Here is a 56,078-nt window from a genome sequence, read left to right on the forward strand (position 1 = left end):
CCAGCTCTCCAAGTCGCCGGCCAGGCCGGCGAAATGCCCCAGACGTTCGGCGACGGCCGCCGCCATCTTCGGATCCGCCGCGACCAGGGCGGCAAGGTCGGCCTTGAGTTCTCCGGCCCGGCGTCGTTCATGCGGGTGGAACCCCTCGAGGTGGGAGAAGGCATCGCTCAGTCTTTCGAGCTCGGCGTGATCGTTCCCGAGGATGCGGCCATAATGCCCGGGACGGATGGGAAGCTTGTGGGCGCCATGCGCCCAAACGGCGATCTCCCCGGCCGCGGCGTCGAGGCGCAGCTCCAGGCCGCCGCCGGCAAGCACCGCGCCGTACTGGTCGCCGAGCACGGGGACCAGGACCTTGCCATCGAGATGCGACGGTTCCGGCCGCCAGTCGATATCGAACCAGCCGGCATAAGCGGACTCCTGGCCCCATTCGAGCACGTCGAGCCAGTAGGGATTGTCGGCGCCGTTCACGCCCATATGGTTCGGGACGAAGTCGAGGATGAGCCCCAGGCCATTGGCGCGCAGCGCCTGCGTCATCCGGTCGAAATCTTCCGTCGTGCCGAGCTCGGGATTGAGAGCGGAGTGATCGACGATATCGTAGCCATGGCTGCTGCCCGGCCGCGCTTTCAAGAACGGGGAAGCATAGACGTGGCTGACTCCCAATCGGGCGAGATAGCCGGCTATGGCTTCGACTGCAGCAAAATTGAAGCGGGAGTTCAGCTGCAAACGGTAGGTCGCCCGCGGCGGCGGCGGGCAATCAGCTTTCGACATGGGACCTTCCAGATCGCGTCTCGTCCAGGAACCAGCGGCGAGGCTGAAAGTTTCGTGCTCCGGAAAATCAGGTGGAGCCGAGCGGGCGGCCCACCGCGACCAGGGAGAAGTGACCGCAGGTCACGGTGTCGACCAAGGCCGCAACCTGGATCTTTTGTGCCGCTCATGGGTTGTGTGGCCAGAGGGAGTAGAAGTGATGATTTCAACGTTCGATTACGACCCGGAAGAGATCGTCAGTTTCGAAGGCCATGATGTCAGTCTGAAGGAAGCAGTGATGCGTTATCGGCAGTCGAAAGCCCATCCAGACGTGCCCGCGGACTTTTCGGCTATTCGCGATCCTGGCAAGATACCTCAGCTGTTCGAAGCCGAACACTTCGAGGTACTCGCCGCGCTTCCAGAGTTCGAGCGCGCGGACTGAGTATTGCGCAGCGACGGACATAGCCGTCCGCGCGCTTGAAGATTGACCCCGGTGTCCGGAAGGATCATATCCATGGTTTCAAACACTCCCGAACCGATCGCGGTGGGTAGCCTCGTCACGTTCTCTGCTGCGCACGGCCAGAGCCAGCCCGATTTTCACGAAGGCGCCCTGATAACGCTCGTGCCCGGAGTGGGAGATCCCGTTATCGGCCGTATTCTCGTTCATACCTCCGAGGAAGTGTCGGTCGCCGTTGGGGACGCGCAATTGGTGCTGACGCCCGTAGCGCTGACCTTGGATGAGAATGAAGGCTTCGATTATACAGGGGCGTGGGCAGTTCGATCGACAAAACCCCTAGCCTAGAACGATGTCGCTCGTGCTGGATCGAACATTGTCCATAGTAAAACAGAGACGCGCTCGCGCACGAACAGGCCCGGCACCTAATGCAAGGCTCGGCTGTGCGATTTTAGGGAACGGTCAGGCCTCGGAGCAGTTTGGAAGGGGCGAGGTCGTTAGGTTCTTGTGTCACTCTGGATTGACCTCGCAAGTAGAGTCCGACGGTCCGGTTCCTCGTTGCTGATCTTTCCCTCAGGTCCGAGAGCCGGGCCGTTTCATTTTCCTCGGCGTTCATGCAACGACGACAAGCCGCAGCGCGCAAAGCGGCGGCCTATCGAATGACAATCGGGAACACGGGCTTCCCGCGGTGTTCCGTGAGAGTGCGGTGACGGACTGCCCTTAGAGGACATGCATACGATCGACGCCGCGCCTCCTTCTCTTGGCCGGCTGTGGGGAAGGCTCGATGACAGGTTTGTCATCCGCCTGGGCCGGATAGTCGACGCTGGGAGGCACGAGCGGTGTTTCTTCCGGCTGGCTTTCCTTGCCGCCAGATTCTTTGTGCTTCGGGCCGGTGAGTGGTTTCCGACGCTTGGATTCGGGCATTCGGATCTCCTTCACGGCATGAGCCACCCGCGCGCTTCTCTACAGGCTCAGACGGTCTTTCTGGCATCCTCGGCGTCATTCATGCCGGCCGCCACATCGAAACGGCCGCGCCGGGACATCGGGCGGGACGGCGCCCCTATGGTTTCCATTCCGGTCACACTTGCTTGGGATCGACCAGAGGAGGCATTTCCGGCGGATTCGGCACATCCGGCATGAGCGGCGTATTGCCCGGAGGCGGCGGTATGATCGGCACCTCCTCGGGGGGCTTGGGATTGGGCTCCGGCATCGGCGGCGGACTTTCCGTGGGAGCCGGCGACGGCGATTTCGGTTCTTTCGGATCAGGCATTCCACTCTCTCCCTCAAGGCACGACGTGCATGCCGGACTCCTCGCAGGCTTCGATAAATGCCTTCCGGGCGAGGCTGGCGGGGATCGATCCGGCCAGCGCTTCAACACAAGCGCGTCTGGCGAGGAGATGCTTCTCCCCGCCTTCGGTCGGCCAATGGTTCAGGAGGAAATCGGAAGCTTCCTCCGCCGATGCAATCAGCCGGACCTGCCCGACACGGGTTTCGAGTTTCACGGGGACACTCCAGAGTCTGACATTCATGGCGTAGCTCAGCAAATCGATCGTCGGCAGGGCGATAGGTTCAATAATTGCCGGTTCGGCTTTTCCCTCCCCATTTCTCGGCGACATGCATTTCGAGTTGAATGCAGGCCTCGATGAATGCGGCACGGGCATCGTCGACCGATTCTGCCCCTTCAAGGGCATCCAAGAAGCCCTGACGTCCCGAAGCAGGCGCCCCGTCCGCATCGATGGGCCAATGCTTCAGCAAGAAGATGACAGCTTCGTCTGTCGAACCAATGATGCGGTAATCTCCGATATAGGTTTGGAGTTCGACGGGGCGCTGCCAAGCACGGTTGTACATATCGGTCCTCCACCGTCTCAACCGCCGTGGCCTCATTTCGTTCCGGCAAACAGGGGTTTATCTGGCAAGGATCACCCCAGCTTCTTCCGCAGCGAGCAGGAAGGCGGCCCTGGCGTCTTCGGGGTCGCGTTTGCCCTCGATCACCTCGAGACAGACCCGCTTTGCGAAGTCATATCGCTCGCCGCTGTCGACGGGCCAGTTGTTGAGCAGATAGTCAGCCGCCGCGTCTGCATCGCTGATGGAGATACCGTCTATATCGATCGGATGGGTGAACGCTATGGAAGCCATGTGTTACCTCCTCCTCTGGAAAAACGGGAGGAGGGGCCGATGGTTCCAAGAGGGCGAGCGGCCGGCCAAGCGTTGTGAGCCCTGCTCGATTCGGCCGTTCGCCGGGAGCAGCACATGCGACAAGAAGGAGGCTACCTCGCCCTCCAAAACGTCCATGATCGGGAGCAGAATGATACGAGCAAGCTGGGGGTGTAACGGAACGAGGCGTTGGCACGATGGCGAAACGATTTGAGATCGGCGATCACGTCACATGGAATTCGGAGGCAGGCCGCGTATCGGGGACGATTATCGCGGTCCACACCCGTGATTTCGACTATAAGGGGCATACGCACCGTGCGACGGAAGACGATCCCCAATATGAAATCAAGAGCGACAAGACCGACCATGTCGCCGCTCACAGGGGTGGCGCCCTCGAGCCGGCGTGAACTCGGGTGTGTGGAGCTGTCCGGCGCAGCAAGATGAGTACTGACGACGCGATCGAGCCACGGATGTCCGGAGAGCCCTGCTTTTCGAGAGCAAACGAGCGGGGTTCCCCATTTGAGACGCTGGTGAGCAGCATTCGCGCCTGCCGCACTTGCCGCGATCACCCTCGTTACGGCGCGCCGCTGGCTCATGAACCGAGACCGGTGATACAGGCGTCTCAGGATGCCCGAATCTGCATAGTCGGCCAAGCTCCGGGAACCAGGGTGCATAAGAGCGGGCGTCCCTTCGACGACCCATCCGGGGTACGTTTGAGGCGATGGCTCGGAATTGATGAAGCGAGCTTCTACGATCCGGCGAAGTTTGCCATTCTGCCGATGGGATTTTGCTTTCCCGGCTTGGCTTCCAACGGCGGTGATCTGCCGCCGCGTCGGGAGTGTGCAGAACTCTGGCGCGCCAGGCTGTTCTCGCAAATGCCGCGGGTGCAGCTTTTGCTGGTCATTGGGTCCTATGCCCAGCGTTGGCATCTCGGGCCAGAAGCCGCGCGATGGGGCGTCAACGAGACCGTCAGACGCTGGCGGGATGTCTATCGACGCGACCCGCGGATGCGTAAGTTTCCGTTGCCCCATCCATCCTGGCACAACAACAAATGGCTCAGCCGGAATCCGTGGTTCGAAACCGATGTGCTGCCGGTACTGCAGGCGGACATACGTGATGTCCTTCTCTGACGGCGGCGTTGGCCGACGGGAAAAGGCGGCCTTCCAACGGCCTCAGCTTGCCTCCAGCTTCGCCATGAACGTCTTCAATTCATCCGGCGGCATATGCACGATGTGCTGTTCCCGAGGATAGGCGTTGGTTTCCACATCCGACACATATTCGCGGAAGGCCGCGATGCGCTCGGCCTGCAGGCGGTCATATTCGGCGGCGAAATTGCGATAGACCTTGGAATGCCTGGGCATATGGCCGCGATTCATACCGAGGATATCCTCGGCGAACAGATATTGCGCGTCGCAACCGGCGCCAGCGCCCATCGACAGCATGAAGAGGCTGGTGCGCTGCGAAATCGCCTCGGCGACCTCCACGGGCACCACTTCGATCTCGGCTCCGAAGGCGCCGGCTGCTTCGAGTTGCTTGACGGCCTCGAACACCTGGAGGGCGCTGTCGGCCGTCTTGCCGACGGCCTTGAAGCCGCCTGTCCAGGTCTTGCGCGAGGGGATCAGGCCGACATGCCCGATGACGGGAACCGCCTCGTCCGCCATACGCTTGATCGTGGCGTAGGAGGCGCTGCAATAGACGGCATCGGCGCCGGCCTTGATCATGCGGAACGACCAGCGCACGAAGTCGTCGGCCGTACCAATCTCGTAGAAATTATCGCCGGGCATGGAAAACAGGCTCGGCGCGGCATCGCGATAGTGCGGATGGAGGATCAGTTCGGGCGGAATGGAGACGATGTCGACGCCCGCCCGCTCGGCGGCCTCGGCCTCCTCCAGCGTGGTGACGCGCAGCATGGTCAGCTGCTTCTTGCCCTTGAGGGCGCGCAGATCGGCGATCGTGGGTCTGGTGCGGGTCATTCCTAGTCCTCACTCGGCGGCCGTGGCCACGGCCAATTCATGGAATTCGGCGCGATAGGGCCGGGCCGTGGGCGGCAGTTCCCGCAGCAGGAAGTAATCCTCGTTGCGAAGCTGCCGCAGCACGACGGGAAACACCTCGCGATAGGCATGCCACATCGAGGGATTGGGCTCCGGCAGATCGTGCTTGATCAGCTCATGCAGCCTGGGCAAGGCGTGATAGGGCACCATCGGGAACATGTGATGCTCCACGTGGTAGTTCATGTTCCAATAGATGAAGCGGCTGATCGGATTCATGTAGACGGTGCGGGTGTTGAGCCGGTGGTCCGTCACATTGTCGGCAAGGCCGATATGCTGGAGCAGGCCGGTCATCACCATGTGCCAGCAGCCATAGAGCCGGGGCAGGCCGATCAGCATCAGCGGCAGCCACGACCAGGTGGCGAGTGCCGCGATGATGGCGGCAAGATAGATCGCCATATGCCAGCGCGCCGCCGTCACGGCCCTGGGCCGCTCCATCTCGGGAATGAAGCTCTGCTCGTCGGGTGTCAGGATCCCCAGCGCGTTGCGGCCGAGGGCGATCAGCGAATACCAGGCGTCGATGATGCCCACGAAGTTCAGCACCAGCCGGATCAGGTCCGGCGGCCTCATCACGGCGATCTCGGCATCGCGCCCGACGATGATGGTGTCGGTGTGGTGGCGGGCATGGCTCCAGCGCCAGGTGACGGGATTGCGCATCAGCATGAAGCTGGCGATCTGGTAGACCACGTCGTTCATCCAGCGGGTGCGAAAGGCCGTGCCGTGGCCGCATTCGTGCCAGCGCGAGTCGCTCGAGGAGCCATAGAGAACGCCGTAGACGAAAAAGAAGGGCAGGCACCACCAGCTGCCCCAGAACCAGATACCGCCTGCCGCGGAGGTAAGGATGGCGGTAATCCAGATGATGGTGTCACGGATGGCAGGCCCATCCGAGCGCTGCATCAGCTCCTTCATGACCTTGCGCGGAATATCGGTATGGTACCACTCCGTGGAGGCCAGTCCCGTCTCGATGGCCTGGCGCGTGCTTTCGCCGACCAGGCTGTAGTCCCGTTTCCTATGCATCGTCGCCATGGCCATGCCGTTCATTTCGTGTGGTTGTCGCGGCCTCTGCCCGCGTCTTCCCGGTCAGCGCCGCCCCTGTCACGAGCGTCCCTCCAGGCGCGGAAACAGCCCGGATGGCAGGGGGAAATCCTGCTGGGGCTGCCGGGCGATGCCGGTGATGAGATTTTCCGCCGCCGCGATCTCATCGCCGCCGTCGAGGATCTTGCAGCGTGCCTGGTAGCGACGCTCCTCGCCATGCTCCAGCCAGATCATCTCGCCGCGCTCGCGCGCCGCGAGATCGCCGAGAACGTGATGCGTCGAGGGCTCGATGCCGAGGACATATTCGCCGGGCTGGAAGTTCTGCCATTGATAGAGGCAGGGCAACTGGTCCTGCCGCGTCACCACCATCAGGCCTAGGCCGATGCGATCATTGACGAGAGCCACCGGCTGTTCGCCGGCGACATCGGCGGCGAGCCTGTGCTGCCAGACCTGCTCGCGGAAGCCGGCCTGGGGGGCAGGGGCAACGCGATAGCCGACCTCCTGCCGGCGATAGGCCTCGCCAGCATGGGCGGCCCAGATGACATCCTCGATGGGGGCGAGGTAGCGCGAGCCCTCGTCAAGCACGGGATGGCCGATATTGATATGGTAGAAATACATGTGCGGCGTCCGCCGGAAGCCGTGATTGACCACGCGGTCGCTGATGCGGATCTCGTTGCCGCCGAGATCGGCCTCGATGCGCCGCAGGAGATGCAGGTCCTCGCCGAACACGGCCGATTGCTGCACGACACCCTCCGCCCAGAGCACGCAGCGCTCGCCGTCCCAGCTCTCGCCATAGCCGGTCAGGCGGGCGGGGATGGTGCCGATGCGGCCATGCAGCGAGTGCCTGATGCTCTTCTTGCCCGGATAATTGTAGCTGTCGGCCGGCGTTTCTTCCGGCCCGAGGATATGATCGAGGCCGCAGGTCACCATGAGGCCCGAGAAGGAACGAGCCCAGGCGAGGCCGTTCTCCCCCTCATAATCATGCAGGGCCGGGTGCCGGAAACCGGTGGGGGAATGCCAGCCGATCGATCGTCCCCGATACTCGCAGTCGGCGATGTCGAGAGCCCGGTCGACCAGCGCGGTGAAACGCAGGCCCGTGCCGGTGCGGAATTCCAGCATGCGGATGCCGCGCTCGACGCCGTCGCCCAGCGTCATCAGCCGCACGCCGGCGAATTGCGAGAGCATGCCGGCCCGTTCGCCGATCTGGCGGCGCGTGAGGGTGCGTCCGAACAGTTCGACCATTCTCAATGCGCCTTCGCGTCCTTGAGCAGCGCCTTGATGTCGACGCCCATGATGATGCCCTCGACGGTGAGGAGATCGGTCTCCGCCACCGTCTTCTCCGCGACGACCTCGCCGCGGCGCATCACCACCAGGCGGTCGCAGACTTCGAAGACGTGGTGGATGTTGTGGGTGATGAACAGCACACTATGGCCCGCGTCGCGCATGTCTCTGACGAAGCGCAGCACGCCATGGGTCTCCTCCACGCCGAGATTGTTGGTCGGCTCGTCGAGGATGATCACCTTGGCGGCGAACTGCATGGCGCGGGAAATGGCGATGGACTGGCGCTCGCCGCCCGAGAGCGTCGAGACCAGGGCGTCGGCGTCGAGCTTCTTGGAAATGCCGACACGCTTCAGCAGCGCGGCCGCCACGTGGCGCAGCTCACCGAAATCGATGGGCGCGAACACGCCGAGCCAGCCGAGCTTCACCGGCTCGCGGCCGAGAAACAGGTTGCGCGCGATGCTCAGATCCGGGGCCAGGGAAGTGTCCTGATGGATCGTCTCGATGCCGAGATCCATCGCGTCACGTGCCGAGCGGATGGAGGCCTTGTCGCCGCGCACATAGATGGCCCCGCCATCGCTCGGATGGACGCCGGAGATTGCCTTGATCAGGGTGGACTTGCCGGCGCCGTTGTCCCCGAGCAGGGCGACGACCTCTCCTTCCTGCAATGTCAGCGAGGCGCCCTTCAGGGCCTGCACGCTGCCGAAGGACTTCTGCAGGTTTTCGAGCCGCAGCACTTCTCTTTCCATCAGCGCCTCCCGCCATTCTTCTGCAGCAAGGCGTGCAGGATCAGCATCACCAGGATGATGCCGCCGAGGAAGATGTTGTAAGCCAGGCCCGGCACGCCGATCAGCACGATGCCGTTGCGGATGGCGCGCAGCATGAGCACGCCGACCACCGTGCCGAGGATGGTGCCTCGCCCGCCTGTGAGGGCGGTGCCGCCCACCACGACCATGGCGATGACCTCGAGCTCATAGCCGGTGCCGGCCACCGGGGACGCGGCGGAGATGCGGAAGGCGCTGATCATGCCGGCGAGCCCGGCCAGCACCGAGGTGAGAATGAACAGCCAGATCTTCACGGCGTCGGCCGGCACGCCGCGGGCGACCGCGGCATTGCGGTTCGAGCCGATGGCGCTGATCCAATTGCCGAGCTTGGCATAGTTCAGGAGATAGATGCACACGGCCGTGAGGCCGATGAACCACCACAGCGAGGTGTAGAGCTTGAAGGCTCCGGCCTGGAAGCTGCCGGCCAGCAGCGTCACCAAGGGGCCGGGCTGGTCCCACGACTTCAGGGGGAACCCCTGGGTGATGTAGAGCGCCACCCCCCGCAGGATCAGCAGCATGGAGAGGGTGACGAGAAAGGAGGAGATGCCGATCTTCGTCACGATCACGCCATTGACCCAGCCGATCGCGACGCAGAGGAGGAGGCCGACCAGCAGCGCCAGGCCGATATCCATCACGCCCTGCTGTACCAGCAGCATCACCAGCACCGGTGCCAGCGCGAAGACGGCGCCGACCGAAAGATCGAACTCGCCTGCCGTGAGCAGCAGCGTCATGCCGAGCGCGATGATGCCGAGCTCGGGCAGGAACGCCATCATGTTGGTGATGTTGAGCGGGGAGAGGAAATTCTCGTCGGCCACCGCGAAGCCCGCCAGGACCACGAGGAGGATGACGAGCGATGCCATCTGCGGCGAGCGCGGGAGGTTTGCCCGCAGGCCCCTTCTGGGTGCGTTGTTTTCGGCGACCAAAGCCATGACGGTCTCATTCGCTCCGAAAAGGAGGGTGCCGGCCGAGGCCAGCCCCTCCGGTTACTTGCCGGCGTAGAGCTTCAGGATCGGCTCGACGCTGGAAGCGTCGTAGAGGCTGAACGTATGCACGTCGTAGCCGATGGGCTGGCCCGAGGCGGCGAGATTGAGGAGGGCGACCGGCATGAAGCCCTGCGCCGAGGGGTATTGCCAGGCGGCGGCGTTGACATACCCGGCCTTGACCGCCTCGGCCGTCTCCCGCGAATTGCCCCAGCCGACGACGGGGACCTGGCCCGCCGAAACGCCGGCGCCCTCGAAGACGCGCTTGACGCTGGCGGCCACCGAGTCGCCGAGGGCGATGACCGCCGGCGGTTTGTTGGCGACCATGTAGTCCGTCATCTTGGCGATGATGCCGGCCGGATCGGTGCCGCAATCGACCACGTCATATTTGATGCCGAGCGGGTCGAAGACGCTGGCGATGCCTTCCGTCTCCAGCTGCTGGTAGCTGGCGCCGGGCACCTCCACGGGCAGGAAGACCTTGTCGCCCTGCTTCACCAGCTTCTTGTCGACCAGATATCTGGCCCAGGTGACGCCGGCCTCCTTGAGATCGGCCCCGACATAGGCCTGGCGGCCGGTGGCGACGTCATCGGTGTTGTAGAAGACGATCGGGATGCCGGCTGCCTTGGCGGCCTTCACCTCTTCGGTCCACAGGCCCGGCTGTGCGGAGGTGGTGGCGATGCCATCCGGCTTGGCAGCGATGGCCGAGTTGAAGGCCTCCTTCTGGGCAGCCATGTCGCCGCCGCTGAAGGAAATCTTGCAGGTGACCTTGAGCTGGTCGCAGGCCTTGGTGGCACCGGCGTTCCAGTCGATCCAGAACGCGTCGGAGGGCCCGCCATGGGAGAGAAGATAGAAGGTCTTCTGCTGTTCCTGTGCCTGCGGCGCGGTGATCGCCGCTGCCAGCAAGGCCGCCGCGGCAGCCAGTTTCAATCCGAGCTTCATCATGTTCGCCTCCCTCAACCTTCAAAGACCGTTCTGGCGGAACTTGCCGTCGAGAAATTTCTTGGCGCGGGGCACGTCGTCCTCGGACAGGTGCTCGATAATCACCGGGATGTTGGGATGCTTCTGGGAAAGACGCTGCAGGTAGAGATCGTAATTGAGCGAGCCGAGGCCGGGGGCGGGCAGCTCGATCTCGCCGACGCCGCGGAAGGTATGGCTTTCGAGAGCGTCCGCGTCGCCGATATCGGCATGTTTCTCGCTCTTGTCGTCGCCCGAGCGCTTCACGTCCTTGGCATGGGCGATCCGGATCTTGTCGCTGAGCGTGTCGAAGACCTGATTGAGGATCTGGTCCATCCGGTCGATGTTGTGGGTCTCGAAGTAATTGGTCGGATCCATCAGCAGGCCGAGGCCGGGATGATCGACCTGGGCGAACATGCGCACGGTCTCCTCGACCGAGCCGACGACATTGTTCACATAGGTTTCGAGCAGGAAGACCGCGCCGTGGTCATAGGCCGTCTGGGCGAGGTCGGCGATCACCTTGCGGCATTCCTCGAACCCTTCCTCGGTCTTGTTCTTGGGGTGATGCACCCAATCGGACTCGGTGTTGAAGGTCCCCGTCTCGGAGATCACATAGGGCGAGCCGAAATGGCGCGCATTGCGGATGATCTCCTTGAGATAGCCGACGCGCTTCTCGCGCTCGGCTTTGTCGGGATGGATGATGTTGGTGTAGCCGGAGATGCAGCAGATCGGCAGATGGTGGTCGCGGAAGGTATCGCGCACCTTCTTTGCCTTGTCCGGGGTGATCTGGCCGGCGGAGAGATCGACATCCTTGAAATGCAGGTCGAGCTGCACGGTGTTGAAGTCGAGCGAACGGATCTTCTTCGCCGTTTCCTCCAGGCTATAGGGAAAATAGCCGGTGAAGATACCTGCCTGCATCATGGTCGATTTCCTTCCCGTATCGATATTTCTTGATTTTCAATGGATGGGTATTTCGCTGAGCCTGACGGTGCGGCTTTCCTTGATGGAGCGGTATCCCGCTTCCACCAGCGCCATCGTCCTCACGTTGTCGGCGACCGAAAGAGCCGGGGCGGTTCCGGTTTCCACCGCGTGCTGAAGCTGCTCCATCACGCCGATGAAGGCGTGCGGGAACCACATGGTCTGCCATTGCGGCGTGACCCACTCGCCGCCCGTGGCCTTGGCCGAGGCATAGCTGAAGGTGGAGGGGGCGCCGGTGGGCCAGCCGATGCTGCCCTTGGCCACGCCCTCGGTTCCCTCCACCCGCCAGGTGATGTGCTGGTCGTCGCGATAGCCTTCCTGCCTCGGACCCGACCAGACGTCTTCGAGCGACAAGGCCAGCACTCCGGAGGCAAAGCGCAGGGTCGAGATCGTGATGCCGTCGCGATGGTCGAAGGCGGTGCGAGGGTCCCTGCGGGTGAGGGTGGTGATCTCGTCGGGTTCGCCGAACAGGAAGCGCAGCACGTCGAGGTGATGCACGCTCATATTGGCGAGCGTCAGCCGGTCGTAATTGCGCAGGAAGGGTTGCCAATGGGGGATCGCATGCATGTCGATCTGGGCGAACACCACCTGCCCGAGATCGCCTGCCTCGAGAACCTGCTTGAGCACGCGCATCGACTGGTCGTAGCGCATGTTCTGGTTGACGGAGAGGATCTTGCCGGCGGCCTCGGCCTCGTCCCGCAGCTTGATGGCTTCCGCCAGCGAGAGGGCAAGCGGCTTTTGGGCAAGGATCGCCTTGATGTGCTTTTGCTTGAGGGCGTGACGGATGAGCGCCGGCTGCTGGTCGGGCGGAAAAGCAAGGTCGAGGATCTCGACGTCGCTGTCCTCGATCAACGCCTCGGGGGTGTCATGCACGGTCGGGATCTGCCAGCGGGTGGCGACCTTTTCGGCATTGGCCCTGGTGCGGGAGGCGATGGCGACGACAGGGAAGCCCGCCTCCTTGTAGGCCGCCAGATGGCATTCGGCCATGATCATGCCGGCGCCGATGCAGCCGATCGCGTAGCGCCTGGTGCGCACGGGGGCATCCGGCGCGAAACGCCTGGGTTCGTTCATGCATCCTCCCAAACGGTCTGTTTGTCCGACCTTTCGGGCGATATTGATGTTGATGGATTTTGATGTCAACATCATTTGAAATCATTGTAAATCATCTGGACTGGAGGATTTGGAGGAATTGTCGAAAACGCAAGATAGAACAAGTGGATAAATAACTGCGGGCCCTGAGGGAAGCGTAGGCGCCGCTTGCGCCGGCCTCGTAAAAAATCCATCATTTTCCATCAGAATCACAAAGTAGAAGGCGAGTCCCAGATTGCGTGCCACCCTGTCAGACGTTGCGCGAGAGGCCGGTTTCTCGTCGGCAACGGTGGATCGTGTCCTGAATGGGCGCCCGGGCGTGCGCGGCCGCACCCGCGAGATCATTCTCGAAACGGCCCAGCGCCTGGGCTATGTGCTCGAGGATACCGAGGTGCAGGATGCGGGAAACGGGCGCAGCCTGCGCCTCGATTTCGTGCTGCCCTCCCATTCCAATGCGTTCATGCGCAAGCTGTGCGGGCAGATTGCCGAGCAGGCGGCTTACCGCGCTGGCGTCGACGCGCGGATCCATACGGTCGACGACTTCACGCCGGACAGGCTCGCCCGCGCGCTCTACGAGCTGCAGGGCGAAACAAACGGGGTGGGGGTCATTGCGCTGGATCATCCCACGGTGCGCGAGGCGATCCGGTCGCTGGCGGCCACCGGCATCAAGATCGTGACGATCGTTTCCGACATCCAATCCGTGCCGCGCGTGGCTTATGTCGGCATCGACAACCGGGCGGCCGGCCGCCTGGCCGGCTATCTCGCCGGCCGCTTCATGGGTGTCGGCAGGACGGGCAAGGTGGGGCTGCTGGCCGGGTCACTGTCCTATCGCGGCCATGAGGAGCGCGAGATGGGCTTTCGCCATATCCTCGCCGAGGAGAATCCCGGCCTGCATATCGTGGAACTTCGCGAAATGGGCGACGACAACGCGCGCGCCTACGCGGAAACCAAGGCCCTGCTGCAGCACCACCCGGATCTTGCCGCCATCTACAATATCGGCGCCGGCATCCCCGGCATTGCCCGCGCCTTGAAAGAATGCGGCCGGGCGAACTCCGTGGTCTTTGTCGGCCATGAGGTGACGGAGGACACCAAGCCCTTGCTGCTCGACGGCACGCTCGATGCGGTCATCGACCAGAACCCACGGGTGGAGGCGCGCGAAGCGCTGAACACGCTGATCCACTCCCTGCGGGACCAGCCGATCATTGCCCACCCGCCGCGCCTGCAGGTGGTATTCAAGGAGAATATTCCGGAGGTCTGAGAGGAGCAGCCGCCCCGAAGGGGGTTCAGGTCAGAGCAGGCCATATTGGCGCAGGAGGCTGGCAACCTGGGCATCCTGCTCATCGTTGGGCAGCAATGCCGGCTGGCGGCTGGCGCCAACGGACGCGTCCTGCAGATAGAGCGCGCGCTTGACCATGGCGGGAGCAAATCCAAGCGCATAAAGGTCGGTGCGAAAAGCGGCGAAAACAGCCTGCTGCCTTTCGGCCTCGGCAATGTTGCCGGCATTGAAGGCGCTCAAAATGCCGGCCAGGACATGCGGCATCGCATTGCCCAGGCCCGATATGCAGCCAGCCGCTCCGTTCTGGAGTGCCCACAGCACCAGATGATCGGGCCCGGAATAGACCTGGAACCCGTCGACCTCCTTGGAGACCTGAAGATAGGCCTCGAGCGTCTCCTTTGCGCCTCCCGAATCCTTGATGCCGGCAATATTGCCGTGATTGGCCAGGGTCCGGGCGGTCTGGGGTTCGATGTGGTTTTGCGTGCGCGCCGGGATGTCGTAGAGGTAGACCGGCGTCTGCACCGCATCGGCGACGGTCGAGAAATGGCGGATGAGGCCATCCTGCGTGCAGGCGATGAAGAAGGGCGTGATCACGGCAATGCCGTCGACGCCGATGCGGTCGAATTCGCGCGCCAGCTTCGTCGTTTCGAAGGTCGCCGGCATGCCGGCATTGACGATCACCCTGACGCGGCCGCCGACCTCATCCACCACCTCTTCAGTCAACCGCACCTTTTCCTCGAAGGTGAGCGCGGTGAAATCGCCATTGGTGCCGGCGCACATGATGTTGTTGCCGGCCTCGACCTGGCGGCGAACCTGGGCGCGCGTCACCTTGTAGTTGATGGTTTCGTCCGCATTGAAGCAGGTCACGAGGGCCACGAAGGCGTGTCTGGACATGGGGTCTTCCTTGGAATGGGGCGGGCTCTTCAGGAGGCTATCCGCAGGCGGGCGGCGCGATGAGCAGCCTGGATATCCGGATCGGGATCGAGCGCCGCCGCAAGAAGGGCGCGGGTATAGTCCTGGCGCGGGGCTTCGAACACCTCGCGTACCGTGCCGAGTTCCACGATGCTCCCCTTCTGCATGACCATGACGTAGTCGGCGAAGTCGCGCACCACCGGCAGGTCATGGGCTATGAAGATGAAGGCGATCCCGAGCTGCTGGCGCAGCCTGTCGAGCAGCGCGATGACCTGGGCCTGCACCGAGACGTCGAGAGCCGACACGGCCTCGTCGCAGATGATGAGCTGGGGTTCGAGCGCGAGGGCCCTGGCGATGGCGATGCGCTGGCGCTGGCCGCCGGAGAATTGATGCGGATAGCGGCCCATATGTTCGGCTCCGAGCCCCACCTGCATCAGGAGTTCGGCCACGCGCTCGCGCCATCTCGCCTTGGGCAGGATATCGGGATGGATGGCCCATGCTTCGGAAATGAGCTGGTATACGGTCATGCGCGTATTGAGCGACTGGGTGGGATCTTGGAACACCATCTGCAGGTCGCGGCGCAGCCTGTAGAGCTCGGCGGGCGACATCGTGAAAAGATCGCGTCCCTTCCACAGCGCGCTGCCGCTATCGGGCTCGTCGAGGCGCAGCAGGATGCGGGCAAGCGTAGACTTGCCCGAGCCGCTCTCGCCGACGACCGCCATCGTCTCGCCCGCCATGAGATCGAAGGAAATGCCCTTCAGGGCCTCGAAGGCGCCATAGCGCTTGCGCACGTCGCGCACCGACAGCACGGGTTCGGCGCGGGCGGCCGGTTCGTGCATCTGGCCCTTGCCGGGGGCCGCGGCGATGAGTTTGCGGGTATAGGGATGCTGGGGGTCCTTGTAGACTTGGCCGACAGTGCCTGCCTCGACCAGCTCGCCCTTTTCCATCACCACGACCCTGTCGGCGATTTCGGCGACGACGCCGAGATCATGTGTGATGATGAGGATGGCCATGCCGGTTTCCCGCTGCAATTCCTTCAGCAGGGCGAGGACTTCCGCCTGGACCGTGACGTCGAGCGCGGTGGTCGGCTCGTCGGCGATCAGAAGGTCGGGCCGTAGCGCGAGCGCCATGGCGATCATCACGCGCTGGCGCTGGCCACCCGAGAATTCATGCGGGTATTTGCCGAGCGAAAACTCGGGATCGGGGATGCCGACCCGCGTCAGCAGGCGCAGCGTCTCGGCCCGGGCAGCGGCCGCATTGGTTCCATGGGCAGTGAGGGCCTCGCGGATCTGCCAGCCGACCGTGTAGACCGGGTTGAGGTGGCTGAGAGGATCCTGGAAGATCATGGCGATGCGGCGCCCGTTCACCTCGCGCCGTTCACGCGGCGGCATTTTTAGGAGATCGACCCCGTCGAGGAGGATTTCGCCCAAGGCTATGCGCCCCGGCGGCATGTCGATCAGGTTCATGATGGCGGATGACGAGACCGACTTGCCCGACCCGCTCTCGCCGAGGATCGCCAGCGTTTCGCCACGGTCGAGATGGTAGGAGACGTTGCGAACCGCCTTGACCACGCCCATCGCCGTATGAAACTCGACGGAGAGGTCGCGAACCTCCAGGAGATGATCAGCCATTCTTGCGTGCCTTCATTTCCAGGCGCCAGCGTTGCGTCGGATCGAGCGCGATGCGCAGCCAGTTCGACAAAAGATTCAGCGACAGGGTCGTCACTATGATCGCCAGGCCGGGCCAGAAGGACAGCCACCAAGCATTGGTCAGATATTGCCGACCCTGCGAGATCATCAGCCCCCAGGTGATCTCCGGCGGCTGAATGCCGATGCCGAGGAAAGACAAGGCACTTTCGGCCAGCATGACATAGGCAAAATCCAGCGTAGCGAGCGTGGTCAGCGTCGGCAGGACGACGGGCAGGATATGCCGGAAGAGGATGCGCGTTCTGGAGGCTCCCATCACCCTGGCAGCCTGCACGAACATGCGTTCGCGGATCTCGAGCACTTCGGCCCGCGTGGTTCTGAGGTAGACGGGAATGCGGGTGATTGCCAACACCAGCATCAGGTTCAGGATCGAAGGGCCCAGGATATAGAGCACGATCACGGCGATCAGCAGCGACGGGAAGGACATGATGACGTCCGCCAGCCGCATGATCACCTGGTTCACGCGCGCCGAGGAAAAGCCGGCTAAAAGCCCAAGCAGGGTGCCGATACCGGCCGACAGGGCGACGGCGCCGGCGGCCACCAGCAGCGTGTTGCGCGTGGCGACGACGATGCGAGCCAACAGGGGGCGACCGAGTGCGTCGGCGCCCATCCACCACACCCAGCCGCGTTCCCAGTCGAAGGGGGCTGCGTTGCGCCCGCGGAGATTTTGCTTGGTCGCGAGGTCGCCGAGCCAGCTCGGTCCTATGACGGCGAGGACCACGACCAGGAGCAGCAGGATGGCGGCGCAAAGGGCGAATTTGTCGGCAAGCAACATGCGAACCATGCGTGTCGCGAAAGAAGGTTCGGCTGTGATCGCGGTATGGATCGTGGGGTGGGTCATGGCCGCGGTCCTCAGTGACGGATCCGCGGATCGAGCAGTGCGTAGGCAAAATCGATCAGGAGATTCATGAGGAAGATCGCCAGCGCCGTGACGAGGATCGCCGCCAGCACGACATTGAAGTCACGCTGCAGAATGGAATCGATCATCAGCTTGCCGATCCCCGGAAAGCCGAAAATGGTCTCGACGATGACGGCACCGTTGAGCAGGCTCGCGGCCTGGTCACCGATCACGGTGATGACAGGCAGCATCGCGTTGCGCAGGGCATGGATGAAGATGATCGGCCCCGATTTGACGCCCTTGGCGCGGGCCGTCTTCACATAGGCCGAGGAGAGGGCGCCGATCATCGATCCGCGTACCACCTGCACGATGATGCCGAAGGGGCGGATGAACAGCACGCAGATCGGCAGGATCCAGTGCAGAAGGGAACCCGTGCCCGAGGTCGGCAGCCAGGCCAGCTTCACTGAAAACACGACGATCGCCACGATCGCGATCCAGAAATCGGGAACCGAGGCACCGAGCAGGGAGATGAGGGAGGAGAGCCGGTCGAAAAAACCGCCGGCGCGGAAGGCGGCAAGCGAACCCACGACGATGGCGGCACTGGCAACCAGCGTCATCGTGATGGCAGCAAGCCAAAGGGTCCATACGAAGGCTTCGAGTACGACGTCGAGGGCGGGCCGGGCCTTGCGCAGGGACTCGCCGAAATCACCGACCGTCACGTCACCGACATAGCGCAGGAACTGGACCAGCAGAGGATCGTTCAATCCATGCAACTGGCGGAACTGCTCCTTCATTTCAGCCGAGGCTTCGACCGGGAGGAACAGGGCGGCCGGATCGCCGGTCAGACGCGACAGGAAGAAGACCATGACGATCAGTCCGATCAGGGAGATCAGACTGGCCATGGCGCGTTTTCGGATGAAGCTCAGCATGGCGTCCTCGAGGAGGAGGGCGGTGGGATGACCCACCGCCCCGATGGCTGGTGCGACCGGCAAGCCTGTCGTTTGCCAGGGTAAGTCCAGTCGGGACAGGTCTATTTGATCTTGATCTCGGAGAGCTGGAGCATGGAGTTGGTCGCCATGGTCGGCTTGTAGTCCAGTCGCTCGGAAACCCGCGAGAAGCCGACCATGTGGAACAGCAGCACGTCGGCGACGACGTCGTCATGCAGATAGGCGAACAGCTCCGACCATAGCTTGGCCCTGTTCTCGCCGACCGCCGAGGAAGCGCGCTTGATCAAGTCGTCGACCTTCGGATCCGAAAAGCCGGACTGGGTGCCGTTGGTCGCATATTTGAAGAACATCGAAAAGGAAGGGTCGCCCTTGGCATTGTCGTGCATGGCGGCGACGATCTGAGGCCCGCGGCCCTCCTTGAAGGGCTTGGAATAATATTGTTCGTGCTCGGCGACCTCGACGAATTTCAGGTCGACCTTGAAACCGACATCCTGCAATTGCGCCTGGATGGCCTCCATGATCTCGGTGACGTTGGGAAAATTCGCGGTGCGGGCGATGATGGTGATCGGCGTGTCGAGCTTGACGCCATCGGCCTTGGCTTCCGCCAGCAATTTCTTGGCGCCGTCGGGATCGTAGGGGAAGACCTTGACGTTCGGGTTCCAGCCGAGCGTCGGCGGGGGCACGATCGCCGTGGCGAGCAGGGCATCCTTGGGAACCAGCGTGCCGAGGAAGGCCTGACGGTCGATGGCCAGATTGAGCGCGCGGCGGATGCGGACATCGTTCAGCGGCGGGATGTTGTGATCGATGCGCAGATAGACCGTTTCGCTGTCGAGATAGGAGAAATCGGTGGCTGGATTGGTGGCGTCGAGCTGCGATATCGACGGCGACAGATCGGCTTCCCCGGTCTGGACCATGGCGGCACGGACGGAAGGATCGGCGCGGAACAGATAGGTCGCCTGCGTCACTTCCGGCTTCGGGCCCCAGTAGTCGTCGCGGCTGGTGAGGACGATCTGCTGGCCCGGTGTCCAGTTGGTCAATTTGTATGGACCCGTGCCGACCGGCTCGCGCACGAATTGGAGTGGCGTTTCCTCGGGCACGATGGTGACGAGGGACATCAGCAGCGGCAGGATCGGCTGGGCCGGGTCGGCCTTGAAGTCGATGGTGTAGTCGTCGACGATGGCGGGGGTTATCGTCATGCCGCCGAAATAGCGACGCGATTCACAGGCGTTCTTGTCGCTCATGATGCGCTCGAAGCTGTGCTTGACGTCCTTGGCATCGAACGCCGTGCCGTCGGAGAATTTGACGCCGTGGCGCAGATGAAAGCGCCAGCTGCCGTCGGCGTTCTGCTCCCATTTTTCGGCGAGGCGCGGCATCAGGCCCTTGTGGTTGCGCACGTCGAGCTCGGTCAGCGTCTCGCTGACATTCTGCATGATGACGCGCCCGATATTGGAGCGGGTCGCCATGCAGGGCTCCAGCAGGTCAGCCTCCTCGGCCAGTACGATCTTGATTGGTCCGGATCCGGCGAAGGCGGGCGAGAGGGCCGAGCCCAGCACCAGCGCCCCCAAGACAATCATTTTCTTCACGGCAGTCCTCCCTCCGACGTCCTTTCGCCGGTTGCCCAAAACCATCTCCCTTTCCCATAAATTTGTCAATTTATTTCCTAATGTAAATCCTTGTGCGGCCATTATCATAAATTTTCTTGTTTTTAATCAAGAAGTTAGTATAAATAATTCTATTTTTTGATCGATGCAGTAACATTGAAAAACTTGACAACTTTATGTTTTTGGGGATGGTGGCCTCATATTGGGAGGGAGCGAATGGACCCCGAGGAAATAGCCCGGAACATGAATGGCCGGCTCCAGCGCGTGTCGCCGGGGCGCCAGGAGGCTTTGCTGCCTTCGCCCATGGTCCAGAATCATGCGGCCTATCTGCACCTGCTTCAGGATGGTGCCCTGGTGTGCGCCTGGTTCGGCGGCACGCTGGAAGGCAAGTCCGATATTTCGATCTTCGCCAGCGTATTGCCGAAGGGGGCACCATGCTGGGGGCCGCCGCAAAGGCTGAGCTTCGATCCCGCCCATTCGGAGCAAAATCCCGTGCTCTTCACCGCCCAGGATGGAAAGCTGTGGCTCTTCCATACCTCTCAGCCTTCCGGCAATCAGGACGAATGCAGGATCCGAATGGCCGAGATCCGCCGGGACGTCTCGCAGCCGCTGGCACTGACGGCCGGGGAGGGCAACTATCTCGATCTGCCGCGCGGCTGTTTCGTGCGCGCGCCGCTGGCGGTGCGCGACGACGGAGCCTGGCTGTTGCCCATCTTTCGGTGCGTCCAGCGGCCCGGTCAGAAATGGAACGGCAGCCATGACACGGCCGCCGTCGGCATCAGCCTCGACGAGGGCAGGACCTGGCGGCTTGAGGACCTGGACCAGTCGATCGGCTGCGTGCACATGTCGCCGGTCCGGTTGGGCGAAAGACGTTTCGCCGCCTTCTTCCGCCGGCGGCAGGCCGATTGGGTCTTCAGGAGCCAGAGCGTGGACGGAGGCCGGTCATGGTCCGCCCCGCAGGCGACCGACGTGCCGAACAACAATTCTTCCATCGCCGTGATACGCCTCGGCGACGGCAGGGTCGCGATGATCTGCAATCCGGTGAGCGCGGCGCAGTCAGCGGACCGGCGCGCCTCGCTCTATGACGAACTCGGCGAGGACGACCGTCGTCCCGATGCGGATCCAACCGGCGGCTGCACGCCCATTTGGGGCGTGCCGCGGGCTCCGGTCTGCCTGTGCCTGTCGGACGACGGCGGCGAGACCTTTCCGCTGCGCCTTGTCGTCGAGGACGGGCCCGGCACCTGCCTTTCCAACGACTCGACCGATGGCCGCAACAAGGAAATGTCCTATCCCTGGCTGCTGGCGGAGCCTGACGGTACCATGCATCTGGCCTACACCTATCATCGGCGTGCCATCAAATATGTCCGGCTGGCTTCGGGCTGGGACAAGGCTGCCGTCCGGAGTTCTTCATGAGCAATATCATCGGCATCACCATGGGCGACCCCTGCGGCATCGGCCCTGAGATTTCAGTCCGCGCGCTCGCCGGCATGTCTGCCCAGGAGCGTGAGACGATCCGCATCTACGGCAATTTGCCGACGTTGGAGGCTGCACGGGCGGCGCTCGGCCTCGATGTCGATCTGGCCGCTCACGTCGTGGATCTGCCCGTCGAGGGTGCCCCGCTGCCCTGGGGCAGGCTGAGCCCGGTCGCGGGCGATGCCGCCTTCCGCTTCATCGAGAAGGCGGTGCGCGATGCCGAAGCCGGCGTGATCGGCTGCATCGTCACCGCGCCGATCAGCAAGGAGGCCCTGAACCTCGCCGGCCATCACTATGACGGGCATACCGGCATGCTGCGCAGCCTGACGGGATCGACGGCGGCCTACATGCTGCTCGCCTCCGAACGGCTGAAGGTCATTCACGTCTCCACCCATGTCTCGCTGCAGGAGGCGATCCGCCGTTCGACCACCGAGCGCGTGCTGGCAACCATCCGTGCCGGCGATGCCCACCTCAGGCGCATCGGTTACGCCGCGCCCAAGATCGCGGTGGCCGGCATCAATCCCCATTGCGGCGAGAACGGCCTGTTCGGCAGCGAGGACGATGACCAGATCGCGCCGGCGGTCAGGGCAGCCCGTGCCGAGGGCATCGACATCCACGGCCCGATTTCCGCCGATACCGTGTTCCATCGCGCCTATTCGGGCGTGTTCGACCTGGTTGTCGCCCAATATCACGATCAGGGGCACATTCCGGTCAAGCTCGTCGCCTTCGATACGGCCGTGAACGTTTCGGTGGAGCTGCCGATCGACCGCACGTCCGTCGATCACGGCACGGCCTTCGACATTGCCGGCAAGGGTATTGCCAATCACGGCAACATGATTTCGGCCATCGCCTACGCCCGCAAGCTGGTGTCTGGCGCGGCCAGGCGGGGATGACGCATGACCATCGCTCCAATCGTTCTCCATCAGCCCCGCCGTCTTGTCGTGGGTGCCGGCACGGCGGCTGAGGTCGGCAACTGGGCCGGCGATGCCGGGTCGGTCCTGGTGATTGCGACGCCGATCACGGCGGGCTTTGCCGATCGTCTGAAGCTGTCCGGCCGCGTCAGCGTGTTCGATGCCATTCCCGGCGAGCCGGATATCAAGACGCTGGATGCGGCTCTTGAAGCCGCGCGTGGCAGCAAGCCGGACCTGATCGTCGGTCTTGGCGGCGGTTCGGTTCTCGATGTCGCCAAGCTGGTGGCCGTGCTCTGGGATTCGCCGCAGACGCTCGCCGACGTCGCCGGGCCGAACCGGGTGGCGGGCCGGCGCACGCGCCTCGCGCAGGTCGCCACCACCGCTGGTACCGGCTCGGAGGCCGGCATTCGTTCCTTGATCACCGATCCCGGCAAGGGCAACAAGATTGCCGTCGAAAGCCCGCATATGATCGCGGATCTCGCCGTGCTGGATCCGGAGCTGACCTATTCGGTGCCCCCGGCGGTGACGGCGGCAACCGGTGTCGATGCCATGGCGCACTGCGTCGAAGCCTTCACCAATCGCCGCGCCCATCCGATGATCGACGGTTTTGCCCGCATGGGCTTCGGGCTGGTCGGCAAATATCTGGCGCGTGCCGTCAGGGACGGCGCCGATACCGAGGCACGCGAGGGGCTGATGCTCGGCTCCTATTATGGCGGCATCTGCCTGGGGCCGGTGAACACCGCCGCCGGGCATGCCATCGCCTATCCGCTCGGCACGCGGCTCGGCCTGCCCCATGGTTTGGCGAATGCGATCATCTTCCCGCATGTGCTGGCCTTCAACCAACCCGCCGCCGCCGGCAAGACGGCTGAAGTGGCGCATGCGTTGGGATTGGGACAGGATCTTTCCAGCACCGGGCTGGTCAAGGCAGCCCATGATTTTTGCCGAGGACTCGGCATCGAAATGTCGCTTGCCGCTCACGGCGCCAGGGAGGATGACCTGCCGCTCTATGCGCGCGAGGCACATGCCAATCGTCGCCTGATGGACAACAATCCGATCGACATGAATGTCGACGACGTGCTTGCGATCTACAGGGCAGCCCTTTAGGTTCTGCTGCGATTTATCTGCTCGCCTGGAACAGGCGGTCGCGAGACCCGGTAAGATGGTCATGCATGAGCTGTCTCGCCTTCGCCCCGTCACGGGTGGCGATGGCTTTGGCGATGGCCTCATGCTCGGCGAAGACCCGGGTGAGGCCGGTCGCCTCGCGTTTGACCGAGGCGCCGTGGAAGCGCATGCCGACGGCGATGTGATCCTTCAGGGCTTCCATCGCGGTGAAGAAATAGCTGTTCTGAGCCGCTCGCGCGATGGCGAGATGGAACTGGAAGTCCGCGTCTTCCCGGTGGGACTGCCGGTTTGTGGCGTCCCGCATGAGTTCCAGGGCCTGGCGAATGGCGGCCAGATTGGCTGCGTCGTGGCGCTCCGCCGCCGCGGCTGCCGCCGCCGGCTCCACCGTGAGCCGGAACTCGTAACAGTTCAGAAGGTCGGCGACGTTTTCCAGCTGTCCGAAGCCGAGCGGCTCCCGCATGCCGACCGCGCGCACGAAGCTGCCCGCCCCTCGCCGCGAATAGATGAAGCCCTGCTCGCGAAGCCGGCGCAGCGCCTCCCGGATGATCGGGCGCGAGACCTCGAATTCGATGGCCAGATCGTGTTCGGTCGGCAGGCGTTCGTCCGGTTTGTATGCGCCGGACTTGATGGCACGATGCATGCGCTCGAAGACGAGATCGCCGAGACTCCTGCGCGCTGTTCCGTTCTGCAAACCCATCTGTCATCCCGTCTTGCGGAGGATCTGGCCGGCGATCCTGCTCAGCGTATCCGGCTGCCCGAACCCCCCCGATTTTGCAATGATGCAATGACCTCGGGCATGGGCCAAGCCCAGCCCCGGCTGGCATTCGCCCAGGAGCCGAAAACGCCCGATTTCCATTTTTTCCAGCACGGCCTGCGCCGTTTCCCCGCCTGACAACAGCAGCGTCGATACCTGCGCGAGGCTGGGATATACACTCTGCGCAAGGGCTTGGGAGACCTCCCGCGAGGTCACGGTCTCCTCGCCCGGCACCGCCTGCACGAGGGTGATGGCATTGCCGTCGACGAGGGGCTCGGCGAGGCGGCCATTGGGCGCCGGCAGGTAATGGGGATCGAACGCGGCCCTGAGCGCATCGACCTGGGCAAGGGTGATCGGATCATGGGATCCAATCACGAACAGGGCGGGTCCGTCCGCAATCTCGGCCAAGCTCCCGACGGCCCGCCCCGTAAGGCGTTCGGCAAGCGCTTCCGCCAAGCCTCGTGCGCCGATCAGAAGATCGATGCCCTCCTCTTCCGATCGGGCGAGCCAGACGCGCAACCCGTCCTGGTCCGGAATGTCCGGAATTGTGGCGCGCACTGCGTGCGGGCCGAGCTTCTCGACAATGGAGATCGGTGTCTCCACGCCGAACCCTTGCACGCAGCCGGCTTTAACCACCCGTCCGAAGTCGGGAATCGCCGGGGCCATCAGTGCGGCGCGAAAGGGCAGGGCATCGAGTTCGGCGGCAACATGCCCCTTGAGGCGCGAGTCCACCTTCTTGAACAGGCGGGTCCCGGCCGGCAGGGCGGCCAAGGCTGCGGCGGTCAAATGCCGCGCCGTATCGGCGCTCAGTTCGCGTGAAGCGAGATTGATCGAAACCACGTCCGGACCTTCCCGGACGGCCTCGTCAATGGCATCGATCGTCAAGGCCACCTGCGCATGCATGCCCCGCGCCGCGAATGGCGCGGCGGTGTCCAACGCGCCCGTCAAATCGTCGGCAAGAATGGCCAGCATGGTCGTTTCTCGGAATTGTTGTTATCTTAGATTTTCTCTTTATCATTGAAATGTCAACAATTTTTGTGCATACATTACAAATGTACCGCAAGTCTTTCGCCCGCCCGATGCCGCAGGAATGCCGTGGTTCACATACCTCCCGGCTGATGGACCGAGACAAAACACGGGCAGGCGAGGCGATGTCCGGGATGCCGCTCACGAAGCCAACCAGGGCGTGATGGCTGACCGGTTTCGTTTGGTGTTACCCTCGACACAACAGGTCCGACGATCCGTCCGTAAGATAACAAAGAACCGACTCCGGCCCTGCCAGGGCGGCCTGAAAGTCGAACGAGCCATTAGCGGTCACCCTCACAGGGAGCAGCGCGATGGAAGACGATCCAAGATCTGCCTTTCTGGAATAAGCAGCATGGGCTTCGCGGGTTGCCGGCCGCCGCCGTTACGACCTGAATGGTGCTGACGGGGCCTTTCCTTGCAGGTTCCCTTGCTCCTGCCGGTTCGGTCGCGGGGCTCATGGCCCTGTACAAGCAGTCGCCGCGATGCGGCAGGACCGCGCCGCCTGTCTTGCCGGCCGGCTTGAGCGGGACTTGCCGGAAGGTCCTGCATTCGTTTGGGGATAGCCATGATCAAGCAACGCATCCTTGCCTTTTCGTGCTGCGTCGCCATCGCCCTGAGTGGCTTTTCAATGCCCGCTGCCGCCGCCAAGGCGGAGAAAGGTCCGCACGAGGATCTCCCGGCCTATTGCGCCCGTGTCGGTACCGACGACACTCTCCGCGGCTATACGCCTGACCTGCGCGATCGGACGCTGCGTGCCTACAAGACATTGCAGAGTGGGTCTGGCGCGCAGAGCACTTCCCAGGCAGATCCGGACGAGCTCGATGTCCATTTGAAGGCCGACGCCAACTATCGCTGCATGGACGGCAGGGTGATGGTCTGTTCCGTCGGCGCGAACCTGCCTTGCGTGAAGATCAACATGGCGCGCAACATCCCTGAAATCACGAAATACTGCCGGGAGAATCCGGGCGCCGACGACGGCCATGACCTGGCTCTCGCGATTACGGGTCATGATACGGGCCATAGTTTCCAATGTCGCCATGGGCGCGCCGTCGTCACCGGCACGACCTGGGCACTCGACAAGCGCGGCTTTGCCAAGAAGATATGGTCCGTTCTTCCCGACTAGGAGCCGCCCCGTGCGGGCGGGGTCGACTGCGCACAGTCTAGAATCTGTATAAATTATTGTTATTGCAAGAGAATTCAGAGAATGGCAAAGGGGATCGGGTTCCTCCTTCATATCGGCTGTCGTCGTGCCTCAAGCTCAGCGCCTCTTTCTCTCTTGCTTCGCGACGGTCTGCTTTGATCCATGCAAGCGGGTGTCGCGGCAAGACTTACCGCATGGTGCGATGGCAGGCGGGAATTGCGTCCTCATGGAGGGGCGCTAGATGGTGCTGGATATCCGCACGCTGTTTCTGCGCCACGCCAAGGAGGTCTCCACCGCCCTGCGGCGCAAGGGAGTTACGGCCGAGAACGCCGCCGATTTGACACAGGAGACCTTTCTCAGGCTGCTTTCGGCTGAAGCGCATGCCGAGTTGAATCATGCCAATCCACAAGCCCTGATCCACCGCATCGCGCGCAATCTGCGCGTGGATCAGCAGCGCCGCGAGCGACTGGCGCTCCGGGACGACCTCGCGGACGAGGCCGTCGCCGCGATTTCGGACGACAGACCGTCTCCCGAGACCATCGTCATCGACCGTCAGCGCCTTGCGATCGTCGCAGCGGCGCTGGCGGACTTGCCGGATCGCACGCGCCAGGCCTTCCAGATGCATCGTCTGGGCGAGAAGACCATCGGCGAAATTGCGCAGGAGCTTGGCCTGTCGACGACCAGGACCTGGACGCTGATCCGGGAAGCCTATCTTCATGTCCGGGCCCGGCTGCAGGAGAAGGTGTAGGCGCGGCGAAAGACATCCGGTTCGCCGGATGAAGCCAGCAGCCGGCGGGCCGCTTCGCAGGCGTTCGGAAAATTGTTTCCGCTCATCCGTTTGATTGATGTAGTCAGGAATGGCCGGCCGGTGCCCGCTCGCCTGCCCAAGGAACGTCAATGAACGATACTTCCCCACAGGAAGATCGGCTGTTCGAAGAGGCGGCCGATCTCATGATCCGTCTCCAGAATGATCCGGGCAATCCCGTGTCGAGGCAGATGGTGAAGCGCTGGCGCGCCAGGGGCCCGGCCTATGAGAAGGCATGGCTCGAAGTTTCGGAAATCCATGGCCTGACGGGCCGGGTGCTTGTTCCCGCCTATCGGGCCAAACAGCGTTCCCGGCAGGGGCTGAGCCGTCGCAGCGTCGTGGCGGCGGGAGTGGCCGGGGCAGGGGTCTTGGCCGGCAGTTATCTTGCCTTGCCCGCCCTTGTTCTGCGCGCCAAGGCCGATCACCTCACTGGGACAGCCGAAATCCGTCGTATTGCGCTTCCCGATGGCGGCACGGCGACACTGGGCCCGGACAGTGCTATTGCCCTGCATTACGACGGCCGCCGGAGAGAGGTTGCCTTGCTGGCGGGTATGGCATTCTTCGAGGTTGCCAAGGACCCCTCGCGCCCCTTCCTGGCCACGACGTCCGAAATGGCCGCGACCGCCCTCGGTACGGCCTTCGACCTCAGCAACGATGCCGGCCTGGTTTCGGTTTCGGTCGAACATGGCTTGGTCGAGATAAATGTTCCCGGTTCAGGTCCCGCTGATGGCAACCGGCTGGCGGCCGGGCAATGGGCGACCTTCGACGAACGCACTCGCCTTACCACGCGCGGCAACCGGGATGCCCGCCAGATCGGTGCCTGGCGCAGCGGCCAGATTCTGGTCGAGAACGAGCCGGTGCGGGCCGTCGTGGCGAAGATCGCGCGCTGGCAGCCGGGGCGCGTGATGATCGCCGATGCGGGTCTCGGCGCCAACCGCATCAGCGGCGTTTTCGATCCCGGCAATCCCTTGCGCGCTTTGGAAGCAGTGGTTCATCCCTTCGGCGCCCGCGTTCGTTCGCTCGGCCCCTACCTCACCGTGATATCGTCGGTCTAAAGCGTTTTCCAGAAAAGTCGATAGACTTTTCAGTGAGAGAAAACGCGTCAAAACAAGGAGTTAGAGCAATATGACGCTTCGGAGCAAAGTCATCCTGCTCTAAAAAACTTCGTAGAAGAGAGAAATTTCGCGGCTCCCATTCGTCTTCACTCAAGGGGGGCGGGCTTGCGACGCGGTCGTCGAGCCCTGCAGCCCCTTGGTGTCGGTGAGTGAGGAGGGTTGTCGATGGAATTGGCTCGAGGCTTTCGTGGGGGCCTTTCCGGCTGGGCGCTGAGTTCCGCCCTGATGGCTTCGAGCGTTATCGTCTCCATGCCGCTCCTTGTTCCGGCCAACGCGCAGGCGGCGCAGGTTCAATTCACCATTCCGAAGGGACCGCTCAGCCAAGCCTTGGCCGCATTCGGGCGTCAGAGCGGCTTGCAGATTACCTATCTGCCTGCGATTGCACGAGGCAAGTCCTCGCCCGGTATCGCCGGTTCCGCCACGCCGCAGCAGGCGCTGTCGCGCCTTTTGCGTGGCACGGGTCTGTCCTACACCTTCACGAATTCAAGCACGGTCGCGATCACGGCGCCCATCGTCCGGGACGAAACGGCCAGTATTCCCGGCGCGATCGAGCTCGATCCGGTCGTGGTGGAGAGCGGTGGGGATGGCAGCACCGGCTACGTCGCCCGGCGCAGCGTGGCGGGCACGAAGACCAACACACCGCTGATCGAGACCCCGCAATCAGTGACGGTGCTCACCCGCAAGGAACTGACCGACCGCAATGTCCAATCCCTGACGCAGGCCGTCGCCTACACGCCCGGCGTGCGAACGGAATCCGCGGGTTTCGACTCTCGCTTCGACTCCTTCTCCATCCGCGGCTTCGACGTCACCTATAACGGGATCTATCGCGACGGGCTGCGCCTCCCAGGCGCCAACATGGCGGTCTTCAAGGTGGACCCCTACAATGTCGAGAACATCTCGGTGCTGCGCGGCCCGAGTTCGGCTCTCTACGGTCTGGGATCGCCCGGCGGGCTCGTCGACATCACCTCCAAGCTCCCGGTCGACACGCGCTTTGGCGAGGTGGCGCTGGAGGGCGGCAACAGGGACCACATCCAGGGCAATTTCGATATTGGGGGCCCGATCGACGCTCAGCAGACCTTGCTCTATCGCCTGACGGGAACCCTCAGAGACGGCAAGACAGCCAATGTTTTGGGCGGCGGCGATGACAAGCTCGCCAGCCTGGCGCCGGCCTTCACCTGGCGGCCGAACGACCAGACGACATTGACCATCCTCGGCGAATATCTCCAGGCCAAGACGCCGGCCGCCTTCCCCTTTTACACATGGGCGGGTTCACCCTCCAATCAGTATGCGCAAAGCGATCCCGATTATAACAGCCTCGAGCAGAGCCAATATCGCATCGGCTATCAGTTCGAGCACAAGTTCGACGATACTTTCACGTTCCGCCAGAAACTGCGTTATGGCGCCGCCGATACGGAGGTGCGCTTCACCGGGATCACCAGCGTCGATACCGATGCGATGATCGCCAAGCGCTATACCGGCTATGTCCATGACAGATTGAAGGCCTTGGCGGTCGACAATCAGCTCCAGGCCGATTTTTCGACCGGTCCCGTCGAGCACAAGATGTTGGTGGGCCTGGATTATTCCAATCTCACGCTGCGCAGCGGCGTCGGCTACGGGACGGCACCCGATCTCGACCTGACCACGGGCGCCTCGCTGGGGGCTTTCACCGATCCGCCCTTCAATTCCTCCAACATGTCCCAAAGGCAGAACCAGCTCGGCCTCTATGTGCAGGAGCAGGCCAAATATAATAACTGGGTCCTGACTCTGACGGGCCGGCAGGACTGGGTCCGAACCAAGACCTATGAGCGCCTTTCCGATTCACGCCAGAGCGCTAACGACAATGCCTTCACCGGGCGCGTGGGCCTGACCTATCTGTTCGACAACGGCCTCGCCCCCTATGTCAGCTATTCCACCTCCTTCAATCCCAATCTCGGTTCCGCCGACGGCGTCGCATTCAAGCCCACGACCGGCCGGCAGATCGAAGGAGGCGTCAAATACGCCCCCGCCTGGTTCGACGGGATGGTCACCGCGTCCGTCTTCGACATCACGCAGGATGGCGGCATCGTGTCCATAGGCAATGTTTCGACGCAGCGAGGCAAGATACGCGGACGCGGCTTCGAGCTGGAAGCCGTGGCCAATCTCGGTGCCGGCTTCAGCCTGCGCGGCGCCTATACCTTCCTGGACCTGAAGACCATCACCGGCGATGTCGGCACCGTCGGCAAGGTGCCAACCGCAACGCCGCGCAACAGCTTCTCGACCTGGGTCGACTACCAGGCGCCCGGCGATATCGCCCTGGCAGGCTTCGGCGCGGGGCTGGGCTTGCGTTACATCGGCGAAAGCTACGGCGACGCCAAGAATACCTTCAAGAACGATGCGGTCGCGCTTGTGGATGCCAAGCTCAGCTACGATCTCGGGCAGATCAGGCGGGGGCTGAAAGGCTGGGACGTGCAGGCCAATGCCCGCAACCTGTTCGACAAGAAATATGTCACCTGCGAGGCCGGTTTTTGCTACCAGGGGGCTCGCCGGGTGATGACCGCCAGCCTGCGCTATCGCTGGTGACGCCTTGCAGTTCGGCAAGGCTTCCCGTCTCTCGCCCAGCCGGCGGACTTTCCTGACCGGGGGGCTGGCCGCGCTCGCTTCAGGCCTTGGTTCCGCCTCGGCAGCGCCAACGGGTTTGCAATCGGCTCCTTATCCCACGCGCATTGTTTCGCTCGACGATGGCCTGACCGAAACCCTGCTCGGCCTGGGCGTGACGCCGATCGCCATGCCGCAAGTCGAAGCCTGGAACGACTGGGTGGTCGAACCACGCCTGCCGCCCGGCATCGTCGATCTGGGGACCGACCGAGAGCCCAATCTCGAACTGTTGGTGCGGCTTGCGCCGGACCTCATCATCACGACGCCCTACCTGGCTGCGATCGAACCCGTGATGGCGCGTATTGCTCCCACACAGACATTCTCCATCTACGCTCCGCCGGGGGGGCATCCCTATGAACTGAGCATCAAGGAGACACTCCGGCTCGGCGCCTTGCTTGGACGCGACAGCCAGGCACAGGCCCTGATTGCCAGGGGGGCGGCTACAATGAAGCAACTGCGCTCCCGTCTTCGCAAGGCTGCGGACAGGCCGGTGCTGATCGTCAACTTCCTCGACGAGGGGCATCTGCGCATCTACGGCCAGCGCAGCCTGTTCCAGGATGTGATCGACCGCTGCGGCCTTGCCAATGGCTGGACGCGGCCGACCAACTATTGGGGTTTTTCCACCATCGGGCTGGGGGATCTGGCCGTCAGTCCTGAAAGCCGATTTCTCTATTTCGAACCGGTCGCCCCGGGCATCCTCCAAAGCCTCGCAACCAACCCCGTGTGGAACAGCCTGCTGTTCGTTCGCGCCGGGCGCATCCATCGTCTGCCTGCCGCATCGGCTTTCGGAATGCTGCCTTCCGCGATGCGCTTTGGAACGTTGCTGAGCAGCCATCTTGCAGATGTCGAAAACACCCATGGTTGAGACTGCACGTCATAGGGGAGCCACCGTTCTCACCGCGAGCCTGCTCGTTGCAGCGGGCGCCTTGAGCTGGTGGCACATTGCCGGATACCTGCCTGCGGGGTTTGGGCTCGATGCCTTGTGGGCAGGAAATCCCGCCGACACCGCACAGATGCTGCTCGCCTATAGTTTCCTGCCACGCCTCGTCGTCAGCCTCCTGTGCGGCGCCACGTTGGGCCTGGCCGGCGCGCTCTGCCAGCTTTCCTTGCGCAACCCCATTGCCTCACCGACCACGCTCGGCATCGAGGCCGGGGCAAGCCTTGCCCTGAGCGTGGCGATGCTATGGGCGCCATGGCTGTTCGCCTTCGGGCGGGTCTGGTCGGCCCTGGCGGGCGGCGCGCTGGCGGCAGCGGGGGTTCTGGCCCTTTCGTGGCGGCGGGGCCTCGCCCCGATTTCGGTCATTCTGGCAGGACTTGTGACGGGGCTCTTCTGTGCGGCCCTCACGGCCATGCTGACCCTGTTCAAGACGGAGTATCTCGCCGGGCTCTTCATCTGGGGCAGCGGCTCTCTCAGCCAGCAGGGGTGGACGGTGACGGTCAAGCTCGTCCCTGTCCTCCTCGCGGCCGCGCTGGCCGCCGGCATGCTCGCGCGTCCCTTGGCATTGCTGGGACTGGACGATGCCAAGGCACGAAGCCTCGGCCTTTCCGTCGCGACGGCAAGGCTGTCCGCCTTGGCGCTTGCCGTGGTGCTCAGCGTCAATGTCGTGAGCGCGGTCGGCGTCATCGGCTTCATTAGCCTCGCGGCTCCCGTGCTGGCCCGTGCCCTGGGCGCGCGACGGGCCGGGCATCAACTGGCGTGGTCGACTGTGTTCGGTGCCGGCTTGTTGTGGCTCGTGGACCAGGCCGTCCAGTCGGCGGACGCTTTATCGGGGCTGAGCCTGCCGACCGGCGCCGTCACGGCCCTGCTGGGCGCGCCTCTCCTCATCGTCCTGCTCGTACGGCAAAGGAGCGTGCCGCTGGTGCCTCCGGCCGCCGCGGTGGAGAAAGCACCGCCGTCGACCACGACCACGAGCCGTCTCATCGCCGTGGCAGTCCTCCTGCTCATCCTCCTGGCGCTCTCCACGGTGATTGGACGCGACGGCAATGGATGGCATCTGAGCCTGGGGCAGGAACTCGACAGGGTGGTGGCGCTGCGCCTGCCGCGTGCAATTGCAGCTCTGGCCGCAGGCGTGATGCTTGGCCTCGCCGGATGCCTGCTACAGCGCCTGACGGGCAATCCCATGGCCGGCCCGGAGGTCATGGGTGTCAGCGCTGGCGCAGCCTTCGGCCTTGCCATCGCCCTGTTCTCTCTGTCGACCGTCGGCCGGGGCATGCAATTGCTTGCAGCGGCGATCGGCGCCTTCGCCGCATTGGCGGCCATCCTGGCCCTCGACCGCAAGGCGAGCCCCGACAGGGCCCTGATCGCCGGCATCGCCTTCGGGGCCATGTTCGACGCGGTGATCAACGTCTTGATGGCCGGCGGAGATCCGCGTGCGATGCTGCTGTTGAACTGGATGATGGGCTCGACCTATGCGGTGGATACCACTGCCGCGCTCGTGAGCATTGCGACGGCGCTCCTGCTCTTTGGTGGATTGTTGCTGACCGTGAGAATGCTGACCATTCTGCCGCTTGGCAGGGGCATGTCGTCCGCTCTCGGCCTCAATCCCGGCCACAGCCACGTCCTCACCCTGGCTCTCAGCGCTCTCCTTGCCGCCGCGGCGACCCTGATCGTCGGGCCGCTCAGCTTCGTGGGGCTGATGGCACCGCATCTGGCGCGCCGCCTCGGCATGCGCCGGGTTACCGCTGAGCTGGCTGGGGCGGCCCTCATAGGGGCGCTGGTCATGGTCGCCGCCGACTGGTTCGGCCGCACCATCGTTTTTCCTCGGCAAATTCCCGCCGGACTGGCGGCATCCCTGATCGGATGTCCGTCCCTGATCTGGCTCCTAGCGCGAAGGTCCCCATCGTGAGTACAGCAGCCCTCATTGCCGACACGATCCATTTCGATCTGGCGCCTGCGTCGCAAATGTCGCCCTACCGCATTTTCCTGCGCATTCCCAGGGAAGCGCCGCCGCCCCAGGGCTGGCCGATCCTCTATTTCCTCGATGCCAACGCCATTGTCGGGACGGCGGTCGACATCATGCGCGTCCAGTCGGCCTATCCGCGCGGCACCGGCATCATGCCTGGGGTGCTGGTTGGCATCGGCTACCCGACGCCGGAAGCCTATGACAGCGTGCGCCGATCCTGGGACATGGGGCCGCCGCCCGGCCAGACCTACCCGCCCCACACCGAGGGCGGCCCCGAGGTGCGAACCGGCGGAGCCGACCAGTTCCTGGCGTTCATCGAGGACGAACTCAAGCCGGTGATCGCTTCCCGAGCCCCCATCGATGGAAGGCTGCAAGCCCTATTCGGCCACTCCTTCGGCGGCCTGTTCGCTCTGCATGCCTTGTTCCGCAAGCCGGAAGCCTTCTCGGCCTGGGTCGCGGCCAGCCCGGCGATCTGGTGGGAAGGGGCGGGTATCGTGGGTGAGGCCGAACGTTTCGCCGCGCGAAAGGAGGCAAACCCTCCGGGACGCGTGCTGGTGCTGGCCGGCGAGTATGAACAGCGCCTGGCGCCATTCCAGCTCGGCGCGAGCGACGCGGCCGAGCGCGAGCGGGGCTATGCGGAAAGCCGGATCGTCGACAATGCACGGGCCATGGCCGAGCGCCTGGCGAACGTGCCGGGTCTTGAGGCATCCTTCCAATTGCTGGAAGGCGAAAACCACATGTCCGTCCTGCCTGGTGCCCTCAATCAAGCGATCCGCTTCGCCTTCGGCTCCCCCTGAGATCTCTCGAACGCGCAAGGGGCATCTCGCCTCCAGGCTCGCCATCCGCGACGGTGCGGTCAGTCCGGAAGGAGAGACGGCGGCGAAGCCCTGCCGCCGAGTGGAGCGGAGCCGGGCCTGTCGTCGTCCTGGAAGAGAATGCGTTCGCCGGCCCCATCGAGATCCTCATACTGGTCGCTGCTCATCGACCAGAAGAAGGCGCCCAATGCGGCGGCGCCGAGGATGAGCGCGATCGGGACGAGGAAGACGAGGCTGTTCATTTTGCTGCCGCCATGCTCATGCGCTCCACCGGTATCGAGGCCACCTTTTCGACGGTTGGGCCGGCAGGGCGGAGACGAAGGGCGTTGGCGACAACGATGATCGACGAGACGGACATGGCGAGCGCGGCCAGTAAAGGCGTGACATAGCCGGCCATCGCGACCGGGACGGCGAGCGCGTTGTAGACGATGGCGATCACGAAATTCTGCCGGACCAGCCGGTTGGCCCTGTGCGCTATGTCGAGAGCCACGGGAATGGCGACGAGGCTGTCGTGCAGAAACACGAAATCGGCTGCGCTGCGTCCGATGTCCGCCGCGGTCGCGGGGGCCATCGACACATGAGCGGCCGACAGGGCAGGAGCATCGTTGAGGCCGTCGCCCACCATCAGTGTGCGGCGCCCCCCGGCTTTTGCCGCGGCGAGCCGTGCCACCTTCTCGCCCGGCATCAGGCCGGCTGCAAAATCCTCGATGTCCAGCGCCTTGGCGATGCCGGCGACGGCGCTTGGCCTGTCGCCGGACAGGATCTCGACGGAGAGTCCGGCATGGCGCAGCAGCTTCACCGTTTCGGCGGCGCCCGGGCGCAGTGCCTCCGCGATTTCGAAACGAGCCATCTCCCTCCCGTCGCACGAAAGGACCGTGCCGTCCGTGGCATCCTGCATGCCGAGAGCCCAACTCGCCCGGCCCAACCTAAATCGCCGGCCGTCGAGACGGGCTTCAAGGCCGAGCCCCGCCTGCTCGGTCACGTCGGAGGCATCGAGCCGCCGCCCTGCGGCGCCGGGTGCCGCCATCGCGATGGCCTGGGACACCGGATGGTTCGAATGCCGCGCCAGCGCGGCCGCGATCTCCAGGGCTCCGGGAGATACGCCGCGAAGATCGACGCGAGGCGTGCCGATGGTCAAGGTGCCGGTCTTGTCGAAGCAGACGGCCTCGACCTCGGCCAGGCGTTCGATGGCCGACCCATCCTTCATCATGATGCCGGCGTCGAACAGGCGGCGGGCGGCGATGACCTGGACGATGGGAACGGCGAGGCCGAGGGCGCAGGGGCAGGTGATGATCAGTACGGCGATCGCGATGCTGGTGGCGTTGTGCCAGTTTCCGCTGGCGGCCATCCAGCCGAGGAAGGTCACCAAGGCGGCGAGATGCACCACCGGTGAGTAGAGGCGGGCCGCCCGGTCGGCGATCCTGCGGTAACGCGCCCGCCCGTCTTCGGCGGCCTCCATCAGGCGTGTCATTTCAGCAAGGAAGGAGTCTCGTGCACGCGCCGTGGCCATGAGCCTGACGGGCGCACTCAGATTGAGCGCGCCGGCTTGGACGAAGGAGCCGGCCGCCACGGCCACCGGCATGCTTTCGCCTGTCGCCAAGGCGCAATCGAGGCTGGAGCTCCCGGACACGACCTGCCCGTCCACCGGTGCGCGGTCCCCCGCGGCGAGGATGATCGCCATGCCCGGCTCGATCTCGCCGATGGGCAGATAGTCGCGGCTGCCGTCGGGGCGCTCGACGGTCGCCCCGCGAGGAGAGAGCCGCAGCAAGGAGCGAACCACGCTGCGCGCACGCTGGCGCATGGCGTGGTCGAGGGTGCGGCCGATCAGCAGAAAGAAGATCAGGCTGGTCGCGGCATCGAAATAGGCCTGGTGGCCCTGGTGCAGCGTATCGTAGAGGCTGAGCCCGAAGGCAAGCGTGATGCCGATGCTGATCGGCACGTCCATATTGGTGCGGCCATGCCTCAGCGCGGTCCAGGCCGAGCGATAGAAGACGCCGCCGGAATAGAACAGCGTCGGCAGGGCCAAAGCTGCCGATATCCAGTGGAAGGCCTGCCGGGTTTCCGCCTCGGCTCCGGACCAGATCGAGACCGACAGCATCATGATGTTCATGGCCGCAAAGCCCGAGACCGCCAAGGCGCGGATGAGGTGGGCCATTTCCGGATCGAAGCTCCGATCTTCAGCCTCGTCCAGATGCGCCTTGTAGCCCACTGCCGCGAGCGCCGAAATCATGTCGGGCGGCGCCTTGCCGCGCCAGGTGACGGCAACGCGGCGCGTGGTCAGGTTGGCGCGGGCGCGTTCGACATGAGGAAGCCGCGAAAGCGCCCCTTCGATGCTCTGGATGCAGGCGCCGCAATGCATGTCGGGAACGGACAGGCTGGTCTGCCACGATCCGTTGCCCAGATCGCGGCTGGCCAGCGCGATCTCATCCTGGGAACTCGCCCGCCCGATGGCGGCGGCGAGTTCGACGCCATGTGCACAGCAGCTCATTCGATGGCCCGATAGCTGTGCCAGGTCGCATGGCCGAGCAGGGGGAAGATTACGATCAGCCCCAGCATTCCCGTCGCGAGGCTGGCGAGAAACAGGGCCAGAACGATGGCGCCCCACATCAGCATGACCGGCAGATTGCGGAACACCATGGAGATCGAGGTGCCCATGGCCGTGAAGGCATCGACGGGCTTGTCGAGCAGCATGGGAATGGAGAAGGTGCTGATGGCGAAAGCGAAGGCGGCGAAGACGCCTCCGACGACGGTGCCGGTCAACAGCATGGCCCAGCCGATGGGCGTGGTGAACAGCATCTCGGCGACATGGTCGAGACCCGGGAAAGGGCGATAGCCGAAGAACAGGGCGTAGATGATGACGGCCGCCCGCATCCAGGCCAGCATGAGCAGGCACAGGATCGCCCCTGTATAGAGCACCTGGCCGCCGGATCGGGCCCTGACGAACATCATGCTGGTGAGTGTGAACGGTTTTCCGGCCTCCAGGGCACGGCTCTTCTCATAGAGGCCGATGGCCAGCAGCGGGCCGAGCACCATGAAGCCGGCCAGCGCCGGGAAGAGGATGTAGTCGAGGCCGAGCGCGCCGAGTGTCCACACGATGACGACCGAAACCGCGAAGACGACAAGGCCATAGGCCAGGCTGGGACCAGGCCGTTGGATGAGGTCGCGCCAGCCGGCGGCGAGCCAGCCGAAGGCGGCGGATGCCGGCAGATGTCGTCGGCGCCTTTCAGCAGCGGAGAGCAGGATGGCTTCGAGTTGGCTGTTGGATTGCATCATGGAATCCCCCTCAGCATGAGGATTGGGCGGCACCGAACGAGCCCGCATCGCGTGCCTCGCCCGTTGCCTTGTCGTGGGCGACGCAATCCGGCCGCGAGGCGAAAGCCACGTAGATCAGATGCGCATTGGCACCGGCGAACACGGCGACGACCAGCACGCTCAGAACGATCGCCGCCAGGCGCCATGGGCGGGGCTGCGGGCCGGCGGATCGCCCGGTCATGGCTTGGCCGCCTCGAGCGTCGAGACGTAGAGCGCCAGGATCTTCCGGCTCGTCTCCGACAGGCGGCCTTCCCAATGCGGCATATACCCCTGCCGGCCTCCATAGATGGTGGTGTAGAGTGTCTGGCTGTCGCCGCCATAGATCCAGAAGCGATCGGTCAGATCCGGTGCGCCCACATCCGTCTTGCCTTTCGCATTGGCGCCGTGGCATGCGGCGCAGTTGGCGGCGAACACCTCTTGCCCCGCCTCGATCTGCGTGCTGTCGCCCTGCTTGCCGGATAGCGACTGCACATAGGCGACGACATCCTCGATCTTCGCCGCGTCGAGCACGTGCTGGCGGCCGAAGGCCAGCATCTGGGAAACCCTTGTATCGGGATGGCCCGAATTGATGCCGATGCGAATGGTCTCGGCAATGGTTTCGGGCGAGCCGCCCCACAGCCAGCTCTTCGATGTCAGATTGGGGAAGCCGGGACCGCCGGTCGCCTTGGCGCCGTGGCAGGCCGCGCAATTGTCGCGAAAGAGGGTCTGGCCGGTTTCCCTGACCTTTTGCATCAGCGCGGGATCGGCCTCGATCGCGGCGAAGTCCCTGGAGGCGATCTCCGCCTCCCAACTGCTGCGCTCGACGGCTGCCTGCTTGACCTGGTCACTCACCAATTGCTGCTGGTCGATACCGAGCAGGCCCTTGGTATAGGTCGTGACCAACGGAAAAGCCGGATAGAGCAGCCAGCAGATCAGCGAGAATGCAAAACCGAGCGCTAGAAAGACGAACACTACCTTCGGCACCGGGGTGTCGAGTTCCTCGATGCCGTTCCAATCATGGCCGGTGGTCATCCGGCCCGTGACGCTATCGCGTTTGCCTTCCTGCATGGCTCACCGTCCCGGCCGATCAGTCGTATCGAGGATGCTGTTTGCGGCCCTGTCGAATTCCGCCTTCTTGGCCGGCCACAGGGCGTAGATCGTGACCGCGATGGAAAAGCCGATCAGGTAGAAAAGGCCCCAGCTTTTTGAAAAAGCGACGACGCTCTGGTGATCGAAATCCATTTCACTTCTCCGCGACGGTCGGCGGCTGCGTCGCGCCAGCCGCCGGCTTGTAGGGAATGTCGGTTTGTCGGCCGAGGATCTGCAGATAGGCGACCAGCGCGTCCATCTCGGTCAGCTCGCCTGGATTGCCGTCGAAATCCCGGACATTGGTGGCCTCGCCATAACGCTCCTTCACGCCGGTGGAGGCGTCGGCATCCGGAGCAGCCTGGCCATAGGCGTCCGCTGTCGCGTTCTTGACCATGGCGTCGGTATAGGGAACACCCACCTTGCGCTGCGCTGCGAGATTGAGCGACAGGCCGTCGATCGTCAGGGCGTTGGCTGCCAGCCAGCCATATCTAGGCATGACCGATTCCGGCACCACGGCTCGAGGATTGATGAGATGGGCCACATGCCAGGCATCCGAATATTTGCCGCCGAGACGCGCGATATCGGGGCCGGTGCGCTTGGATCCCCACAGCATCGGGTGGTCGTATTTCGACTCCACCGCCAGGGAGTAGGGGCCGTAGCGCTCGACTTCGTCGCGCAGGGTGCGGATCATCTGGGAGTGGCAGGCATAGCAGCCTTCGCGGATGTAGATATCGCGCCCCGCCAGTTCCAGCGGCGTATAGAGGCGCATATCCGGCGCCTTCTCGACCGTCTGATCGATGGTGAAGAGGGGCGCGATCTCGATGAAGCCGCCGATCGACGAGACGACGAGGATGGCGGCGAGGAAAGCGATGGAGTTGCGCTCGAGCTTGCGGTGAATTTCGGGCATGTCGTTACTCCGCCGGCATCGAGGCAAGGCTCGGCACATCCTGCGCCGGGACATCCTGGGACGGCGCATCGTGTTCGCCGCTGCGCCCGGTTTCGGCCTGGCTTGTGCGAATGGTCATCCAGACATTGAGGGAGCCCACCACGGCGCCGGCCAGGAAGAACAGGCCGCCAATGGTGCGGGCGATGTAATAGGGGTGCATCGCAACCAGGCTTTCGACGAAGGAATATTGGAGCGTGCCGCTGTCATTGTAGGTGCGCCACATCAGGCCCTGGATGATGCCCGAATTCCACATGGCGAAGACGTAGATGATGGTGCCGGAGAGGGCGAGCCAGAAGTGCAGCTCGATGAGCCTGGGCGACCACATGGCCTCGCGCTTCCACATCCAGGGCACCAGGGCGTAGATCGACCCGAAGGTGATCATCGCCACCCAGCCCAGCGCCCCGGCATGGACGTGGCCGATGGTCCAGTCCGTGTAGTGCGACAGCGCGTTGACGGGGCGGATCGCCATGAACGAGCCTTCGAAGGTCGACAGCCCGTAAAAGACGGCGGCGACCATCATGAAGCGCAGCGTGGCGTCGTCGCGGACCCTGTGCCAGGCCCCGTTCAGCGTGGCGAGCGCATTGCCGGCCGATGCCCAGGAGGGGACCAGCAGCATCACCGAGAAGGTCATGCCGAGGGTCTGCACCCAATGAGGGAGGGCGGTGTAGTGCAGGTGGTGCGAGCCAGCCCACATATAGAGGAAGGTGATGCCCCAGAAGCTGATGATCGAGAGCCGGTAGGAAAAGATCGGCCGGCCCGCGCGCTTGGGCAGATAGTAATACATCATGCCCAGGAAGCCGGAGGTCAGGAAGAAGGCCACCGCATTGTGGCCGTACCACCACTGCGTCATGGCATCCTGCACGCCCGAGAACAGCGAGTAGCTCTTGGTCGAGCCGAGGGAAAGCGGCACGGCGAGATTGTTGACGATATGCAGCACCGCCACGACCAGGATGAAGGCCATGTAGTACCAGTTGGCGACGTAGATATGCGGTTCCTTGCGGCGCGCGAGCGTGCGGATGAAGATCAGGAAATAGACGACCCACACGATGACCAACCAGAGGTCCGCATACCATTCCGGCTCGGCATATTCCTTGGATTGGGTCACGCCCATCAGGTAGCCGCTGGCGGCGACGACGCAGAACAGATTGTAGCCGAGCAGCACGAACCAGGGGCTGACCTGGTCCGGCAGCCGGGCGCGCGAGGTCCGCTGCAGGACGTGGAAGGAAGTCGCGATCAGCGCATTGCCGCCGAAGCCGAAAATGACCCCGCTGGTGTGAACCGGGCGAAGCCGGCCGAAACTCGCCCAGGCGGCGTCGAAGGTGAGATCCGGCCAGGCCAGGAGTGCGGCCACCCAGACCCCGACGAACATGCCGATGACGGCCCAGATCATGGTGAGGACGATGCCGACCCGGGTCGGATCGTCGTAATATTCCTCCAGGCGCGACGCCGTCGGCTCGGGATCGAAGTAATGCCCGATCAATGCGAAGGTGAGTCCCAGCGCCGCGGCCACCACGATGAAACCGTGCACCCCCAGCGGCTCGCCGCGGCCGCCAACCGCCATCGCCAGGCCGAAGATACCGACCAGGACTACAATCGCCAGCGCCAGCTGACGTTCGCTCACTGTGAGGCGGGAGATCATGCCATCGGCTCCATCGGCCTTCCACTCCGTTGCCGGACCGACAGGTCAGGCCCGAGGATTGACGATTGGCAGATCGCTGGCGGTTCTCCCTTGATTTAGATCAACGTCGAGGCCAGGAAGCGGCCGATTCACAAAATTGACGCTTGGCGACGGTTGATCGGTGGTCCGGGCGTGGCAGCCGAGCTTTCGAAGCGGCCGGCAACTGGCTCGCGCGTACCTCGGTGACATCGCCGCCGTCGACGAGCGTCTGGTGCAAGAATGTCCACTGGCTTTTCGACGCTCTCCGCTGAACGGCAGGCGCGTGTGGCCCCGGAGCGAAGTTCATACGTCGGAAAGGACTGCGTAAAGCGCGTACAGGTGCGAATGCCCCGTTCGCACTCAGAAGAAGGGCATCGGTCCGGGAAAGTTTCCGATCGGCACCCAGTGGGTCACCAGGCCATGCCCAGGCCGCCAATGATGCAGCAGGAAGGCCGGCGGCTCGACATAGGAGGCCGGCACCGAGTCTTCCGCGAGGCGGAGGGCGATGGAGGTTGCGGTGCTCGGCGCGGTCATGAGCGTCGTTCCGGCGAACTGTGCCTGCATGAAACGATGAACATGCCCGCAGAGGACACGTTCGATATTCCCATGGCGAAGCAAGAGCTCGGCCAGTCGCTCGCCACGGAGGCACTTATAGGCGTCGATGAAATGGATGCCGCTCTCGATCGGCGGCTGGTGCATCAGGATGACGGTCGGCTGGTCCGGGCATCGGGTCAGCGCCTGCTCGAGCCAGAGGAATGCCGCGTCATCGATGTCGCCATGATGCTGGCCGGGAACGGTGACGTCGAAGCCGATTACACGCACCCGCCATCGCGCGCCGGTATCGAAATGGAGCGGGCCCGCGGCCGTCGGATACCCGGTTTCACGAAAACAGGCCCTGAAGGCCTCACGCTCGTCGTGATTGCCAGGGATGGCATAAACGGGCTGGCGCAGTCTCGCCAAGGCATGCCGGACGGTCTCATATTCCGCTTCGGTGGCTTCGTCGACCAGATCGCCGCCGATGATCACGAGGTCCGGTTCCGGCCTGAGCGCGTTGAGCGTTTCTACTGCTAGATCGAACATGGCATTGGAATCCACCAGTCCCTGATAGAGGTGACCTTTCTCTCGCAGGTGAGGATCGGACAAATGGGCGATCAGCACTCTTGGCCTCATCAAAAGTCGTGTGTCGAGCCGGGTCACGTTTGCGAAAAGGAGTGACGGATCCTCATGCCGTGAGGCTCTCGACATCCTCGTCGGCCTGCATGATGAAGATCAGCACGAGGAGGATGGTGACATAGAATCTGAAGGCGGGATTCTGGCCGTTCCAGGTCGATGATTGCCACATGGCAAACCACTCTCCGCCGATCACCATGAAGCCGAAGAACCAGACGAGAAACCCGATCGTGGACGCGATGACGGCGTAATTCTTGGCGGCATGAAAACTTTTTGCCGGTGCGTGGCGTGCTTTCCAGAGCGAAGCGCCGGCAAGCAAATACAAGATGCAGGTCATGGCTTCGCCGGCTATGATGAGAATATAGGAGGCATTCCATAGCAGTGGATTGCTGATCGACCGATACATCAGGCTATTACCGGGAAATGTACTGTCCATGGACAGGACATGCTTCACGAATTCGTAGTTCGAGCCGTAGTCGGTGATATTGCCAAAGGTGACGAGAAAGGCGAAAACCGCAAGGCAAAGGCACATGACGATCTTGGCGTAGCGCGTGGACATAGGCTGTGTTTCCTCGATTGAGACGGATGGGCCCTTGACGTGAACAACTCTCCAGCCAGCCCGCCACGGAGCGGCAGCATCGTTCTCACGGCCAGTGCGAAGGCTTTTGCGGACGGGGCGGGCATAGGGAAGGCCCTTCTCGCCGTGAACCTGCCACCGGAATGCGTGGTCGGCGATTGGGTGACTGTCTCCGGCTTTGATTTTGCCGTGTTACGTCGCCGCTGGATCTGCGTGGACGATGCCGCCAGCCTGGAGATCACACTCGACCATCCCGCGGGTCGCGGCCCACGCTGACAGGGCGTGCGGATCTGCCTTCGCCGTCCGGCAAAATCGCTTTGCGGCATCGGGTCTCCATCGAGAAGCTCGGACATCCGAACACCTCAGGCGGTATTGCGCATGCGATCTGGATTGCGAAGTCGTTGAACACAGGTCAGGGCGAGGGCTCGCGAGGCGTCGACCACCAGCATGCCCTCCGGCACCACATCTTCCGCCGCGACGGGAAGCTCCGTACAGGCGAGAATGACCGCTTCCAGGCCCTCGTCCCTGCAGCGCGCGAAAGCCGACGCGCAGGCATCTTTCGCCTGTTCGAGGTTCCCCAATTTTACCTGGCGGATCGCATCGTCGACGGCGTTCTGGAAGGTTGGCGCCGCGGGATTACGGCAAGTGAAGCCCGCCTCCTCCAGGCGTTTCTGGTAGAAACCCGACCGCAGGGTCCCTCGGGTCGCCATCACGGCGGCGCGGTTCCCCTTGTACCGGCGATGCAACTCGTCGATTGCCGCATCCGCGATGTGAACGATTTCGGCTCTGGAGCCGGCAGACAGGGCATCGTACCAGTGATGGGCCGTGTTGCAGGCGATGGCGATGATTTCGACGTTGAGACTGTTGAGCATCTCGACCGCTTCGAGCAGCCAGGGGAGGGGCCTGTCGCTGCCCTCGCGGATCGCTGCCGACCGGTCCGGTATCTGCGGCACGCTCAGGATCGCCATGGAGATATGGTCGGCATCGTTTTCGGCCGGAACCGCGTCGATCGTCTTGCGATAGAAATCCGCTGTGGCAAGCGGACCGAGACCGCCGACGACGCCGAGGCGTGGCCGCAGGAGCCGCCCGGTCATGCCGCGGCTTCCGCTTTGGGCACGTTGAGGGCGAAGCCTTCGCTCTCATCGATCGGATGCTGCGCCGAATCCCTGGGCGCGATCGCCGCCGTCGCCGCGGCGATGGTCGATACGACCGTCAGCGTCCGCATGGTATCGGTCAGCGCGTCGATGGTGAGAAACAGCACGAAGGGCGCCTCGAACGGCAGATTGAGATGGGCGCACAGGATCGCCATCTGCGACAGCGTGACCGCGCCGCTCATCCCGGCGGTGGTCAAGCCCACCAGGATCGAAGCACCGGCGATGTAGATATAGTCGTTCGTGCTCAGCGAACGGCCGTAGAGCTGGGCAATGAACAGCGAGCCGCACACGAACAGCATGATCGGCCCGGTGCGCAGCATGGTGACATGGAGCGGCACCAACATCTCCACGACGATGCGGTTGAAGCGCAGGCGCTCGCCCACCAGGCTGATGATCCAGGGAATGCTTGCCGTGCTGGAGCGGGTTGCGATGGCGATCATGAACAAAGGCTGATGCGCCTTGAAGGTTGCCCACAGGGTCTCGCCGCTGCGCAGCCATACCACGAGCAGCGAGATCATGATGATGATGCCGGTTGCGATGGCGAAGGTCAGGATGAAACCAACCATCAGCATGAGAGGCTCGACGCCGGTCGAGGCGGTCTGGCTTGCGATGATCGCGAAGGACGCGAGAGGCAGGAGGACGTTGAACCAACCCGTCATGATCAGGCAGGCCCGGTAGATCGTCTCGAGGGCGTTGGCGAAGCTGACGGAGGTGGCCGCCGGCACGCGGCCGATGCCGATGCCGAACAACAGGCAAAAGACCAGCACTTGCATGGTATTGCCCACCGACAGCGAGTTGAAGATATTGCTGGGGATCAGTTCCAGCAGGCCGGAGAACGCGCCCTGGTCCGGCGCGGCCTGGCTCGGCGGGGCCAATGTCATCTGCAGGTCCGTGCCGACGGGCCCTCTGCTGTTGAGCACGGTGCCAAGCTGGATGCGTTCCTGCACGTCGGTGATGACGCCCGGCTTCAGCAGCAATGTCACCGTGCCCGTGATCGCGACGGTTGCCACCGATACCACCACGATCGCCATGACCACCTTGGAAAGATAGGCGGCCGTTTGCGGATCCCGGGTCATCGACTTGATCGCGAAGACCGTCGCCGAAACGATCAGCGGCAGGACGATCATTTTCAGGAGGTTGAGGTAAGCGTCGCTGATCGGGGCGAGGGACTTGGCGAAATCAGGCAGATAGGCGCCGCAGAGGGCGCCGAGAACCACCGATGCGATCACCGTCCAGGGCGATTGGGAGATACGCCGCAAGCCTGCATTCCAGGTCCACGATTTGTGCTCGCTCGGAAGGGACACGGAGCTCATGGGGTCAGGCCTTGCGCAAGTAGCGATCCACCAGTTCGTCGGCCGTCATGGGCTTGTCGCGTCCCGACAGTTCGAGGAACAGATTGACGAATTCCAGGAGGTGGGGAGAGTCGCGGCGTACGCCGATCGCAATGGTGTCGGTCAGATCGGTCAGAGTAACCGATCGCGCCACGATGGTGAGTGACGGATCCTCGTGCAACAGGCGCTTGATTTCCAGATCATCGCGATAGGCCGCGTCCACATGGCCGTCCCGCACGGCTGTGACCAGTTCCTGCCAGGCCAGGAAAGTCCGCACCTTCGCCTTGGTGAAATTGTTTCGCGCGTAATATTCGAACGATGATCCGGCGATCACACCCAACTCGCCGTCGAAAGAGCGCACGACGTCTTCCGGCTGCCTGCCATCGGCGAGGATCGCGAAACGAACCCGATTGATGATAAGGGCATGGCTCAACTGGGCGTAGGGACGCGAATAACTGATGTTTCGCGCCCGGCCGAGGGTGCGGCTGAGCTTGGCGACCACGATGTCGGCGCGGCCCTGCTCGATGAGCGCGACCGCGCCATCGAAAGTGGTGGGACTGCGGTCGAGCACCAGCTTCACGCCGAGGGCCGCGGCAAGTTGCTGGCTGGTGTCGGCATCGATGCCCTGCGGCTTGTCGTTGCTCCCTCCAAAGAACGGAAAGGACTGGAAACCCGGCATGGCAACGACGAGGGTTTGGCGGGCGAGAATTGCATCAATGTCCCCGGCCAGCGGCGCTGCGGGAGGCCCATCGGGCTGCTCGGGCTGCGCTGCTGCCGCAACCGGCGGAATGGCAAGAACAGGTGCTGCTAGAAAAAGAACGCGCCTGCTGATCATGATGCCGTGCAATCCCGAAAAGAAACAAGACTCACATCAAATTTGAATAAGCAACGAAACCCGGGACTTCCCTGCAGCACAACGCGTCGCCTTTCCAATCTACACTACATTCCTAGCCGCAGCTCGAAGCCCAAAGGAGACGCCCCGTTATGATTCAAGCAATGAATGGCCGTCGATCCGATCGAAACCATGTCGGCGGAGAACTGGCTGCTCATGCTCTCGGTCCGAAACTCCCAAGCCTCGCATAACATTGCAGCTAGGCGCGTTTTGTAAATTTAAATCTAGTGTAGCTGCAGTTGACCTTAGATGATGATTGAATTTTTACAAGGTAGCGCAAGGACAAAATTTCCTGTGAGTGCAGCTGCCTATGGCTTTTTACGCATGACGCTGACGATGCGTGCCCTAGGGGCATCGTCGGATCTTTTCCTTTCGAGAAAAGAGGTCCTTTGTTCAGGCATCTAAAGTTAAAATACACGTAAAGATATATAAATATTATCTAGTAAACTAATAATTTCAAACTTATATAAAACTTGAAATTATAGTTCTTTTATTGCTTCGAAAAATCAGGATGTTTTGTAAAAAGGCTTGGATAAGGGCCATACTGTCGGTCTGCCGGGCCCAGGTCAGCTTCCGAATGGCCCGCTCCCCTGGCTTGAAGGCGCCATGAGCGCCATCTTGGACGGAAGCATCGATTTTGTCGCAAATTGTGCGGCGCAGCAAAATCGGCACATCCTTCGACAAACTCTGCCCTTGGCGGGCACACTTTCAGGACAGGCTTCGAGCAATCTGGCCCGCAACGAGGGCGTTCCGCAGGCGGAACGCCGGCAGATGCAAGGCTTGGAGCTCCGAATTGAAGAATGCAAAGGCAATCATAGGGTTGGCTGGCCTGGCAATCCTGGTGGGCGCGAGCGCAGCCGGATGGAGCCGGTATCAGGCGCGAGCGGCGGTGACGCAGGCTCCCGTCCGTCTCGCACCTTCGGTCGTGGTCTCCCAGCCCCTGAAGATGCGTGTCAGCGACATGCAGGAGTTCGCCGGTCGTTTCCAGGCCAGTGCAATGGTCGAGATCAGGGCGCGGGTGCCGGGCTATCTGGATGCCATCAATTTCGAGGACGGACAGCTGGTCGAAAAAGGCCGCGTGCTCTTCGTCATCGACCAGCGTACCTATCAGGCCTCGCTCGACATGGCCAACGCCCAACTCAAGAGCGCCAGGGCGCAAGCGGAGCTGGCCGGCCAGGAACTGGACCGAGCCCGTCAACTGGCCGGCACTGCGGCCGTATCACGTGCTACGCTCGATCAGCGGCTGCAGCAGAAGGCAGCTGCCGATGCCGCGCTCGAGACCGCACGGGCCGCCCTGCGCCGGGCTGAGCTGGATCTCGAATTCGCGACCATCCGTGCCCCTATTGCCGGGCGGGTCTCCAATCGGCGGCTGGATGTCGGCAGCCTCGTCTCCGACAGTGGCACGGTGCTCACCACCATCGTGGCGCTCGATCCGATCGACTTCGTCTTCGACATGAGCGAACAGGATTTTCTGCGCCATGAGCGCGCCATGAAGGCGGGAGCCATGCCGTCCATGCGCGACAAGGGCGTTGCGGTCCAGGCTCGCCCGGATGGAGAGGCGGCCTGGTCCAATGACGGTGTCATCAGTTTCGTCGACAATCGATTGGAGCCGGGTGCCGGTACCATCCGTGCCCGCGCCACGCTCGCCAATCCGAGCCTTGCCATTACGCCCGGCCAATTCGGCCGGGTTCGCATGGCCGCCTCCGCCGACTATCCGGCGTTGCTGGTCCCGGAGACCGCCATCCTTACCGACCAGGCGACCCGCATCGTGCTGAAGCTGGGCGCCGACAGCACCCTTCAGGCCACGACCGTCGGCCTCGGTCCCAGCCGGCCGGATGGGTTGCGGGTGGTGACCAGCGGGCTCGGTCCGGACGACCGTATCGTCGTCAACGGCCTGCTGCGGGCGCGGCCCGGCCAGAAGGTCGCGCCCCAACCGGGCAGCATCGCAACCCAGACCGCAGGCCTCTCGGAGTAGACGATGCGCATCGCCCACCTTTCGATCGATCGCCCGATTCTGGCGACGGTCATGTCCGTCCTCGTCGTGATCATCGGCATCGCGGCCTTTTTCACCTTGCCGCTGGCGCAATACCCGGAGATCGCCCCGCCGACGGTCGTGGTTCAGGCGCAATATCCCGGGGCTTCGGCCGAGACGGTGGGCGATACGGTTGCCGTGCCGCTCGAGCAGGAGATCAACGGTGTCGAGAACATGCTCTACATGTCCTCGCAGGCGACCGGTGACGGCCAGTTGACCCTCACCGTGACCTTCCAGCTCGGTACCGACCTGAACGAGGCCCAGGTGCTGGTGCAGAACCGGGTGGCGGTGGCCGAGCCTCGCCTGCCGGAGGAGGTTCGCCGCCTCGGTGTCACCGTGCGCAAGACCTCGCCTGACCTCTTGATGGTCGTGCAGCTCTTCTCCCCGGACGGCTCGCGCGATCCCCTCTACATGGCCAATTATGCCACGCTGCGCATCCGCGACGCCCTGCTGCGCCTGGCGGGCGTCGGCGATGTCCGTCTCGTCGCGTCCCGCGACTATGCCATGGTCGTGTGGCTCGATCCGGACAAGGTATCGGCGCATAATCTCTCGGCGGGCGAGGTGGTGGCGGCCCTTCGGGCGCAGAATGTCCAGGTCTCGGCGGGGGTTATGAACCTTTCACCGGTGCCGCGGCAAGGGGCATTCGAACTGAATGTCGAAACGCTCGGGCGGTTGACCGACAAGGAGCAGTTCGAAAACGTCGTCGTGCGCACCGACGCGGCGGGGCGCGTCATCCGCATCCGGGACGTCGCCCGCGTCGAGCTGACGGCGCAGAGTTTCCGCGGCACGGCCTATCTCAATGGCCAGCCGGCCCAGCCGATCCAGATTTTCCAGCAGCCGGGATCCAACGCCATCGAGACGGCGGAACGCGTCACCGCCGCCATGGCGCGTCTCGGCGCGGAGATGCCGAGCGGCCTGCGCTATGCCATTCCGTTCAATCCCACCGAATTCGTCGCCGAGTCGGTTCGCGAGGTCTACAAGACGATCTTCGAGGCCATCGGCCTGGTCGTGCTGGTGGTGCTCCTCTTCCTGCAAACCTGGCGTGCCGCCATCATTCCCATCCTGGCGATCCCGATATCCCTGGTCGGCACCTTTGCGGTCATGGCGGCGCTGGGCTACTCCCTCAACAACATTTCCCTGCTCGGCCTGGTGCTCGCGATCGGCATCGTGGTCGATGACGCCATCGTCGTCGTCGAGAATGTCGAACGCCACCTCGCGGCCGGACTTTCGGCACGGGAGGCGGCCCACCGCTCCATGGACGAGATCGGCGGTGCCCTGATCGCCATCACCCTGGTATTGTGTGCCGTCTTCGTGCCCGCCGCCATGATGTCGGGGATTTCGGGGCAATTCTTCCGGCAGTTCGCCGTCGTCGTCGCGGCGGCCACCGCCATCTCCGCCTTCGTTTCACTGACGCTCAGTCCGGCGCTGTGCGCGCTCCTGCTGAAACCGCATTCAGCCGAAGGGCCGCAGCGACGGCGCTTCCTGCCGGCGCGCGTGCTCCAGGGCTTCTTCGGTCTCTTCAACCGCGGCTTCGACCGTCTGTCCATCGCCTATGGCAGTGTGACCCGGCGGCTCCTGCGCGTCAGCGTTCTCGTCCTCGCCGCCTATGCCGGCCTCGTCGGCTTCTCGGGCTGGCAATTGGCCCGTGCACCCACCGGCTTCATTCCGGTGATGGACCAAGGATACATCATCAATGCCGTGCAGCTGCCGCCGGGCTCGGCCCTCGGCAGGACCGATGCCGTGATGAAGGAGGTCTCGCGCAGGCTCCTCGCCACGGAGGGCGTGGCGAACGTCGTGGCCATCGCCGGGCTCGACGGCGCCACCTTCACCAACGCCTCCGGCAGCGGTATCGCCTTCACCATCCTGAAGCCTTATGCGGAACGCGAGCGGCAGGGGCTGACCACCGACCGGATCATCGCCTCGCTGCAATCGCGTTTCGCCGACCTCTACGAAGCGCGCATCATCCCGATCAAGCCGCCCTCCGTGCGCGGCATGGGCAATGCCGGCGGCTTCAAGCTGATGGTGCAGGACCGCAACGGCCAGTCGCCCCAGGCCCTGGAGGCGGCGGCCCAGCAGGTGCTGGCGGCCGCGGCGCAGGCGCCCGGCATTGCCAACGCCTTCTCGCCGTTCAACACCGCCACTCCCAGGGTCTATGCCGATGTCGATCGCATCAAGGCGCAGATGCTGGGAGTGCCCGCCGGACGCATCTTCGAGGCGCTCGAAGTCTATCTGGGCTCGGCCTATGTCAACGACTTCAACATGCTCGGGCGGACCTTCCAGGTGCGCGCCCAGGCCGATGGGCGCTATCGCACCGACCTTGCGTCGATCGGCAATTTCAGGATGCGCGGCGATAGCGGCGCCATGGTGCCGCTGAGTGCGGTGGCGAGTTTCCAGGAGCGCTCGGGGCCCTATCGCATTCCCCGCTTCAACCAATATCCGGCGGCCGAGATCCAGGGCGCCGCGGCGGCGGGAACCTCGACTGGCGCCGCCCTCGACCGCATGGAGCAGATCGCGCGCGACAACCTGCCGGAAGGCTTCGCCTTCGAATGGACCGAGGTGGCCCTCCAGGAGCGGCTGGCCGGCAATACCGGCCTTCTGATCTTCGGCGCCTCCGTCGTCTTCGTCTTTCTCCTGCTGGCGGCCCAATATGAGAGCTGGACGCTGCCGCTCGCCGTCCTGCTGATCGTGCCCGTATGCCTGCTCTCGGCCGTGAGCGGCCTGCTGATCTTCGCCATGGATGTGAACATCCTTGCCCAGATCGGCTTCGTCATCCTGATCGGGCTGGCGGCCAAGAATGCCATCCTCATCGTCGAGTTCGCCCGACAGGCCGAAGCGGAAGGGCTCGGCCGCGTCGAGGCGGTGGTGCAGGGCGCACGCATCCGCCTGCGGCCGATCCTGATGACCTCGCTCGCCTTCATTCTCGGCGTCCTGCCGCTGTTCCTGGCCACCGGCGCCGGTGCCGAGATGCGGCAATCGCTGGGCACGGCCGTCTTCTTCGGCATGATCGGCGTGACCGCCTTCGGCCTTGTCTGCACGCCGGTCTTCTATGTGTTGTGCCGGCTGCTCGAAGGAGGGGCCCGCCGAAGACCCGTCGCGACCCCGATCGAGGTTTCCTAGGGCTCAGCAATTATAGTTTCACGCCGGCGCTCGCCAGGAAGCTTTCCATGCGGTTGTCGACCTCAGCCTTCGTCTCCGCCCATGCCGGGAACGACTGGAGAAGATTGTCGTGCCAGGCGATCAGGTTCGGATATTCCTCGAACGGAAACTTTGCACGACCGACCTGGGAGAAGGGCGCCGCGATATCGATATCGGCAAAGGTCAGCCCATTGCCGACCATGAACCGGCGGCCTTCAAGATGCCGGTCGAGCACCTTCGCTGCGGCGCGGATCTTGCCCTCGGCAAATTTGATGAGGGACTCATCCTTCGCAATGCCCATGACCGTCTTGCCCACGCGCTCATCGAAGATCGTGGTGGTGAAGGTGCGCCACTGCTCGCCCGACCAGAACATCCACTGAAGCACCTGGAAGCGCTCCTCCTGCGTGGTTCCGACCAGCGGCGAGTTCACCTTGCCGGCGAGATACAGATTGATCGCAGAAGCTTCCCAGAGAATGGTGTCACCATCCTCCAGAACCGGTGTTAGACCGTTGGGATTGAGGCGAGACTTGAACTCGTCCGTTTGGCTCTCGCCCTTGAAGAGGTCGACGCTAACGCGTTCGAGTTGAATGCCCATGATCTTCGCGGCGGTGGTCACGCGACGCAGGCTGCCCGAGCCGGCATCACCATAGATCTTGATTGTCATGACTGTCCCTTTCGGTTCCGATCCCGTGAACGGGTGGCCGAACGCCAGTTCTCATATGCCTACTGAGAATGAAAGCCGCGCTTGAAGAATGCCATCTATTCTTTAACGGAATTTATTGTGATGGTCGCGACGGGAGGGATACAGGGATGGATAAGCTCGATGCGATGCGGATGTTCGTGCGCCTCGTCGAAAGCGGAAGCTTTTCGAAGGCAGCGCGAGACCTGAACGTCAGCCAACCCACGGTCAGCAAACAGCTGGCCGCGCTCGAAGCGCGGCTCGGGACCCTACTCCTCACGAGAAGTTCGCGCGCTCTTGCCGTGACGCCCGCAGGGCAGGACTATTACGAGGCCGCCGTCCGTATCCTTCAGGATCTCGACTTCATCGAAGAGAGAATCCTTCAAGGGCAGTCGGCCCCTTCGGGACTGGTCCGCGTGACTCTCTCCCCGGCTTTCGGGAGGATGTTCGTCATTCCCCGTCTGGCGGATTTCAGGACCCGTTTCCCTGATATCGCGATTGAGATGGAAGTGTCCGGGCGGCACGTTAATCTTATCGAAGAGGGAATAGACGTCGCGATCCGGATCGGTCGGCTCTCGGATTCCGCACTCGTCGCCCGGCACATCGGCGACATGCAGATGATAACCCTGGCCTCCGCCGATTATCTGGCCCAACACGGCACGCCGCAAACGCTGGATGAGCTTCGCACCCACCAGCGCATCAGCTATGTCTACCAGGGAGAAATCATCGGGTGGGGTTTCCAGGTAGACGGCCGTCAGGTCGCAGTCGACGGTGGGGGAGCGTTCCGCACGAACGACGCTGAGCATATCCGCGGCGCGGTCCTTGCGGGCCTCGGCATCGCCCATCATGCGAGTTGGCTATTCACGGATGTGCTGGCCTCAGGCGCGGTCGTCCGAATTTTGGACCAGCATGCCCCACCGCCTTTTCCGATCAGCGCAGTCACCGTCGCCGGGCGGCGCATGCCCTCCCGAGTGCGGCAATTCATCGATTTCCTCGCTGCGATTTGCGCCGAGGAGCCGGAATTAAGGATCGGCGGGGGCTAGAGCAAAGTGCGATTTCTCCGAACCGCACTTTGCTCTCTAATTCCTTGTTTCGACGCGTTTTCTTAATCGAAAAGTCTATCAACTCTTCTGGAAAACGCTCTAGCGCCTCATGGAGCGGTCGGCTCCGGGTAGGTTGGCCCTGCGCAGCAGGGTATCGGAGGACGCTGAAAAGGGCCTTGTGCGGCATCTCGTCCGGTCGGCAGGAAAAGTGTCGCAAGCTATGGCGCGAAATCGGCCCGATACAATTGGATACAGTTCGGGGCGATTTGCCGGGCGGGCCGGTCTACCCAGCCCACGACGACGCCATTACAATGGAGCATGGAACAGGGGGCGATCGGTGCATCGCAAGGAGCCGGTCTTGTCCCGCTCGCCCTAGGCCGGAGTGTCACCCATGGAATCGGTACCCCATATCGTCGTGGTCGACGACCATCGTGACATTCGCGACCTCGTCGGCAAATATCTCGCCCAGCATGGCTACCGCGTCAGCGTGGCCGAAAACGCTGCGGCGCTGCGGCGTCTGCTGGAGCGCAATGCGCCCGACCTCATCATCCTCGACGTGATGATGCCTGGCGAGGACGGCTTGAGCGTTTGCCGCCATCTGCGCAGCACCACGGTGGTGCCGATCATTTTCCTCACCGCCATGGTCGATGACACCGACAGGATCATCGGTCTCGAAATGGGGGCGGACGACTATCTCACCAAGCCGTTCAATCCGCGCGAATTGCTGGCGCGGATCAAGGCGGTGCTGCGCCGGGTCAACAGCCTGCCGCCCCAGCGCGGTGCCTTGAAGGCCAAGACCCTGCGCTTCGATCGCTGGCAGCTCAATGTCGGCCGCCGCGAGCTTGCCGGTTCGGACGGTGTCGCCATTCCCCTGAGCACGGCCGAGTTCCGGCTACTGACGGCCTTCCTCGACCATGCCGGCCTGGTGCTGAGCCGCGATCAATTGCTCGATCTCACGGTCGGCCGGGCCGCCGACACATTCGACCGGAGCATCGACAACCAGGTCAGCCGGCTGCGCAAGAAGATCGAGTCCGACCCGAAAAACCCCATGCTCATCAAGACCCATTGGGGCGGCGGCTACAGTTTCACCGCGGAGGTCGAACAGGCATGATGGCCTTGTGGCGGCGCAGCCTGGCTGCCCAGATCATAACATTCATGCTGCTGGCCCTGGCGGTATCGCAGGGCATCGGCTTTCTCGTCTCCTGGGACGAGCGCGGCCAGGCCATGCGCGCGGCGGCCAAGGGCGAGTTCTTCAGCCGGGCTGCTTCGCTGGCTTTGTCGTTGAATGCGACGCCGGATGCGGTCCATGGCGACATCCTTGCCGTCAGCGGCACCATTTATTCGCGCTTCTGGTTGTCCACCCAGGAGCCAGTCGACGCGACGGCCTGGGCCAAGGACGCCTGGAAGCGCCTTCACGAGCCCCTCCCGCCCGCCAAAATGCCCGGCCATCCCAAGCCGAACCGTGGCCCGGCCATGGCGACCGTCCCGGAAATACCAACCGGCGCCGCTTTCGCCAGCGAACCGTCCCGCTGGATGGAGATCGCACCCCAGTCCTGGCTGCTCGCCCGCCCGGCCAAGTTCCAATATCTCGACACCGCGATCGGCATGGGCCTGGCCGTCCAGCTCGACCGGGGCATGTGGCTCAACGCCGCTTACGCCAAGAACTATCATAACGCCTTCTGGACCTCGCAATCGGCCCTTTCTCTCGGCATCACGGCGCTGGTACTGTCGGTCATTGCCGTGTTGGTGGCCCGCGGCATCGCCCGGCCGATGCGGCGCCTGGCAACCGCGGCGGAACTGCTCGGGCGAGGCGAGGCCGTGCCGCCTTTGCCGGAGTCCGGGCCTGACGACATCCGCCAGACCGCCGAGGCCTTCAACCGCATGCAGGCCCGGCTGCAGCGCTTCGTCGAAGACCGCACCCGCATGCTCGCGGCCATCGGACATGATTTGCGCACGCCGCTGACCTCCTTGCGCCTGCGAGCCGAATTCGTCTCCGACCCGGAGATCCAGGACAAGATGCTCAAGACCATTGCCGAGATCCAGACCATGACGGAATCGGCGCTGGCCTTCGCGCGCGAGCAGGCAACGGCCGAGACAACCCGCACGGTCGATCTCTCCGCCCTGGTGGAAAGTCTGTGTGACGATCTGGTCGAGATCGGCCAGAACGTGGCCTTTCTCGATGGTCCGAAGATCAGTTATCGCTGTCGCCCCGATGCGCTGCGGCGGGCCGTCCGCAATCTGGTCGAGAATGCCGTGCGCTATGGCGAGCGCGCGCGGGTCACGCTGGCGCGCTCGGCCGAGAGCATCGACATCGTCATCGAGGACGACGGGCCGGGCATACCCGAGGGCGTCGGCGACCAGGTTTTCGCTCCCTTCTTCCGTCTCGAGCATTCGCGCAACCGCGAGACGGGGGGAGTAGGACTTGGCCTCTCGATCGCCCGGGCCATCGCCCGCCACCATGGCGGGGACATCCGGCTCTTCAACCAGGCCAAAGGCTTGCGGGCGGTGATCGGTCTGCCGCTCGTCACGGCCCGCAATGCCCGGGCCAGGGCTTGACCCGCCAGG

General features: G+C 63.6%; 56 protein-coding genes (1 of these 56 cut by a window edge). 21 read left to right on the forward strand and 35 right to left on the reverse strand.

Translation table 11 applies throughout. The features are described 5' to 3' along the window. On the reverse strand, positions 1–768 hold the start of the coding sequence (gene treY / locus C5L14_RS00800; RefSeq protein WP_105860130.1) for a malto-oligosyltrehalose synthase. Its footprint begins 1,947 nt before the window's first position; the window shows 768 of its 2,715 coding nt (coding positions 1–768); the start codon lies at positions 766–768; its stop codon lies beyond the left edge, outside the window. Between the two features lie 196 nt (positions 769–964). On the opposite strand from treY, the gene C5L14_RS00805 reads away from it, so the two are divergent. Together C5L14_RS00805 and C5L14_RS00810 are read left to right on the forward strand one after the other, a co-directional pair. Beyond that, complete coding sequence (locus C5L14_RS00805) at positions 965–1,186, forward strand: hypothetical protein (RefSeq protein WP_105860131.1); 222 nt, start codon at positions 965–967, stop codon at positions 1,184–1,186. Between the two features lie 72 nt (positions 1,187–1,258). Continuing rightward, positions 1,259–1,546, forward strand: a complete 288-nt coding sequence (locus C5L14_RS00810) for a hypothetical protein (RefSeq protein ID WP_105860132.1) — start codon at positions 1,259–1,261, stop codon at positions 1,544–1,546. Between the two features lie 372 nt (positions 1,547–1,918). Here the strand turns inward: C5L14_RS00810 and C5L14_RS00815 are convergent, their stop codons facing one another. From C5L14_RS00815 to C5L14_RS00835, 5 genes are all read right to left on the reverse strand, one after another. After that, positions 1,919–2,122, reverse strand: coding sequence for a hypothetical protein (locus C5L14_RS00815; protein ID WP_105860133.1), 204 nt, complete (start codon positions 2,120–2,122; stop codon positions 1,919–1,921). 154 nt (positions 2,123–2,276) lie between these two features. Then, positions 2,277–2,468, reverse strand: a complete 192-nt coding sequence (locus C5L14_RS00820; RefSeq protein ID WP_105860134.1) for a hypothetical protein — start codon at positions 2,466–2,468, stop codon at positions 2,277–2,279. A gap of 13 nt (positions 2,469–2,481) precedes the next feature. After that, positions 2,482–2,700: a DUF982 domain-containing protein gene (locus C5L14_RS30200; RefSeq protein ID WP_181160948.1), complete on the reverse strand. Its 219-nt coding sequence runs from the start codon at positions 2,698–2,700 to the stop codon at positions 2,482–2,484. Positions 2,701–2,767: 67 nt separating this feature from the next. After that, on the reverse strand, positions 2,768–3,046 hold the full coding sequence (locus tag C5L14_RS00830; RefSeq protein WP_181160949.1) for a DUF982 domain-containing protein: 279 nt from the start codon (positions 3,044–3,046) through the stop codon (positions 2,768–2,770). A 57-nt stretch (positions 3,047–3,103) separates the two neighbouring features. Next, a complete protein-coding gene (locus tag C5L14_RS00835) occupies positions 3,104–3,334 on the reverse strand; it encodes a DUF982 domain-containing protein (protein WP_105860137.1) in 231 nt (76 codons plus the stop codon). Positions 3,335–3,549: 215 nt separating this feature from the next. Here C5L14_RS00835 and C5L14_RS00840 point away from each other — a divergent pair, with 215 nt between their 5' ends. Both C5L14_RS00840 and C5L14_RS00845 read left to right on the forward strand, forming a co-directional pair. Beyond that, positions 3,550–3,759 carry a DUF2945 domain-containing protein gene (locus C5L14_RS00840; protein WP_105860138.1) on the forward strand — a complete coding sequence of 70 codons (210 nt, stop codon included), beginning with the start codon at positions 3,550–3,552 and terminating at the stop codon, positions 3,757–3,759. A gap of 63 nt (positions 3,760–3,822) precedes the next feature. Continuing rightward, positions 3,823–4,482: a uracil-DNA glycosylase family protein gene (locus tag C5L14_RS00845; protein WP_105860629.1), complete on the forward strand. Its 660-nt coding sequence runs from the start codon at positions 3,823–3,825 to the stop codon at positions 4,480–4,482. 42 nt (positions 4,483–4,524) lie between these two features. On the opposite strand, the gene C5L14_RS00850 is transcribed toward C5L14_RS00845, so the two are convergent. From C5L14_RS00850 to C5L14_RS00885, 8 genes are all read right to left on the reverse strand, one after another. After that, positions 4,525–5,325: a 3-methyl-2-oxobutanoate hydroxymethyltransferase gene (locus C5L14_RS00850; RefSeq protein ID WP_105860139.1), complete on the reverse strand. Its 801-nt coding sequence runs from the start codon at positions 5,323–5,325 to the stop codon at positions 4,525–4,527. A 9-nt stretch (positions 5,326–5,334) separates the two neighbouring features. After that, positions 5,335–6,426: a fatty acid desaturase family protein gene (locus C5L14_RS00855; RefSeq protein ID WP_181160950.1), complete on the reverse strand. Its 1,092-nt coding sequence runs from the start codon at positions 6,424–6,426 to the stop codon at positions 5,335–5,337. Between the two features lie 69 nt (positions 6,427–6,495). Then, positions 6,496–7,677, reverse strand: coding sequence for an aldose 1-epimerase family protein (locus tag C5L14_RS00860; RefSeq protein ID WP_105860141.1), 1,182 nt, complete (start codon positions 7,675–7,677; stop codon positions 6,496–6,498). Positions 7,678–7,679: 2 nt separating this feature from the next. After that, positions 7,680–8,462: an ATP-binding cassette domain-containing protein gene (locus C5L14_RS00865; RefSeq protein WP_105860142.1), complete on the reverse strand. Its 783-nt coding sequence runs from the start codon at positions 8,460–8,462 to the stop codon at positions 7,680–7,682. Continuing rightward, positions 8,462–9,466 (reverse strand): ABC transporter permease, encoded by a 1,005-nt coding sequence (locus C5L14_RS00870; protein WP_105860143.1) that lies wholly within the window; start codon positions 9,464–9,466, stop codon positions 8,462–8,464. The genes C5L14_RS00865 and C5L14_RS00870 overlap by 1 nt, the downstream gene beginning before the upstream one ends. Before the next feature lie 54 nt (positions 9,467–9,520). Further along, on the reverse strand, positions 9,521–10,459 hold the full coding sequence (locus C5L14_RS00875; RefSeq protein ID WP_105860144.1) for a sugar ABC transporter substrate-binding protein: 939 nt from the start codon (positions 10,457–10,459) through the stop codon (positions 9,521–9,523). 18 nt (positions 10,460–10,477) lie between these two features. Then, entirely contained in the window at positions 10,478–11,392 is a 915-nt protein-coding gene (locus C5L14_RS00880; protein ID WP_105860145.1) for a sugar phosphate isomerase/epimerase family protein, read from the reverse strand. Between the two features lie 36 nt (positions 11,393–11,428). After that, a complete protein-coding gene (locus C5L14_RS00885; RefSeq protein WP_105860146.1) occupies positions 11,429–12,520 on the reverse strand; it encodes a Gfo/Idh/MocA family protein in 1,092 nt (363 codons plus the stop codon). Positions 12,521–12,773: 253 nt separating this feature from the next. Between C5L14_RS00885 and C5L14_RS00890 the strand changes: the two genes are divergently transcribed. Further along, the gene (locus C5L14_RS00890; RefSeq protein ID WP_105860147.1) at positions 12,774–13,796 is read left to right on the forward strand and encodes a LacI family DNA-binding transcriptional regulator; all 1,023 of its coding nucleotides are present in this window, start codon (positions 12,774–12,776) and stop codon (positions 13,794–13,796) included. Between the two features lie 30 nt (positions 13,797–13,826). Here the strand turns inward: C5L14_RS00890 and C5L14_RS00895 are convergent, their stop codons facing one another. The 5 genes from C5L14_RS00895 to C5L14_RS00915 form a co-directional block, all read right to left on the reverse strand. Further along, positions 13,827–14,708 carry a dihydrodipicolinate synthase family protein gene (locus C5L14_RS00895; RefSeq protein ID WP_105860148.1) on the reverse strand — a complete coding sequence of 294 codons (882 nt, stop codon included), beginning with the start codon at positions 14,706–14,708 and terminating at the stop codon, positions 13,827–13,829. Positions 14,709–14,737: 29 nt separating this feature from the next. Next, the gene (locus C5L14_RS00900; RefSeq protein ID WP_105860149.1) at positions 14,738–16,357 is read right to left on the reverse strand and encodes an ABC transporter ATP-binding protein; all 1,620 of its coding nucleotides are present in this window, start codon (positions 16,355–16,357) and stop codon (positions 14,738–14,740) included. Beyond that, on the reverse strand, positions 16,350–17,273 hold the full coding sequence (locus tag C5L14_RS00905) for an ABC transporter permease (RefSeq protein WP_105860150.1): 924 nt from the start codon (positions 17,271–17,273) through the stop codon (positions 16,350–16,352). Before C5L14_RS00905 ends, C5L14_RS00900 begins: the two co-directional genes overlap by 8 nt. Positions 17,274–17,284: 11 nt before the next feature. Beyond that, positions 17,285–18,199 carry an ABC transporter permease gene (locus tag C5L14_RS00910; protein ID WP_105860630.1) on the reverse strand — a complete coding sequence of 305 codons (915 nt, stop codon included), beginning with the start codon at positions 18,197–18,199 and terminating at the stop codon, positions 17,285–17,287. A gap of 101 nt (positions 18,200–18,300) precedes the next feature. Beyond that, the gene (locus C5L14_RS00915; protein ID WP_428832595.1) at positions 18,301–19,791 is read right to left on the reverse strand and encodes an ABC transporter substrate-binding protein; all 1,491 of its coding nucleotides are present in this window, start codon (positions 19,789–19,791) and stop codon (positions 18,301–18,303) included. 243 nt (positions 19,792–20,034) lie between these two features. Between C5L14_RS00915 and C5L14_RS00920 the strand changes: the two genes are divergently transcribed. From C5L14_RS00920 to C5L14_RS00930, 3 genes are read left to right on the forward strand one after another with little or no spacing between them, the layout of a single operon-like run. Continuing rightward, entirely contained in the window at positions 20,035–21,231 is a 1,197-nt protein-coding gene (locus C5L14_RS00920) for a sialidase family protein (protein ID WP_105860152.1), read from the forward strand. Beyond that, on the forward strand, positions 21,228–22,184 hold the full coding sequence (gene pdxA / locus C5L14_RS00925) for a 4-hydroxythreonine-4-phosphate dehydrogenase PdxA (RefSeq protein ID WP_105860153.1): 957 nt from the start codon (positions 21,228–21,230) through the stop codon (positions 22,182–22,184). The genes C5L14_RS00920 and pdxA overlap by 4 nt, the downstream gene beginning before the upstream one ends. Positions 22,185–22,187: 3 nt before the next feature. After that, entirely contained in the window at positions 22,188–23,306 is a 1,119-nt protein-coding gene (locus C5L14_RS00930) for an iron-containing alcohol dehydrogenase (RefSeq protein WP_105860154.1), read from the forward strand. Between the two features lie 13 nt (positions 23,307–23,319). On the opposite strand, the gene C5L14_RS00935 is transcribed toward C5L14_RS00930, so the two are convergent. Continuing rightward, on the reverse strand, positions 23,320–24,021 hold the full coding sequence (locus C5L14_RS00935) for a FadR/GntR family transcriptional regulator (RefSeq protein ID WP_105860155.1): 702 nt from the start codon (positions 24,019–24,021) through the stop codon (positions 23,320–23,322). Positions 24,022–24,024: 3 nt separating this feature from the next. Then, positions 24,025–25,050, reverse strand: a complete 1,026-nt coding sequence (locus tag C5L14_RS00940) for a four-carbon acid sugar kinase family protein (protein WP_105860156.1) — start codon at positions 25,048–25,050, stop codon at positions 24,025–24,027. A 619-nt stretch (positions 25,051–25,669) separates the two neighbouring features. Between C5L14_RS00940 and C5L14_RS00945 the strand changes: the two genes are divergently transcribed. The 7 genes from C5L14_RS00945 (at position 25,670) to C5L14_RS00975 (ending at position 34,499) form a co-directional block, all read left to right on the forward strand. Further along, positions 25,670–26,227 (forward strand): hypothetical protein, encoded by a 558-nt coding sequence (locus C5L14_RS00945; RefSeq protein WP_105860157.1) that lies wholly within the window; start codon positions 25,670–25,672, stop codon positions 26,225–26,227. Between the two features lie 259 nt (positions 26,228–26,486). Continuing rightward, positions 26,487–26,993: an RNA polymerase sigma factor gene (locus C5L14_RS00950; protein WP_105860158.1), complete on the forward strand. Its 507-nt coding sequence runs from the start codon at positions 26,487–26,489 to the stop codon at positions 26,991–26,993. A gap of 149 nt (positions 26,994–27,142) precedes the next feature. Continuing rightward, complete coding sequence (locus tag C5L14_RS00955; RefSeq protein WP_105860159.1) at positions 27,143–28,105, forward strand: FecR family protein; 963 nt, start codon at positions 27,143–27,145, stop codon at positions 28,103–28,105. Positions 28,106–28,330: 225 nt separating this feature from the next. After that, positions 28,331–30,724 carry a TonB-dependent siderophore receptor gene (locus C5L14_RS00960; RefSeq protein WP_105860160.1) on the forward strand — a complete coding sequence of 798 codons (2,394 nt, stop codon included), beginning with the start codon at positions 28,331–28,333 and terminating at the stop codon, positions 30,722–30,724. A 4-nt stretch (positions 30,725–30,728) separates the two neighbouring features. Then, positions 30,729–31,664, forward strand: a complete 936-nt coding sequence (locus C5L14_RS00965; RefSeq protein ID WP_181160951.1) for an ABC transporter substrate-binding protein — start codon at positions 30,729–30,731, stop codon at positions 31,662–31,664. After that, positions 31,657–33,645, forward strand: a complete 1,989-nt coding sequence (fhuB, locus tag C5L14_RS00970; RefSeq protein ID WP_181160952.1) for a Fe(3+)-hydroxamate ABC transporter permease FhuB — start codon at positions 31,657–31,659, stop codon at positions 33,643–33,645. Before C5L14_RS00965 ends, fhuB begins: the two co-directional genes overlap by 8 nt. Next, entirely contained in the window at positions 33,642–34,499 is an 858-nt protein-coding gene (locus C5L14_RS00975; protein ID WP_428832588.1) for an alpha/beta hydrolase, read from the forward strand. The genes fhuB and C5L14_RS00975 overlap by 4 nt, the downstream gene beginning before the upstream one ends. 59 nt (positions 34,500–34,558) lie before the next feature. Here the strand turns inward: C5L14_RS00975 and ccoS are convergent, their stop codons facing one another. The 10 genes from ccoS to C5L14_RS01025 form a co-directional block, all read right to left on the reverse strand. Further along, positions 34,559–34,759 carry a cbb3-type cytochrome oxidase assembly protein CcoS gene (gene ccoS, locus C5L14_RS00980; protein WP_105860164.1) on the reverse strand — a complete coding sequence of 67 codons (201 nt, stop codon included), beginning with the start codon at positions 34,757–34,759 and terminating at the stop codon, positions 34,559–34,561. Further along, complete coding sequence (locus C5L14_RS00985) at positions 34,756–37,005, reverse strand: heavy metal translocating P-type ATPase (protein WP_105860165.1); 2,250 nt, start codon at positions 37,003–37,005, stop codon at positions 34,756–34,758. The genes ccoS and C5L14_RS00985 overlap by 4 nt, the downstream gene beginning before the upstream one ends. Beyond that, on the reverse strand, positions 37,002–37,790 hold the full coding sequence (locus tag C5L14_RS00990) for a DUF2189 domain-containing protein (protein WP_428832589.1): 789 nt from the start codon (positions 37,788–37,790) through the stop codon (positions 37,002–37,004). The genes C5L14_RS00985 and C5L14_RS00990 overlap by 4 nt, the downstream gene beginning before the upstream one ends. 10 nt (positions 37,791–37,800) lie before the next feature. Next, positions 37,801–38,010 carry a hypothetical protein gene (locus tag C5L14_RS00995; RefSeq protein WP_105860166.1) on the reverse strand — a complete coding sequence of 70 codons (210 nt, stop codon included), beginning with the start codon at positions 38,008–38,010 and terminating at the stop codon, positions 37,801–37,803. Further along, on the reverse strand, positions 38,007–38,876 hold the full coding sequence (gene ccoP / locus C5L14_RS01000; RefSeq protein ID WP_105860167.1) for a cytochrome-c oxidase, cbb3-type subunit III: 870 nt from the start codon (positions 38,874–38,876) through the stop codon (positions 38,007–38,009). Before ccoP ends, C5L14_RS00995 begins: the two co-directional genes overlap by 4 nt. Positions 38,877–38,879: 3 nt before the next feature. Further along, positions 38,880–39,050, reverse strand: a complete 171-nt coding sequence (locus C5L14_RS01005; RefSeq protein WP_105860168.1) for a cbb3-type cytochrome c oxidase subunit 3 — start codon at positions 39,048–39,050, stop codon at positions 38,880–38,882. Between the two features lies 1 nt (position 39,051). Beyond that, positions 39,052–39,804 carry a cytochrome-c oxidase, cbb3-type subunit II gene (gene ccoO / locus C5L14_RS01010; RefSeq protein ID WP_105860169.1) on the reverse strand — a complete coding sequence of 251 codons (753 nt, stop codon included), beginning with the start codon at positions 39,802–39,804 and terminating at the stop codon, positions 39,052–39,054. Between the two features lie 4 nt (positions 39,805–39,808). Next, on the reverse strand, positions 39,809–41,482 hold the full coding sequence (gene ccoN, locus C5L14_RS01015; RefSeq protein ID WP_105860170.1) for a cytochrome-c oxidase, cbb3-type subunit I: 1,674 nt from the start codon (positions 41,480–41,482) through the stop codon (positions 39,809–39,811). Positions 41,483–41,860: 378 nt separating this feature from the next. Further along, positions 41,861–42,658, reverse strand: a complete 798-nt coding sequence (locus tag C5L14_RS01020) for a phosphodiesterase (RefSeq protein ID WP_105860171.1) — start codon at positions 42,656–42,658, stop codon at positions 41,861–41,863. Positions 42,659–42,722: 64 nt separating this feature from the next. After that, positions 42,723–43,229: a DUF2165 family protein gene (locus C5L14_RS01025; RefSeq protein ID WP_105860172.1), complete on the reverse strand. Its 507-nt coding sequence runs from the start codon at positions 43,227–43,229 to the stop codon at positions 42,723–42,725. Between the two features lie 39 nt (positions 43,230–43,268). Between C5L14_RS01025 and C5L14_RS29875 the strand changes: the two genes are divergently transcribed. After that, positions 43,269–43,523 carry a hypothetical protein gene (locus tag C5L14_RS29875; RefSeq protein ID WP_146126802.1) on the forward strand — a complete coding sequence of 85 codons (255 nt, stop codon included), beginning with the start codon at positions 43,269–43,271 and terminating at the stop codon, positions 43,521–43,523. An 86-nt stretch (positions 43,524–43,609) separates the two neighbouring features. Here C5L14_RS29875 and C5L14_RS01030 read toward each other — a convergent pair whose 3' ends face one another. The 3 genes from C5L14_RS01030 to C5L14_RS01040 are packed head-to-tail and all read right to left on the reverse strand — an operon-like array spanning position 43,610 to position 46,567. Further along, on the reverse strand, positions 43,610–44,341 hold the full coding sequence (locus C5L14_RS01030; RefSeq protein WP_105860173.1) for an aspartate/glutamate racemase family protein: 732 nt from the start codon (positions 44,339–44,341) through the stop codon (positions 43,610–43,612). Continuing rightward, the gene (locus C5L14_RS01035) at positions 44,338–45,660 is read right to left on the reverse strand and encodes a dicarboxylate/amino acid:cation symporter (protein ID WP_245197105.1); all 1,323 of its coding nucleotides are present in this window, start codon (positions 45,658–45,660) and stop codon (positions 44,338–44,340) included. Before C5L14_RS01035 ends, C5L14_RS01030 begins: the two co-directional genes overlap by 4 nt. A 58-nt stretch (positions 45,661–45,718) precedes the next feature. Continuing rightward, the gene (locus tag C5L14_RS01040) at positions 45,719–46,567 is read right to left on the reverse strand and encodes a substrate-binding periplasmic protein (RefSeq protein WP_105860175.1); all 849 of its coding nucleotides are present in this window, start codon (positions 46,565–46,567) and stop codon (positions 45,719–45,721) included. Positions 46,568–47,444: 877 nt separating this feature from the next. Between C5L14_RS01040 and C5L14_RS01045 the strand changes: the two genes are divergently transcribed. Together C5L14_RS01045 and C5L14_RS01050 are read left to right on the forward strand one after the other, a co-directional pair. After that, entirely contained in the window at positions 47,445–48,599 is a 1,155-nt protein-coding gene (locus C5L14_RS01045) for an efflux RND transporter periplasmic adaptor subunit (protein WP_245443151.1), read from the forward strand. 3 nt (positions 48,600–48,602) lie between these two features. Next, the gene (locus C5L14_RS01050) at positions 48,603–51,773 is read left to right on the forward strand and encodes an efflux RND transporter permease subunit (RefSeq protein WP_105860177.1); all 3,171 of its coding nucleotides are present in this window, start codon (positions 48,603–48,605) and stop codon (positions 51,771–51,773) included. A gap of 10 nt (positions 51,774–51,783) precedes the next feature. Here the strand turns inward: C5L14_RS01050 and C5L14_RS01055 are convergent, their stop codons facing one another. Further along, entirely contained in the window at positions 51,784–52,455 is a 672-nt protein-coding gene (locus tag C5L14_RS01055; protein ID WP_105860178.1) for a glutathione S-transferase family protein, read from the reverse strand. A gap of 146 nt (positions 52,456–52,601) precedes the next feature. Between C5L14_RS01055 and C5L14_RS01060 the strand changes: the two genes are divergently transcribed. The 3 genes from C5L14_RS01060 (at position 52,602) to C5L14_RS01070 (ending at position 56,069) form a co-directional block, all read left to right on the forward strand. Next, complete coding sequence (locus C5L14_RS01060; RefSeq protein ID WP_181160954.1) at positions 52,602–53,513, forward strand: LysR family transcriptional regulator; 912 nt, start codon at positions 52,602–52,604, stop codon at positions 53,511–53,513. Between the two features lie 391 nt (positions 53,514–53,904). After that, positions 53,905–54,624 (forward strand): response regulator, encoded by a 720-nt coding sequence (locus C5L14_RS01065; RefSeq protein ID WP_105860180.1) that lies wholly within the window; start codon positions 53,905–53,907, stop codon positions 54,622–54,624. Continuing rightward, entirely contained in the window at positions 54,621–56,069 is a 1,449-nt protein-coding gene (locus tag C5L14_RS01070; protein WP_105860181.1) for an ATP-binding protein, read from the forward strand. The genes C5L14_RS01065 and C5L14_RS01070 overlap by 4 nt, the downstream gene beginning before the upstream one ends. The last annotated feature ends 9 nt before the right edge of the window (positions 56,070–56,078 follow it).

It is taken from the genome of Labrys okinawensis, from assembly GCF_002982075.1.
GTDB lineage: Bacteria > Pseudomonadota > Alphaproteobacteria > Rhizobiales > Labraceae > Labrys > Labrys okinawensis_A.

Coding starts and splice junctions, on each gene's coding strand:
- C5L14_RS00805 (WP_105860131.1), top strand. CDS start 965: ATGATTTCAACGTTCGATTACGACCCGGAAGAGATCGTCAGTTTCGAA.
- C5L14_RS00810 (WP_105860132.1), top strand. CDS start 1,259: ATGGTTTCAAACACTCCCGAACCGATCGCGGTGGGTAGCCTCGTCACG.
- C5L14_RS00815 (WP_105860133.1), bottom strand. CDS start 2,122: ATGCCCGAATCCAAGCGTCGGAAACCACTCACCGGCCCGAAGCACAAA.
- C5L14_RS00820 (WP_105860134.1), bottom strand. CDS start 2,468: ATGCCTGATCCGAAAGAACCGAAATCGCCGTCGCCGGCTCCCACGGAA.
- C5L14_RS00830 (WP_181160949.1), bottom strand. CDS start 3,046: ATGTACAACCGTGCTTGGCAGCGCCCCGTCGAACTCCAAACCTATATC.
- C5L14_RS00835 (WP_105860137.1), bottom strand. CDS start 3,334: ATGGCTTCCATAGCGTTCACCCATCCGATCGATATAGACGGTATCTCC.
- C5L14_RS00840 (WP_105860138.1), top strand. CDS start 3,550: ATGGCGAAACGATTTGAGATCGGCGATCACGTCACATGGAATTCGGAG.
- C5L14_RS00845 (WP_105860629.1), top strand. CDS start 3,823: ATGTCCGGAGAGCCCTGCTTTTCGAGAGCAAACGAGCGGGGTTCCCCA.
- C5L14_RS00850 (WP_105860139.1), bottom strand. CDS start 5,325: ATGACCCGCACCAGACCCACGATCGCCGATCTGCGCGCCCTCAAGGGC.
- C5L14_RS00855 (WP_181160950.1), bottom strand. CDS start 6,426: ATGGCGACGATGCATAGGAAACGGGACTACAGCCTGGTCGGCGAAAGC.
- C5L14_RS00860 (WP_105860141.1), bottom strand. CDS start 7,677: ATGGTCGAACTGTTCGGACGCACCCTCACGCGCCGCCAGATCGGCGAA.
- C5L14_RS00865 (WP_105860142.1), bottom strand. CDS start 8,462: ATGGAAAGAGAAGTGCTGCGGCTCGAAAACCTGCAGAAGTCCTTCGGC.
- C5L14_RS00870 (WP_105860143.1), bottom strand. CDS start 9,466: ATGGCTTTGGTCGCCGAAAACAACGCACCCAGAAGGGGCCTGCGGGCA.
- C5L14_RS00875 (WP_105860144.1), bottom strand. CDS start 10,459: ATGATGAAGCTCGGATTGAAACTGGCTGCCGCGGCGGCCTTGCTGGCA.
- C5L14_RS00880 (WP_105860145.1), bottom strand. CDS start 11,392: ATGATGCAGGCAGGTATCTTCACCGGCTATTTTCCCTATAGCCTGGAG.
- C5L14_RS00885 (WP_105860146.1), bottom strand. CDS start 12,520: ATGAACGAACCCAGGCGTTTCGCGCCGGATGCCCCCGTGCGCACCAGG.
- C5L14_RS00895 (WP_105860148.1), bottom strand. CDS start 14,708: ATGTCCAGACACGCCTTCGTGGCCCTCGTGACCTGCTTCAATGCGGAC.
- C5L14_RS00900 (WP_105860149.1), bottom strand. CDS start 16,357: ATGGCTGATCATCTCCTGGAGGTTCGCGACCTCTCCGTCGAGTTTCAT.
- C5L14_RS00905 (WP_105860150.1), bottom strand. CDS start 17,273: ATGACCCACCCCACGATCCATACCGCGATCACAGCCGAACCTTCTTTC.
- C5L14_RS00910 (WP_105860630.1), bottom strand. CDS start 18,199: ATGCTGAGCTTCATCCGAAAACGCGCCATGGCCAGTCTGATCTCCCTG.
- C5L14_RS00915 (WP_428832595.1), bottom strand. CDS start 19,791: ATGATTGTCTTGGGGGCGCTGGTGCTGGGCTCGGCCCTCTCGCCCGCC.
- C5L14_RS00920 (WP_105860152.1), top strand. CDS start 20,035: ATGGACCCCGAGGAAATAGCCCGGAACATGAATGGCCGGCTCCAGCGC.
- pdxA (WP_105860153.1), top strand. CDS start 21,228: ATGAGCAATATCATCGGCATCACCATGGGCGACCCCTGCGGCATCGGC.
- C5L14_RS00930 (WP_105860154.1), top strand. CDS start 22,188: ATGACCATCGCTCCAATCGTTCTCCATCAGCCCCGCCGTCTTGTCGTG.
- C5L14_RS00935 (WP_105860155.1), bottom strand. CDS start 24,021: ATGGGTTTGCAGAACGGAACAGCGCGCAGGAGTCTCGGCGATCTCGTC.
- C5L14_RS00940 (WP_105860156.1), bottom strand. CDS start 25,050: ATGCTGGCCATTCTTGCCGACGATTTGACGGGCGCGTTGGACACCGCC.
- C5L14_RS00945 (WP_105860157.1), top strand. CDS start 25,670: ATGATCAAGCAACGCATCCTTGCCTTTTCGTGCTGCGTCGCCATCGCC.
- C5L14_RS00950 (WP_105860158.1), top strand. CDS start 26,487: ATGGTGCTGGATATCCGCACGCTGTTTCTGCGCCACGCCAAGGAGGTC.
- C5L14_RS00955 (WP_105860159.1), top strand. CDS start 27,143: ATGAACGATACTTCCCCACAGGAAGATCGGCTGTTCGAAGAGGCGGCC.
- C5L14_RS00960 (WP_105860160.1), top strand. CDS start 28,331: ATGGAATTGGCTCGAGGCTTTCGTGGGGGCCTTTCCGGCTGGGCGCTG.
- fhuB (WP_181160952.1), top strand. CDS start 31,657: ATGGTTGAGACTGCACGTCATAGGGGAGCCACCGTTCTCACCGCGAGC.
- ccoS (WP_105860164.1), bottom strand. CDS start 34,759: ATGAACAGCCTCGTCTTCCTCGTCCCGATCGCGCTCATCCTCGGCGCC.
- C5L14_RS00985 (WP_105860165.1), bottom strand. CDS start 37,005: ATGAGCTGCTGTGCACATGGCGTCGAACTCGCCGCCGCCATCGGGCGG.
- C5L14_RS00990 (WP_428832589.1), bottom strand. CDS start 37,790: ATGATGCAATCCAACAGCCAACTCGAAGCCATCCTGCTCTCCGCTGCT.
- C5L14_RS00995 (WP_105860166.1), bottom strand. CDS start 38,010: ATGACCGGGCGATCCGCCGGCCCGCAGCCCCGCCCATGGCGCCTGGCG.
- ccoP (WP_105860167.1), bottom strand. CDS start 38,876: ATGCAGGAAGGCAAACGCGATAGCGTCACGGGCCGGATGACCACCGGC.
- C5L14_RS01005 (WP_105860168.1), bottom strand. CDS start 39,050: ATGGATTTCGATCACCAGAGCGTCGTCGCTTTTTCAAAAAGCTGGGGC.
- ccoO (WP_105860169.1), bottom strand. CDS start 39,804: ATGCCCGAAATTCACCGCAAGCTCGAGCGCAACTCCATCGCTTTCCTC.
- ccoN (WP_105860170.1), bottom strand. CDS start 41,482: ATGATCTCCCGCCTCACAGTGAGCGAACGTCAGCTGGCGCTGGCGATT.
- C5L14_RS01025 (WP_105860172.1), bottom strand. CDS start 43,229: ATGTCCACGCGCTACGCCAAGATCGTCATGTGCCTTTGCCTTGCGGTT.
- C5L14_RS01030 (WP_105860173.1), bottom strand. CDS start 44,341: ATGACCGGGCGGCTCCTGCGGCCACGCCTCGGCGTCGTCGGCGGTCTC.
- C5L14_RS01040 (WP_105860175.1), bottom strand. CDS start 46,567: ATGATCAGCAGGCGCGTTCTTTTTCTAGCAGCACCTGTTCTTGCCATT.
- C5L14_RS01050 (WP_105860177.1), top strand. CDS start 48,603: ATGCGCATCGCCCACCTTTCGATCGATCGCCCGATTCTGGCGACGGTC.
- C5L14_RS01055 (WP_105860178.1), bottom strand. CDS start 52,455: ATGACAATCAAGATCTATGGTGATGCCGGCTCGGGCAGCCTGCGTCGC.
- C5L14_RS01060 (WP_181160954.1), top strand. CDS start 52,602: ATGGATAAGCTCGATGCGATGCGGATGTTCGTGCGCCTCGTCGAAAGC.
- C5L14_RS01065 (WP_105860180.1), top strand. CDS start 53,905: ATGGAATCGGTACCCCATATCGTCGTGGTCGACGACCATCGTGACATT.
- C5L14_RS01070 (WP_105860181.1), top strand. CDS start 54,621: ATGATGGCCTTGTGGCGGCGCAGCCTGGCTGCCCAGATCATAACATTC.